Source organism: Hymenobacter sp. ISL-91, from assembly GCF_018613725.1.
In the GTDB taxonomy this organism is placed as follows: Bacteria; Bacteroidota; Bacteroidia; order Cytophagales; family Hymenobacteraceae; genus Hymenobacter.
The window spans coordinates 1-57671 of the sequence record NZ_JAGGPS010000033.1 but is presented as its reverse complement, the minus strand read 5'-3'; the positions used below and the strand labels follow the sequence as shown (position 1 = coordinate 57671).

35 protein-coding genes are annotated in these 57671 nt (G+C 62.9%); 27 read left to right on the top strand and 8 right to left on the bottom strand.

Annotation, left to right across the window (positions count from 1 at the left end):
• The first annotated feature begins 418 nt into the window (after positions 1 to 418).
• The 3 genes from fdhD to J7E24_RS13475 all read left to right on the top strand — a co-directional run bounded on the left by fdhD (position 419) and on the right by J7E24_RS13475 (position 4410).
• Positions 419 to 1276, top strand: coding sequence for a formate dehydrogenase accessory sulfurtransferase FdhD (fdhD, locus tag J7E24_RS13485; RefSeq protein WP_215138679.1), 858 nt, complete (start codon positions 419 to 421; stop codon positions 1274 to 1276).
• A 200-nt stretch (positions 1277 to 1476) separates the two neighbouring features.
• A complete protein-coding gene (locus tag J7E24_RS13480) occupies positions 1477 to 1806 on the top strand; it encodes a DUF7009 family protein (RefSeq protein WP_215138678.1) in 330 nt (109 codons plus the stop codon).
• A gap of 57 nt (positions 1807 to 1863) precedes the next feature.
• Positions 1864 to 4410 carry an FdhF/YdeP family oxidoreductase gene (locus J7E24_RS13475; protein ID WP_215138677.1) on the top strand — a complete coding sequence of 849 codons (2547 nt, stop codon included), beginning with the start codon at positions 1864 to 1866 and terminating at the stop codon, positions 4408 to 4410.
• Between the two features lie 210 nt (positions 4411 to 4620).
• Here J7E24_RS13475 and J7E24_RS13470 read toward each other — a convergent pair whose 3' ends face one another.
• Positions 4621 to 7026, bottom strand: coding sequence for a BamA/TamA family outer membrane protein (locus J7E24_RS13470; RefSeq protein ID WP_215138676.1), 2406 nt, complete (start codon positions 7024 to 7026; stop codon positions 4621 to 4623).
• Positions 7027 to 7209: 183 nt separating this feature from the next.
• Positions 7210 to 12387, bottom strand: a complete 5178-nt coding sequence (locus tag J7E24_RS13465; protein ID WP_215138675.1) for a translocation/assembly module TamB — start codon at positions 12385 to 12387, stop codon at positions 7210 to 7212.
• A gap of 427 nt (positions 12388 to 12814) precedes the next feature.
• On the opposite strand from J7E24_RS13465, the gene J7E24_RS13460 reads away from it, so the two are divergent.
• The 5 genes from J7E24_RS13460 (at position 12815) to J7E24_RS13440 (ending at position 23387) form a co-directional block, all read left to right on the top strand.
• Positions 12815 to 15541, top strand: a complete 2727-nt coding sequence (locus J7E24_RS13460; protein ID WP_215138674.1) for a 4-alpha-glucanotransferase — start codon at positions 12815 to 12817, stop codon at positions 15539 to 15541.
• A 380-nt stretch (positions 15542 to 15921) separates the two neighbouring features.
• Positions 15922 to 19302, top strand: coding sequence for a T9SS type A sorting domain-containing protein (locus tag J7E24_RS17915; RefSeq protein WP_215138673.1), 3381 nt, complete (start codon positions 15922 to 15924; stop codon positions 19300 to 19302).
• A gap of 178 nt (positions 19303 to 19480) precedes the next feature.
• On the top strand, positions 19481 to 20437 hold the full coding sequence (locus tag J7E24_RS13450; protein ID WP_215138672.1) for an NAD(P)/FAD-dependent oxidoreductase: 957 nt from the start codon (positions 19481 to 19483) through the stop codon (positions 20435 to 20437).
• 108 nt (positions 20438 to 20545) lie between these two features.
• Complete coding sequence (locus J7E24_RS13445) at positions 20546 to 23056, top strand: DUF5686 and carboxypeptidase-like regulatory domain-containing protein (protein ID WP_215138671.1); 2511 nt, start codon at positions 20546 to 20548, stop codon at positions 23054 to 23056.
• A gap of 55 nt (positions 23057 to 23111) precedes the next feature.
• Positions 23112 to 23387, top strand: a complete 276-nt coding sequence (locus tag J7E24_RS13440) for a hypothetical protein (RefSeq protein WP_215138670.1) — start codon at positions 23112 to 23114, stop codon at positions 23385 to 23387.
• A gap of 137 nt (positions 23388 to 23524) precedes the next feature.
• Here J7E24_RS13440 and J7E24_RS13435 read toward each other — a convergent pair whose 3' ends face one another.
• Together J7E24_RS13435 and J7E24_RS13430 are read right to left on the bottom strand one after the other, a co-directional pair.
• On the bottom strand, positions 23525 to 24295 hold the full coding sequence (locus tag J7E24_RS13435; protein ID WP_215138669.1) for a cyclase family protein: 771 nt from the start codon (positions 24293 to 24295) through the stop codon (positions 23525 to 23527).
• Between the two features lie 119 nt (positions 24296 to 24414).
• Positions 24415 to 25095, bottom strand: a complete 681-nt coding sequence (locus tag J7E24_RS13430) for an alpha/beta fold hydrolase (protein ID WP_215138668.1) — start codon at positions 25093 to 25095, stop codon at positions 24415 to 24417.
• 332 nt (positions 25096 to 25427) lie between these two features.
• Between J7E24_RS13430 and J7E24_RS13425 the strand changes: the two genes are divergently transcribed.
• Entirely contained in the window at positions 25428 to 26987 is a 1560-nt protein-coding gene (locus J7E24_RS13425) for a dienelactone hydrolase family protein (RefSeq protein WP_215138667.1), read from the top strand.
• A gap of 151 nt (positions 26988 to 27138) precedes the next feature.
• Here J7E24_RS13425 and J7E24_RS13420 read toward each other — a convergent pair whose 3' ends face one another.
• On the bottom strand, positions 27139 to 27567 hold the full coding sequence (locus J7E24_RS13420; RefSeq protein ID WP_215138666.1) for an MSCRAMM family adhesin SdrC: 429 nt from the start codon (positions 27565 to 27567) through the stop codon (positions 27139 to 27141).
• 510 nt (positions 27568 to 28077) lie between these two features.
• On the opposite strand from J7E24_RS13420, the gene J7E24_RS13415 reads away from it, so the two are divergent.
• The 3 genes from J7E24_RS13415 to J7E24_RS13405 all read left to right on the top strand — a co-directional run bounded on the left by J7E24_RS13415 (position 28078) and on the right by J7E24_RS13405 (position 34351).
• Positions 28078 to 30417 (top strand): glycosyl hydrolase family 28 protein, encoded by a 2340-nt coding sequence (locus tag J7E24_RS13415; protein WP_215138665.1) that lies wholly within the window; start codon positions 28078 to 28080, stop codon positions 30415 to 30417.
• A gap of 160 nt (positions 30418 to 30577) precedes the next feature.
• A complete protein-coding gene (locus J7E24_RS13410) occupies positions 30578 to 32524 on the top strand; it encodes a glycoside hydrolase family 88 protein (RefSeq protein WP_410779734.1) in 1947 nt (648 codons plus the stop codon).
• Between the two features lie 204 nt (positions 32525 to 32728).
• Positions 32729 to 34351, top strand: a complete 1623-nt coding sequence (locus tag J7E24_RS13405; RefSeq protein WP_215138664.1) for a glycoside hydrolase 43 family protein — start codon at positions 32729 to 32731, stop codon at positions 34349 to 34351.
• A 126-nt stretch (positions 34352 to 34477) separates the two neighbouring features.
• Here J7E24_RS13405 and J7E24_RS13400 read toward each other — a convergent pair whose 3' ends face one another.
• The 3 genes from J7E24_RS13400 to J7E24_RS13390 form a co-directional block, all read right to left on the bottom strand.
• Entirely contained in the window at positions 34478 to 35023 is a 546-nt protein-coding gene (locus tag J7E24_RS13400) for a cysteine hydrolase family protein (RefSeq protein WP_215138663.1), read from the bottom strand.
• A gap of 223 nt (positions 35024 to 35246) precedes the next feature.
• Positions 35247 to 35828 (bottom strand): TetR/AcrR family transcriptional regulator, encoded by a 582-nt coding sequence (locus J7E24_RS13395; RefSeq protein ID WP_215138662.1) that lies wholly within the window; start codon positions 35826 to 35828, stop codon positions 35247 to 35249.
• 104 nt (positions 35829 to 35932) lie between these two features.
• On the bottom strand, positions 35933 to 36958 hold the full coding sequence (locus J7E24_RS13390) for a LacI family DNA-binding transcriptional regulator (RefSeq protein WP_215138661.1): 1026 nt from the start codon (positions 36956 to 36958) through the stop codon (positions 35933 to 35935).
• 313 nt (positions 36959 to 37271) lie between these two features.
• On the opposite strand from J7E24_RS13390, the gene kduD reads away from it, so the two are divergent.
• From kduD to J7E24_RS13310, 15 genes are all read left to right on the top strand, one after another.
• The gene (gene kduD / locus J7E24_RS13385; protein WP_215138660.1) at positions 37272 to 38042 is read left to right on the top strand and encodes a 2-dehydro-3-deoxy-D-gluconate 5-dehydrogenase KduD; all 771 of its coding nucleotides are present in this window, start codon (positions 37272 to 37274) and stop codon (positions 38040 to 38042) included.
• A gap of 68 nt (positions 38043 to 38110) precedes the next feature.
• Positions 38111 to 38941 (top strand): 5-dehydro-4-deoxy-D-glucuronate isomerase, encoded by an 831-nt coding sequence (kduI, locus tag J7E24_RS13380; protein ID WP_215138659.1) that lies wholly within the window; start codon positions 38111 to 38113, stop codon positions 38939 to 38941.
• 55 nt (positions 38942 to 38996) lie between these two features.
• Complete coding sequence (locus J7E24_RS13375) at positions 38997 to 42272, top strand: SusC/RagA family TonB-linked outer membrane protein (RefSeq protein ID WP_215138658.1); 3276 nt, start codon at positions 38997 to 38999, stop codon at positions 42270 to 42272.
• Positions 42273 to 42302: 30 nt separating this feature from the next.
• The gene (locus J7E24_RS13370) at positions 42303 to 44177 is read left to right on the top strand and encodes a RagB/SusD family nutrient uptake outer membrane protein (RefSeq protein ID WP_215138657.1); all 1875 of its coding nucleotides are present in this window, start codon (positions 42303 to 42305) and stop codon (positions 44175 to 44177) included.
• Positions 44178 to 44221: 44 nt separating this feature from the next.
• Positions 44222 to 44578 (top strand): cupin domain-containing protein, encoded by a 357-nt coding sequence (locus J7E24_RS13365; RefSeq protein ID WP_215138656.1) that lies wholly within the window; start codon positions 44222 to 44224, stop codon positions 44576 to 44578.
• A gap of 21 nt (positions 44579 to 44599) precedes the next feature.
• Entirely contained in the window at positions 44600 to 46756 is a 2157-nt protein-coding gene (gene pelA, locus J7E24_RS17650; protein WP_251047197.1) for a pectate lyase, read from the top strand.
• Between the two features lie 14 nt (positions 46757 to 46770).
• Positions 46771 to 48294 (top strand): tagaturonate reductase, encoded by a 1524-nt coding sequence (locus J7E24_RS13350; protein ID WP_215138655.1) that lies wholly within the window; start codon positions 46771 to 46773, stop codon positions 48292 to 48294.
• A 92-nt stretch (positions 48295 to 48386) separates the two neighbouring features.
• Positions 48387 to 50051, top strand: a complete 1665-nt coding sequence (locus tag J7E24_RS13345) for a UxaA family hydrolase (RefSeq protein ID WP_215138654.1) — start codon at positions 48387 to 48389, stop codon at positions 50049 to 50051.
• A 98-nt stretch (positions 50052 to 50149) separates the two neighbouring features.
• The gene (uxaC, locus tag J7E24_RS13340) at positions 50150 to 51586 is read left to right on the top strand and encodes a glucuronate isomerase (RefSeq protein WP_215138653.1); all 1437 of its coding nucleotides are present in this window, start codon (positions 50150 to 50152) and stop codon (positions 51584 to 51586) included.
• Between the two features lie 222 nt (positions 51587 to 51808).
• Entirely contained in the window at positions 51809 to 52819 is a 1011-nt protein-coding gene (locus tag J7E24_RS13335; RefSeq protein ID WP_215138652.1) for a sugar kinase, read from the top strand.
• 128 nt (positions 52820 to 52947) lie between these two features.
• Positions 52948 to 53601, top strand: coding sequence for a bifunctional 4-hydroxy-2-oxoglutarate aldolase/2-dehydro-3-deoxy-phosphogluconate aldolase (locus J7E24_RS13330; protein WP_215138651.1), 654 nt, complete (start codon positions 52948 to 52950; stop codon positions 53599 to 53601).
• Between the two features lie 70 nt (positions 53602 to 53671).
• Positions 53672 to 55033 carry an MFS transporter gene (locus J7E24_RS13325; RefSeq protein ID WP_251047196.1) on the top strand — a complete coding sequence of 454 codons (1362 nt, stop codon included), beginning with the start codon at positions 53672 to 53674 and terminating at the stop codon, positions 55031 to 55033.
• A 20-nt stretch (positions 55034 to 55053) separates the two neighbouring features.
• Entirely contained in the window at positions 55054 to 55524 is a 471-nt protein-coding gene (locus tag J7E24_RS13320; RefSeq protein WP_215138650.1) for a nuclear transport factor 2 family protein, read from the top strand.
• Positions 55525 to 55633: 109 nt separating this feature from the next.
• Complete coding sequence (gene fbp / locus J7E24_RS13315) at positions 55634 to 56644, top strand: class 1 fructose-bisphosphatase (RefSeq protein ID WP_215138649.1); 1011 nt, start codon at positions 55634 to 55636, stop codon at positions 56642 to 56644.
• A 126-nt stretch (positions 56645 to 56770) separates the two neighbouring features.
• On the top strand, positions 56771 to 57671 hold a 901-nt coding region (locus tag J7E24_RS13310; RefSeq protein ID WP_215138648.1), incomplete at its 3' end, for an aldehyde dehydrogenase family protein.

The following is a 57671-nucleotide window of genomic DNA, read 5'->3' as shown; positions in this document are numbered from 1 at the left end:
AGCCTGTCTGGTGAGAATTTAGCATAGTATAATGTACAGTCGGCCTTGAGGTGGAGGTTATACCTACACTTTCGCAAAGCGGCAAACTGACACAGCGCCGCTTGGAGAAATCCGGGCGGCATCTTTCGTTTGGGAGTGAGCAGTGAAGCTTCCCGGCAGGAGGAAGCACAAGATACGCTCCGCTACCCACGCGCCAGCAGTAGCCGAAGGAATCCCAGTAAGCACCGAACCATTCGTTTCCTCAGCCGCTGCCGCCCCGGTAGCGGCTGGTGGGCGTTTGGGGGCGTTGCTTTAACTTCTGATTAACACCGCGCCGCCTGGAGAAATCCGGGCGGCGTGTTTCGTTCGGGCAAGCGGCGGAACATAAGGGAAAGCCGTATGTTGGTTTCCTTACGCTCCCACTTCCCTGCCTTCCGCCATGCAAACCCTGCTTCCGCCCACCAGCTACGAATACGCCACCGTGCAGCAGGTGCGTGGCGCCACCGTGCAGCCGGCCACCGATGTGCTGGCCGCCGAGGAGCCGCTCGAAATCCGGGTGGGCTTCGGGCCGCTGGGGCAGCGCGAGCACCGCACGCTGGCCATTACCATGCGCACGCCCGGCCACGATTTCGAGCTAGCTGCCGGCTTCCTGCTCACCGAAGGCCTGCTGACCGGCCCCCAGGATTTGCAGGGCATTATTTACTGCCCCGATGTAACCAAAGACGAAGAGCGCGAAAACGTGGTGCGGGCCGAGCTGGCCCCCAGCGTGCAGCCCGATTTGCCGCGGCTGGAGCGCCACTTCTACACCAGTAGCAGCTGCGGGGTGTGCGGCAAAACCAGCATTGCCGCCGTGCACGCCGCCGGCTGTCCGCGCCTGCCCGCCGGCGGGCTGCAGGTGCCCATAGCCGTAATCCACGCTTTGCCCGAGCGGCAGCGCCAGGCGCAGGAGCTGTTCGAGCAAACCGGCGGCCTGCACGCGGCGGCCCTGTTTTCGGCCAGCGGCGAGCTGCTGCTCCTGCGCGAAGACGTGGGCCGCCACAACGCCCTCGACAAAGTAATTGGCGCCGCGCTGCTCGCCGGCCAGCTGCCGCTGCACAACGCGGTGCTGCTGGTAAGTGGCCGGGCCTCGTTCGAGCTGGTGCAGAAGGCGGCCGTGGCTGGCATCCCCGTGATGGCCGCCGTGGGTGCGCCCTCCTCGCTGGCCGTTTCCGCCGCCCACGATTTTGGGATGACGCTCTGCGGCTTCGTGCGCCAGCAGCGGTTCAACATCTACACCCACCCCGAGCGGATTGGGTGACGCCCTCTGCGGGCGCCTCACCCCCTAGCCCCCTCTCCGAAAAAGGAGAGGGAGAACTAGAAGCTAGTTTTTAGTTTAGTTGTGGCTGCTCTAATTCTGGAAAGCTAAAAACTAGTCCCCCCTCTCCCCCTGGAGAGGGGGCTAGGGGGTGAGGCGCCCGCGGAGGGCCATCAGCAGAACCAACTTTTAAATTGAGAGTCATGAAGCTCCGCCTCGATGAAAACTCCCTGCGCCTGCGCCTCGAACCCGAGGAGGTAACCGAATTCCAAAAAGCCGGGCGGCTGGAAACGGCTGTGGCGCTGGGGCCGGGCGCGGCCGGGCAGCTGCGGTACTCGCTGGAGCAGGCCACCGACGTGCCCGCGCTGACGGTGCGCCAGGAGCCGGGCCGCATCCGGGTGCTGGTGCCGGCGGCGCAGGCCAGAGCCTGGGCCGAGTCGGCGGAGGAAATCAGTTTGCGTACAAAACTGGAAGTGGCTGAAAACCAATTCCTGCTTATCTTGGTAGAGAAGGACCTGGGGTGCGCGCATTGAGTGTGCCGCTTCGGTTCTGCCCACTTCTCCCATCCCACCTCTGCTATTCGCCTTTCCATGGAAAACTCTCCTGCCAACGACCCCACCAAAGCGGGCCAGGCTAACGCCCAGCAAGCCGAAAATGCCCCTAAAAGTGGCGAGCGGCCCGACCAGGGCCAGGCCCCGGTGGCCGATAACTACAACCCCACCAACCGCGACACCGTGCCCGACCCCATAAAAGCCCCTGATGTGGCCAACGCCAAGTACAACCACCCCATCCTGGCCCAGCCGCCCGAGGCCCTCACGGGCCTGCAGCTGGAGCCGCGCCAAACGGTGGCGGCTGGTGTAACGGCCGTTATTAAGAGCATGTCGTTTAGCTGGAGCGAGGGTGGCCTCGACCGGGGTACTCGCGGCCTGCTGAACATGAACCAAAAGGACGGCTTCGACTGCTCGAGCTGTGCCTGGCCCGACCCCGACCATCACCGCTCGATTGCCGAGTTCTGCGAGAACGGCGCGAAAGCCACGGCTTCGGATGCCGACGACAAGGCCTGCGGGCCCGAGTTCTTCGCCCGCCATAGCCTGGCCGAGCTGTCGAAAATGACGGACCGCGACCAGAACAATGCCGGCCGCCTCACCCATCCGCTGGTGCTGCGCCCCGGCGACAACCATTACAAGCCCATCGAGTGGGCCGAGGCCTTCGAGCTGATTGGCAAAGAGCTGAACGCGCTGGCTTCGCCCGATGAGGCCGCGTTTTATACCTCGGGCAAGGTACCCAACGAGCCGGCCTTCCTGTTCCAGCTGTTCGCCCGGCAGTTTGGCACCAACAACCTGCCCGACTGTTCGAACATGTGCCACGAAAGCAGCGGCGCGGCCCTGAGCAGCACCCTGGGGCTGGGCAAAGGCTCGGTTACGCTCAACGACATCCACGAAGCCGAGGTCATTATGATTATCGGCCAGAACCCGGGCACCAACCACCCGCGGATGCTGAGCGCCCTGCAGCTGGCCAAGCAGAACGGGGCCAAAATCATCAGTGTGAACCCGCTGATTGAGGCCGGCCTGAACCACTTCAAGAACCCGCAGGATTTCATGAACCCCTTTAAGGCGCTGGGCGCGCTAATGGGCAACGGCACCGTGATTACCGACGTGTACCTGCAGGTGCGGGTAGATGGCGATATGGCGCTGCTGCGGGGTATTATGAAGCATTTGCTGGCGGCTGAGGAGTTCAACCCCGGCCAGGTACTCGACCACGAATTCATCAACAAATACACCAAGGGCTTCGAGTCGGCTATGGCCAACATCAAGGCCACGAGCTGGGAGGATATTGAAACGGTGAGCGGCATTTCGCGCGCCGAACTGCTGGAGGCCGCCAACCTGCTGGCCAACAAGAAGAAGATTATTATCTGCTGGGCTATGGGCCTTACGCAGCAGCGCCAGGGCGTGCAAACGATTCAGGAGCTGGTAAACTTGCTGCTGATGAAGGGCGCCATTGGCAAGCCGGGCGCCGGCACCTGCCCGGTGCGGGGCCACTCCAACGTGCAGGGCGACCGGACGATGGGTATCTGGGAGCAAATGCCGCAGAGCTTCCTCGATAAGCTGGGCGCGGAGTTCAACTTCACGTCGCCTACCGAGCATGGCCTTGATGTGGTAGATACCATTAAGGCCATGCACCGCGAAGAAATAAAGGTGTACTTCGGCTTGGGCGGTAACCTGCTGGCGGCCGGCCCCGATACCGAATACATTGCCGAGGCCATGCGCAAGCAGAACCTGACCGTGTTTGTAGGCACCAAGCTCAACCGCGGCCACCTCACCACAGGCAAAACCTCCCTGCTACTGCCCTGCTTCACGCACGCCGACATCGACATGCAGAAAGGCGGCCACCAGATGACCTCGTGCGAAAACTCGATGGGCGTGGTGAGCCAGAATAAGGGCGTACTGGAGCCGTTACGGGGCCAGATGCTGAGCGAAGTGGCCATTCTGGCCGGCGTAGCCATTGCCACGCTGGGCGAGAAAACCAACATTGCCGACTGGGTGGCCATGACGGAGAACTACGACGTTATCCGCGACCATATTGCGCGGGTGATTCCGGGCTTCGAGGATTTCAACGAGAAGCTGCGGCGGCCGGGCGGCTTTTACCTGCCCAATGGCCCCCGCGAACGGAAATTCACGACCAAGGATGGCATGGCCCACTTCACGACCACCGAGCTGGAGCGCTACGAGGTAGGAGCCGATGAGTTGATTCTGATGACCGTGCGCAGCCACGACCAGTTCAACACCACCATCTACGATTACAACGACCGGTACCGGGGCATCCACAACGAGCGGCGCGTGCTGTTTATGCATGCCCAAGACATGGCCGACCGCGGCCTGCAGGCCAAAGACCTCATCGACATCACCAGCCACTTCGAAGGACAGGACCGCACGGTGGAGAAGTTTGTGGCTGTACCCTACGACATTCCGCGCGGTAACGTATCAGCCTACTTCCCCGAGGCCAACCCGCTCATCCCCATCGGCAGCGTGGCCAAAAAGAGCAATACGCCCACCTCGAAATACGTGCGCGTAACCGTGGTGCCCACCCGCAAAACCACTGGTGCGCCGGTAGAGATGCGCATGACGGCCGAGGTGTAGCTGTTATCTGTTGGCTGAGAAACGAAGAAGGGGCCGCACTCGGTTGAGTGCGGCCCCTTCTTCGTTTTTGTGAGATGATAACTCTGCCAGACGGAAGCTGCTGACTTGCCAGCTTCTGTTGTGGAGGTCGGTGTAGGGGNNGGCGTGAACGGCGGGCGGGGACAAGCCCCGCCCCTACACCGACCTCCACAACCTGGGTTTGTTAACAGCTTAGAATGGATAGCCAATACCAATGTTGAGCCGGTAGGCGCCGATGCCGGTAAGACTTTTCTCGAAAGTGAAGACTTTGCCCGGAGGAGCTGGGATAGTTGGGTCGACGGAAAACTGACCATCGGTGTTGGCGTAGGGGTAGCGGATGGGTATGGCGGCGTCGAGGCGGATGACGAAGAACTGCACATCGATGCGGATGCCCACACCCGCGCCCACGGCCAGCTCCTTGAAGAAGGAATTGAACTGGAACTGCCCGTTTTTGCCGTCGGGCTTGCCACTGCTGTCGAAGGTGGGGCGGCTGGCGTCGGGGTTTACCAGCCAGATGTTGCCTGCATCAATGAATACGGCGCCCTTCACGTACGGAAACAAGTCGTGCCGGTATTCCAGGTTGCCTTCGAGCCGGATGTCGCCCACCTGGTCGTAGAAGCCACCGTTGGAGTTTTCGAGGGGCACGCGGTAGGTACCCGGCCCCACGCCCCGGGCCGCGAAGGCCCGCACACTATTGGGGCCACCAATGCCGTACTGTTTGAAATAAGGCAGCACCCGCGAGTTGAGGTAGGGCAGGCCCGCCCCGATGAGCAGCCGGCCAGCTATTTTGTTACCGCTGGTGGGGTTGCTACTAGTGCGGTAATAATTACGAAACTCCAGGTTGACCTTGGAGTACTGCGAGAACTGCTGCCCTCCTATTTTATACACCTGCTGGTCGCCCTCAGGTTCTTTTGCCGCCCCGCTCAGGCTTTTCAGCAGGTAGGCCAGGTTACCCGATAGCTCCACGCCACCACTGAAGTAAATCTGGTTACGGCGCTGTTCGAGCACCTGCTGGTTGTAGGTGTAGGTGTAGGAGGAACCCAGAATGAACTGCTGCCGGAAGCTCTGCTTGAGAAAGGGCCGCTTGTTGAGTAGGTTCTCGAATACGGGCTGGGTATTGCTCAGACGCACGTACTGCAGGTCGATGGGCTGCAGGCGCTGCTCGTTAGTGAGCTTGGTTTTCCAGGTGTAGCCGTAGCCCGCATTGAACACCTGCTGCGTGAAAAATTTGGTGCGGTCGACATACTTCACGCCAGCCTCAAAGAAGGTGCGGGGCTGAAAGTCGGAGTTGAGCAGCCGGAAATTGAAGGGCGGTGTAATCAGACGGGGCACCAGCAGCTGGGCATCGATGCCGTACTGGGTGGAAGTCACCCCCGACAGGGCTTCGCCCTGGCCGGTTTCTACGGAGGCTTTGGCGTTGATGAGCAACTGCTCGGCCCCACGTAGCGCCGAGCGGTTACGGTACTGCACCAACACGCCCGGCCCCACAAACAGGTTCGATACGTTCATCTGCACCTCGGCCCGAATGGACTTTTTGGGCACCTGCGTCATTCGTACAATGGCGTTCAGGAAGCCGTACTGCAGCGAGTCGGGCTTGTTGCGGGCGGGCCGGAACTGCTGGTCGACGAAGCGGAAGGTACCCAAACTCATCAGCCGGCTCAGCGTCTGGTCGGCGCGGCGGCGGCGGTACAGGCTGTCGGGATACAGGAACACGGCATTGGTAATGGCCTTGGCCTTGAACATCGACTCGTCGGGGTAATAACGGTAGCCCTGGTATCGGATGGGCGTCTCGTTCATCGTCGTGTCCTGGAGCGTATAGTCGGTGTCGAGCACCACGCGGTTGAGCACGTAGGGCTGGGCGGCGTTGGCCGGAATACTGCCTTTCACCTTCAGGTACACGTTCACCTGATTATCGAGGGTGCTGTCTACCTGAAACAGCAGGTAATCGGGGGCGAAGTAGTAATAGCCCTTGTTCTTGAGCTCGTTATCGATGCGTATCCGCTCGTTGACGAAGGTTTGCAAATCATAAGGGTCGCCTACTTTCAACAGCGAGCCGGCCTGGGTAGCCCGAATGTCGCGGTCGAGCAGGGTGTCGCGCTCGGGGAAGAAGATTTCCTTGATGCGGTACACCTGGTTAACGCGGGCCTCATAATCGACCGCGGCCGTGCGCGCTTCAAGCTTTATGTTGCTGCGCACCTCGGGCTTGAAAAAGCCGTCGTTGTTGAGGCGGTTGAGCATCAGGGTCGCCACGCGGGCAGTATCTACCTCGCTGAAAAGCACTGGCTCCTCGCCGTACTTGTTGGCCAGCCAGTGGCCCAGGCCCTTCATTTTGCCCACGCCCATGTGCCAGAAATACAGCTTGGGCCGCATCCCAAGAATGGAGGCATTGGGCTGGGGCGAAATCACGGCTTCCAGCTGGGTCTGCACCGCCGCTTCGTTCGGAATCGGGGTGCCGGTGTTCGATTTGAGCGTCACAGTGCTCCCCGTGTAGAGGCGGGCGTCGTCGGGAATAAACTTGAGGCCGCTACACCCGGCCAGCCCGGCCAGCAGCAACCCCGCCACCAACCGGCGACCGGAGCGGGTAAAGCGGGAAAACAAGGGGCGGTGAGGTTGAAGTTGAGGCACGGACGAGGAATTCTTTGGTATGACGGCTGTCATGCTGAGCGTAGCCGGAGGCGAAGCATCTCTACTGCAATACTACTCTTAACGCAAGGGTTACCACTGCGGTAGAGATGCTTCGGCTACGCTCAGCACGACGTTCTTTTCAATTTTTAACTGCCCCTATTTCCGGTTGGCTACCCGAGCCGAGTCGCGACGGGGCACGATGGCAGTAGTGTTTACCGAGTCGGCAGCGGCCTTTTTCTCCTGTTTCTGCTCCTTGCGGATTTCTTTGTTGCGCTCCTTCACATCCTTGTCGATACCCTTGAACAGGTCGGCAAAGTTCTTATAGTCGCGCTGGTAAATCAGCGAGGCACCGTTGCGCACGTACTGACCGTCGATGTCGCCGTAGGCATTGTTGCGGTAAGCACGCAGGCGCAGACGGCCGTTTGCCAGAATATCGTACTCGATGCTCACGTCGCCGGCGAAGTTGCTCACACTTTGCTGGCCGGTGCTGGCCTGGTTGCCGCCGGCCAGCGGGACATCGGTACCCAAGCGCACGGTTACCCGGTCGTTGAACAGCTGCCGGCGCACGGCTACGTTCAGGTCGGTGCGGGTTTTTTCGGATCCCGAAGAGTAATCGGCCTGCGAATTCACGCCCAGTTCCACCCCCAGGTTGGAGAGGTAGGAGCCGGTTAGCTTGTTGAGCTGCTCGGTGAGCACCTGGCTGGCGCTGCCCCGCAACTGGTCGGCCACGATGCTGCCGCCACTGCTTTCAAAAGGATTTTCGGCCAGGAAGCGGTTGAGAACCAGCAGCGAGAACACCTGCTTGTTCAGCTCGTCGGTCTGGCTGGGCTGGCGAAGCTGGGCCAGTCGGTTCTCAATCTGGGTACGCAGGTCGGAGCGCGAATCCTCAGGCAGTCGGATATCAAAGCTGATGGCCGGCTGAAGCAGCTGCCCGTCTACGTTCAGGTATACATTGAAGGGCAGCGTATTGCGGGCCGTCGATTTCAGGGTTTCATCGCTCACCCCCTGGCCCGAAAGCAACTCGGCGGGCGCGGCCTTAGCCACGTAAATAGCGGATACGTCGGCAATGCCGTTGTAAGGGTCGCCCGACCAGGTAATGGTGCTACCCTCGGCAATCTGGAAGTCGCGCTCGGTTACGTCGTAGAGCGAAAGGTGGTAGCTGCCGCTTTCCACCACCAGCCGGCCGCTGAGCGTGATGTTGCCCACCGGATCGATGGCGGTATTGAGTGTGCCGTTGGCCCGCACTTTCAGGTTGTCGCCCGAGGCTTCATCAATAATAACCGTAAACGGCGTCTCGTCGGTAACGGTGATGGTGGCGGCAATGTCGTAGCCGGAGGCCGTTTTGGCCGAATCCTGGCGGGCCAGCTGCCGCAGCAGCATGGTATCAATCGGGGCGCTCTTGTCCACGAACTCCACAATGCCCTCAGAGCTGACTTTGTCGGCTTCGTCGTTGGGCACGGCCACAAAGAAATTCGAGCCCTCCTCGACGCTGGCCGTGGTACGCACTTTCATCAGGTTCAGGTCGCCGGTAATGCGCGACTTCGAATCGACGATGAGCTTGCCCCAGAACAGTGGGTTGTCGCGCTGGCTGCTCTGCACGGCAATAAAGTCCTCGGTCGTGGCATCGAGCCGGAAGCCATAGTCGATGAAGTTCTGGGTCAGCACATAGCCGTCCACCACGGCCCGGTTCTGCAGCGAGTCCAGAATTACGAAGTCGTTGAGGCGGATGCCCTGCTCATCAAATGTCAGATCCTGCCGGGGCAGCGTGAAGGGCGCGCCGAGTTGGCTGAGCGTGAAGCCCGCGTCGTTGGTGGTCAGCCTGCCGCGCACTTCGGGCGCCGAGGCGGTGCCGGCAATATCGAGTTGGCCGCTCAGGTAACCGGTCGTTTCCTTGATTTCGCCCAGCGAGAAAGGCTCGACGGTACCCAGCGCAAAACGTGCGACGTCGGCCTGCATATCCAGCGCGCCGCTGGCCAGATAGTCACCGCTCACGCGCACATCGTTGTTGTTGGGGCCACCCGTCAGGCGCAGGTCCATGTTGTAGCGGTCGGCGGCGGGGTTGCTGGCTTTCAGGGCCAAGTCACCGAGCAGGGTTTTGCTGTAGGCCAGCCCGCGCAGGCTGGCATCGGCCGTAAAGCCCATGTTGGGCTGGCCCAGCGACTTTATTACGGCCTGGCCATTGAGCATGCCGCCCACCAGCGAATCCTGGAGGCCGCCGGCGGTGGCCAGCGCATTCAGGTTGAGGTTACTGAACTGGGCCTGCAGCGGGTAGCCGGCACCGGCCAACGTCTGCAGGGCAATGCGCTGGTCGCCCTGGCTTAACAGCACGTTCTCGGCCCGGATAGCGCCGGTGTTCATGTTGTAGCGCAGCTCGTTGTTCGGCTGCACGGCCCACTGCTGGTTGTTGAGTATCAGCTTGGGGTCGAAGCTGAATCCGTAGGTCGTGCCCCGCTCATACACCTGCAGTACGCCGCCCAAATCGAGGTTTACGGTGCTGTCGTTGCGGGCAATGCGCAACTCAGTACCCACCTTGTTGTCGGCAATACTGCCATTCAGGGTAGGGTTGGGCAGGTTGAGCGTGGTGTCCTGGGTAATCTGGTCGAGCCGCAGCCCGTAGTCGAGCTTCTGGGGGTCGGATGACACGGCGAAGCGCAACGAATCGAGCTGGTAACCGGCGTACTTGATGCGGGCAATGCGGGTATTCAGGCGCAGGTCGGCCTCGCGGCTGTCGAAACTGCCCGTAAGCTTGAAGGGCGTGAGTTGCTGCAGGTCGGGTACGAAGGCGCTGAACACCTTGGGCTCCTTCACCTGGGCCTCAAACGTGAACTGCCGGTAAGGCCCGCCGGGCCGGTACTGCACGCCGGGCAGGGCGAAATAGCGGTCGATGTGCTGCTCCAGGGCCGTGGCAATGTCGCCGAGGCGGGTATTGCCGCGCAGCGTGAGGTCGGCCACCGAGCTGGCGAAGTCCACCTCGGTGCGGCCAGTGCGCTGCAGAATCCGCCCGCTCACCGAGTCGAGTACAAACGGCTTGCCGTCGCTCACAATGGCAATGCGGTTGCCCGAGAACGTGCCATTGATGGTATTCAGGTCGGAGCCGCTCAGGTTAGCCTGCAAGTCGCCCTGCACGCTCAGGTTGCCGCCGGTGTAAAAGCCCAGAGCCGTGAGGTTGGCCCCGCGCAGGTTCAGCCGGTCGACGGTATAGGTGGGGTTGGAGGCGTTGCGCAGGTCAATGGTGGCCAGCAGATCGAGGTTGAGGTTGGGGTCGTCCTTGCTGCTGGCATCCACCACGTAGCGGTTGCGGTCGATGTCAACCTTGGCCACGATGCCGCGGTAGGTGTAGCCGTTGTAGGTAGCCTGCTGCACGTTGGCGTTCAGCTGGCCGCGCAGCTGGTTGGGGTCGAGGCCGCCGCGGCCCGTCAGCGTGCTGCTGGCCGTAACGGTGCCAATGGTCGGGTCGCCGATGAGCTTGCCCACATTCAGCTGCTGGGTGCTGAACACGGCCCGCACCGGCTCCTGGCCTGCGGGACCCGCGCCCACGTTTACCTGGGCGGCCAGGTTGCCATAGGTGGTGGTGGCCTTCAAATCGGTATCGAATACCAGCGCCGTGGGCCGGCCCTTAAACGTGCCGCTCACGCGCATAAGCGGTGGCAGCGAGTAGCCGGCCGGAATCGTGCCCCGGGGTACCAGGCTCCGAATGTCGGCGTTGGTGGTGACGAACTTCTGGATGTTGAGGTCGGCGTACAGGCGACGGTCGGTTTCGGGCAGGCCCTGAATGCGGCCGCTGGCCACCAGCTGGGTGTTGCGCAGGCCCACTACTTCCAGGCCCTGAATGCGCAGGTCGCTTACCCGGCCGCTCACTTTGCCGCTCAGCAGCACCGACTGGTTGGGACCGGTCGTGAAGGGCGGCGTGTCAATCAGGTCGGGCGCCAGGTACAGAATGTCACGGAAGCCCAGGCGGGTGTCGCGCAAATCGGCCTCCAGCCGCAGGTTGGCCAGGTCGTCGGCAATGGCGTCGAGGCTCTGGTACTGCATGGCCAGCGTGCGCCGGATGCGGGTGTGGGGCGTTACGAGGTCGAGGTTATCAAGGCGGGTCTGGGTCGAGTCGAATACCACGTCGGCCTGGGCGCGGGTCACGGCAAAACCGCTCTGCTCCTGGCCCGAGAGCTGCATGATGCGGCCGGTGGTGCTGTTTTCGGAGTAGCGCAGGTTCTCGGTATTCAGCGTGAGGTTGCTGAACTTGAGGTGGTTGTAATCCATGCCGCGCACTTTGCTTTTCAGGCGCGGCTCGTTGAAATTGTCAAAGGCCACATCCACGCCGCTGATGTCGGACTCGTTGAGCGTGACAACCCAGCTAGCTTCCTGGTTGGTAGCGTTTTCCACCGACTTGTTGAGGTCGCGCACGGCCTCGGCGGGGTTGATGACGCGCTGCTCGGTGGGCACTTCCTCGTTCTGGGCGTAGGCAAACGTAGTGTTGCGCAACGTGAGCTTGTCTAGCGCCACGCGGCTGTTAATCAGGTCGATGTTGTCGGCCGTTATTTCGGCCTCGCCGATGCGGGTGTTGATGTACTGGGCCGAGGGCTGGTTGCGGTACGTAAGGGCCACGTTATCGAGCCGGGCTTTGCGCAGGCCGAACTGCAGCGTGAGGGCTGCCGTGTCGGCGGGTGAGTCGGGCGGGATTTTGGTTTGCGCGAAGTTGATGGTCGTGTTCTTCAGCGCCACCTCGTTCACCTTATAGATGGAGTTGTCCACGTCCACCTCGTCCATGCTCAAGGCCAGCGCGCCCACTTTCGTGCGCAGGTCGAGGCCATCCACCGCATCCTTATACGTGAGCAGAATGTTGGTCAGCTTGGCGTCGCCGATGTCGTAGGTGAAGCCCGCGCCGGTGGTGTCAGCCGCCGTGGGGGTTGTGGTGGCCGTGTCGCCGGTGGCGAAGGCGTTGAGGATGAAGTCGTAGTTGGAGATGCTGTCGGGCTCGGTGCGGCTGATGGCAATGCGGCCGTCGTTGAGCTCCAGGCTGCTGATTTTGATTTTAGAATCGAGCAGCGCGAAAATATCAATGTTGACACCCAGGTGGCCCACCGACACGAGCGTGTCGCCCTGCTGGTCGGCCAGATACACATCGTCGAAGCTGATGGTGTTGCGCAGGTCGGAGCGAAACTTGCCGATGCGCACGTCGGTCTGCAGCTTGTCGCGCAGGTACTTCTGGGCCTGGCTGGCCACAAAATCCTGCCCCGAAGGCGTCTGAACGTATAAAAACAGGCCGACCAGCAACAGCAGAATCAGCCCGACAAGCCCGAGCAGGGCATAGAGAATACGACGCAGATAAACCGGCAAAGGACGAGAAGTAGAAGTCTGAAGAGATGCAGGGCCCAGTAAGGGCTGCAGGCTGGACCAGCCGTGATTTCCCGCGGTTGGCCAGCCGTTAAGTCAGCCAAACGAAAAAAACGGGCGTCGGGTTGGCTGGCTTTGCCCGTTAAAGCACGGCTGGCCGCCCCGGTCCTACCTACTGTCGAGTGGGCCCCGCCAACCCGCTACCGACCAGTAATCCGGTAATCGGCCGGTGCAGTGTTTAAACCGACCGATATAGTCGTTTTTCGAGCCCTGTCAACCGGACACCGCCTGGCCGATAATGCGGCATTGGCAGAACGGTTTGCCACAGTTTTCGGAGCACAATAGGCGGATTTTCGGGGCAAAAATCCGCCGCTCCAGCCTATTAACCTGTATCTTGCGGGCCGGTTTTTCTACCTGACTACGCTATCTGATGATTCTTCGCTTTACCCTCCCTTACCGCACCGAACCGGGCCAGCAGCTGGTGGTTTGCGGCTCGCTGCCCGCGCTGGGCCAGTGGGCTCCCGAGGCTGCCCTGGCTTTGCACTACGATGCTGCTTCCGGCCACTGGACCCGGGAGCTGGAGGTAGCGGCCGGCCAGTTGGCCGGGGCCACTTATAAGTATCTGCTGCTCGATGAGCGCGACGGCGGCCGGCACTGGGAGTGGGGCCCTAACCGCGAGCTGCCCGCTGCGGCAGCCCCCTTTGGCCGGCTGGTGCTGGCCGACTGGTGGCGCGCGCCGGCCCAGCCCGAAAATGAGCTATTTACGGCCGCCTTCACCGAGGCGCTGTTCCGCCGTCCTGCCCCGGCGGCTCCGGCAGCCCCGGCTACGGCTGGCCCGGCCGTACGCTTCCAACTGACAGCTCCGCGCGTGGAGCCCGGGCAACAGCTGTGCGTGCTGGGCTCCGACGCAGCCCTGGGCGCCTGGGATGCCGCCCGGGCCCTGGTGCTGTCGGATGCCGATTACCCTACCTGGACGGCCGATGTAATGCTGGCCACGCCCGAGGCCGAAACCCGCTACAAGTACGGCATCCGGGACCCCGGCACCGGCCAGGTCGTGGACCTGGAGGCCGGCGACGACCGGCTGCTGGCCCCCGAAACCAACCAGCAGACGCTGCGCATACTCGCCGACAACCAGTACCGCTACCCGACTGCGCCCTGGCGCGGGGCCGGCGTGGCGCTGCCCGTGTTTTCGCTCCGCAGCCGCCAAGGCCTGGGCGTAGGCGAGTTCCCCGACCTGAAACTGCTGGTAGACTGGGCCGTGGCTACCGGCCTGCAGCTGGTGCAAGTGCTGCCCATCAACGACACCGTGGCCACCCACACCTGGGTCGACAGCTACCCGTACGCCGCTATTTCGGTGTTTGCCCTGCACCCGCAGTACCTTAATTTGGAGGCGGTGGCCGAGCTGCGCGACCCGGCGGCCCGCCAGGAGCTGGCCCAGTTGCGCGACGAGCTCAACGCCCGCAACTTTGTGGACTACGAGCCCATGATGGCCGCCAAGTGGCGCTTTATCCGCCAGCTGTATCAGCAGGAGAAAAAGGCTTTCCTGGCCGATGCTGACTTCCACGCCTTCCGCGCCGAGCAGGCGGCCTGGCTGCTGCCCTACGCGGCCTTCAGCGGCCTGCGCGACCGGTTCGGCACGGCCGATTTCAGCCAGTGGCCCGCCGAGTACCGCACGCCGGCCCAGGTAGCGGCGCTTACCGATGAGGCCAGCGCCGACTTCGACGAGTTCGGCCTGTTCTTCTTCCTTCAGTATCACTTGGATAAGCAGCTGCGCGAGGCCGTGGCCTATGCCCGCGAGCGGGGCGTAGTAGTGAAGGGCGACCTGCCCATTGGCATCTACCGCCACTCGGTGGATGCCTGGACCCAGCCCGAGCTGTACCACCTGCACCAGCAGGCCGGCGCCCCGCCCGACGATTTCTCGACCACCGGCCAGAACTGGCGCTTCCCGACGTACAACTGGGAGCAGATGGCCCTCGACGGCTACCAGTGGTGGCAGCAGCGCATGGGCCACCTGGCCCGCTACTTCGACGCGCTACGCATCGACCATATTCTGGGCTTCTTCCGCATCTGGGAAATTCCGGCGCACTCGGTGGAGGGCCTGCTGGGCCACTTCTCGCCCGCGTTGCCCTTCTCGCAGCAGGAAATTGAGCAGCGCCTGGGCTGGTTCGACTACGGCCGACTGTGTGAGCCCTACATCCGCTGGCACGTGGTGCAGGAAGTATTCGGTGGCCAGGCGCAGGTGGTGTTCGATGAGTTTATGGAAGACGCCGGCCACGGCATTATCCGCCTAAAGGAGTTTGTGCGCACCCAGCGCCAAACGGAGGCCGTTATCAACGAGAAACTGGAAGCCGACCCGGCCCACGCCGACTACTACCGCTGGCTGCGCACCGGCCTGTTTGGGCTGGCCAACGAGGTGCTGCTGGTGCCCGACGACCAGCAGCCCGGCCATTACCACCCGCGCATCACGCTTACACTAAGCCGCTCGTTCCGGGAGCTCGACGAGACCAGCCGCCCTCGCCTGGAGGCGCTGTACAACGACTTTTTCTACCAGCGCCACGAGGGCTTCTGGCGCGAGCAGGGCCTCACCAAGCTGCCGCCGGTACGCTGGGCCACCAACATGCTCATCTGCGGCGAAGATCTGGGCATGGTGCCCGCCTCGGTGCCCGGCGTGATGAAGGACCTCGGCATCCTGGGCCTGCACATCCAGCGCATGCCCTCCGACCCCAGCACCGAGTTCGGCCACCCCGGCACCGCGCCTTACCTGAGCGTAGTGAGCCCCGGCTCGCACGACATGAGCACCCTGCGCGGCTGGTGGGAGGAAGACCGTGCCCAAACCCAACGGTTCTTTGAAACCACGCTGGGCCACTGGCAGCAGGCGGCCCCGGCATTCTGCGAGCCTTGGGTGGCCCGCGAAATACTGGAGCAGCACCTGCACTCGCCCGCCATGTGGGCCATTTTCCCGCTCCAGGATGTGGTGGCGCTCAGCGCCGAGCTACGCCGCGCCGATCCGCTGGCCGAGCAGATCAACGTGCCCAGCAACCCCACCCACTTCTGGAAGTACCGCTTCCATATGCCGCTGGAGGAGTTGGCGGAGCAGGCGAGCTTTAACGGCGAGGTGCGGGAGCTGGTGGACCGGAGTGGGCGGCAGCAGGGGTAATGAGCGAAACCTCACTGTCTGTTCGCTAAGCGAGTATCACTGGGTTCTGAAACAGTAGTTAGACAATACCGCCTACGACAGATCAAGCTACACAGTAGTGTACCTCTTCTTTCCTGTTCCGCCCGCAATCCGACAGTAGCAACTGTTTCGTAAGATCGGGCGCCACCAATAGTGGTAGACTGATCTGAGCATCAGAGCTGAACTTCCCGGCGCGCCGTTTTTTCTACCCGCTAACTGCCCGGTTTACCGAGCCACCACCTACGTTTATCGAATAAAAAGGTTTTATCCTTTCCCCGCGCAGTACATTTGTTCACTTATAGCTGAGCACTAACGACTACTTCTCCTTCATTCTCCGAACCTTCTACTCTTTTTTTCTTTTCGTGAAAACACACCTACGTATCGTAACACTAGTGCTGGTATGGCTGACGCTTAACGGTCTGTCAGCGCAAGCAGAGGGTTCCAAAAACCTAACGCCCGGTACCAATAACAATGCCTTTACTGTTGCCACCAATGACCGGTGCGGCTATCTGGTGCATGACTCCGACCAGAATTCGGGCGGCGTGGACATCTCCTACGGCTTCCTGAAGCCCGCCAGCTGGGTCAGCCCCGCTGGGGTACCCTTCAGTGAAGATTACCGCCTATTCGTACGACTACTGCCGGGTGAAAAGCTGTCTTATGGTGTGCAGCGGGCTAATGATGCAAACTACAACAGCTCCAGCTACCGCAACTTGGTACTGACACTCCGCTACGGAACAGGCGACGGGACTATTGTCAAGCAAAACATACTAAACCGGACTACGACTGGCAACTCTGCTTTGCTAGCTACCAACCAAGCTGGCGTCATAGACGATTACGCCCAGGCGCTTGCCGGGCCTATTCCTGCCGCAGGTGGCTACGAGCCCTTGGAATACGTCAACAATACCAATGCTCCGCGTGACTTTTTCATTGAATTCACGCAAGAAGGGGAGTATACTAACTCCGGTACGCAAGCTAACTTCAACGACCTGAAGACCCGTAATACTACCTTTGTTAACGGTACTACTGGCACCAGTGGCGCTAACCGTATATACAGCGTTTATAACCTATGGGACTTCACCGTGACTGGTACCGACAGCCAAGTGAAGAACGGGCGTCTATTCAGCAAGTCCTGGGCTTTTTCATCGTTAGGAGCACCTAATCTGCTATCTAGCAAATTCACACTTTTCCCGCTCATTGAAAGCCGTAGCGCGGCTAATACGCACTACGTAAAGGCCATTGAATTGGCCGGCTTGCGTCCATACGCGTTTTTCTTTGTTACCAACGAGTTTGGCTCTACGGCTGCTCCTGGCCGCACCACGGTGGCTGACCGGCGCAAAAGCCAAGAAGGTAATACGGCTTACGCGCAATACCCAAGCTTTGTGAATGACCCTGACCCAACCATATGGCCCAGTGCCATTGTGCCAACGGTAACCATCACTCCGCAGCCCTATTGCCGCAACGGCAACACGGAAGTAGCCTTTACCACCTCATCATCTGAAACCGGCCGCTTTGATATCAATATCACCTACGGCAGCAATACCCGCGTCCTGACTACTAATGTAATAGGTGGCTCATCGGCAACCATAATCTGGGACGGCTTGGTAAACGGGACGCGTGTACCGGCCGGACAGACCATTACCTACAACTTCACAAACAGAGGTGCTACCATCAACTTTCCGCTCTACGATGCGGAAAATAACGAAGGGGGCTTTGTAGTACGTAACATTAGGCCATCTGCAACTGGTGCCGATGACCTGTACTGGGATGATACCAACGTTGCGGCCCTGAACACCAGTAGCCCGAACGGCACTACCAGCCCGGCCCACGCTTGGGGCAATAACGATGCAACCGCTCCTGGTAATGCCGCAACGGTAAACACGTGGGTGTATGGCTTTGTAAGCACAGCCAACAACCTGACCTATATTACTGTAAGCGTCTGTGATAATGACGGTGATGGCGTGACGGACAATGTTGACATAGATGATGATAATGATGGTGTTTTGGATGTGGTAGAAGCTATGTCTGGTACTACTAATGTAGACCCGGGGTCTTTTGCTGACGCCACTGCCCCGATTCGCTACTTGGACGCAGAGTACGAGCATCCTGTGCTGGGCATGTTCCGCGACGTTAACAACGATGGAGTAAACGACATTTTCGATATCGACTTAGACGGCATTCCTAACCACTTCGACTTGGATGCTGATGGCGACGGTCTAACCGATGCCTTCGAAGCCAACGGTAACCGTAATCCAGACTTTTCTTTTTCGGCTACTTCCGGCACTAATACTAATAACAGATATACCGTAACCAGCAGCTATAACCCATCTACTGGACGCTATGAAGGACGTATTTACCAAACCAGCAACAACACTAATTTTGCGCCACCCGCTGGTATCGGCGCTGGCGTTGGCAGGAACGGTCTGCCGGACGCAGTAGAAGCAATTCTTGTTACCTACAGCGGCACCCGCACCAGTGTCGCTGTGACAGAAGATACTAACGCCATGAGCAAATATACCCCGGGCGATAATGATGGTGATACATTTACCGGGAACGGCCAGACGGTGAGAAACTATAATTTCCTGGATATTGACTCGGACAACGACGGCATTACGGACGAGATAGAGGCGCAGACGACGAAGGAATACAACGATCATAAGCTCCAGGCCAACTTCAATATCGACACCAATAGAAACGGCATTCGTGATGCTTACGAAGGCAACGGCGCTATCGTGACGGTAGTGAATACCGACAATGTTGGAGGCGTAGATATGTTTGACTTTGACTCCGACGGCGACAATGCCGGCAATGGCGCCAAACCGATTTATGAGCAGACCGCCGACTGGACCGAAGGCTTTGACACGAACGGCAACGGAGAGGCAGCCGACGAAATAGTAAGTAAAGCCCGCAAGTTTGCCATTGATAACCCGGGCAAGGCTGACTACTATGCCATTGCAACTACCGGCAGACCAAGAAACTCAGCCTTCCTGCAGGATAGCGACGGGGATAAGATTCCGAATTTCCTCGACAATGGCAGCCCGTTCTATAAGGACGACAACTTCAACGGACTAGTAGACTTGTACGACCCAGCCTATGGAGGCTCGCCCTCTACGGCCCCGCTGGTAGGCGGGACCGGACTGGATGCCTTAGAAGCCATTTTCCGGTCTAAGAATAAGAAAGTACCCCTGCCCGTAACGCTGGTATCCTTCAGCGCCCAGGCTTCCGGCCTGAATGCCCAACTCAACTGGAAAACGGCGCAGGAGCTAAACAACGACCACTTCGTGGTTGAGCGCAGCTTCGATGGTCGCGGCTTTGTGGCCGTGGGCCAGGTGAAAGGCCAGGGCTCGACCCAATCGGCTACCACTTACGATTTCACCGATGCGCGGGTAGCCGCCCTGGCCCCTGCTGGCCTGGTGTACTACCGCCTGCGCCAGGTAGACACTGATGGTACCGCAGCTCTGAGTGAAGTGCAAGCTGTGCGCTTCGCCTTTGCGGCCAGCAAGCTGATTGACGTGCGTCCGAACCCTGCCACTGCTACCCAGGATGCTAAGCTCGACTTGAGCGGAGCCTCAGCCGGCACCTACCAGGTAACGCTGGTAGATATGACGGGCCGCGTGCTGCGCACCTTCCGCCAGAATGGTGGCACTGTGGAGCCTCTGCAGTTGACCAGCCTGCCGACCGGCACCTACCTGGTACAGGTGAAGGGCAACGGTCAGTCGTTCAGCCAACGCGTCATCAAGCAATAGTCACTCGCTGGTTATTGAGTAAGCAAGCGTCCTCCCGCCACCCGGCGGGGGGACGCTTGCTTTTGGGGCTACTGCGTGTCTGACCGCAAAACCAGCGGAGGGCTTTAGAAGTATAGATTTCCCAGCCATACTGGCTGCTCACGCGTTTCTCCTCTTCGCATTTTCACCAGCCTGCCTTATGCCTCCTGTTCGCCGCTCCGTACTTGGCCGGGTGCCTACCGATTTCGATGTAGCCATTGTGGGGGCCGGCAGTGCCGGGCTGAGCGCGGCGTTGGTGCTGGGCCGCTGCCTGCGCCGGGTGCTGGTGCTCGATGGGGGGCCGCCCCGCAACGCCCCTTCGCCGGCCGTGCAGGCCTTCTTCACCCGCGACGGGACGCCGCCCGCCAAGCTCCTGAATCTGGGCCGGACGGAGCTGCAGGCCTACGAGTCGGTGGAGATCAAAGAAGCGAAAGTGGTAGGTCTGACCCGGCGCGGCAAGCACTTCGAGCTGACCCTGGAGGCACCCACTGGCCACCGCAGCACCCGCACGGCCCGCAAGGTGCTGCTGGCGACGGGCGTCGAGGACGAGCTGCCGCCGTTGCCGGGGATGCGCGAGCTATGGGGCAGCGGGGTACTGCACTGCCCCTACTGCCACGGCTGGGAGCACCGCGGCCAGCCGCTGGCCGTGTACGGGCGGGCCAAGCTGATTACCGGTCTGGCCCTGCTGGTGAGCCGCTGGAGCACCGATGTGGTGGCGTGCGTGGAGGATCCGGCCAACCTGACCCAACATGCCCGCCGCCGCCTGCGCCGCCAGGGCATTGCTGTTTGCGAGGAGCCCCTGCTTCGCCTCGAAGGCACGGCAAGCGGCGAGCTGCGCCAACTGGTATTCGAGTCGGGCGAGCCGCTGGTCCGCAAAGCGCTGTTCATCCATGCCCACCAACACCAGCGGAGTGCGCTGGCCGAAGAAATGGGCTGTCGGCGCAACAGCAAAGGGGCCATTTGGGTGAGCAAGCAGCACCAGACGACGGTGCCGGGTCTGTACGCGGCCGGCGACAATACGCCCGGCACGCAGCAGGCGCTGCTGGCCGCCGCCGAGGGCAGTGCCGCCGCCATCAGCATCAACGAAACCCTGACGCGGGAGGAGTGCCCCAAGTAGGCCGCGCGACTAGTACTTACCCAGCCGGGTTGGGTTTTCCCGGCCAGGGAGCTTATCTTACTGCGGCTAGCCTTGCCTAAGGCCGGCTACCTTGCTGCCTGTTTGTTTATGCGTTTTGCTGTTCCGCCCGTTTTGCTGTTGCTCCTGTTTCTTACAGGACCGGCAGCGTGGGCCCAGCGCGTCAGCTTCAGTGGGCGCATCACCGAAACCAACGGCCAGCCCGTGCCTTTTGCCTCGGTGTTTGTGCGCGGCACCAGCCAGGGTGCTACCGCCGACGAAAACGGGCGCTACCAGTTCACCCTTACCGGCGCAGCAGACACGCTCACGGCTTCGGCCATTGGCTTTGCCCCGGTCGGGAAGGCCATACCCAGCACCGCCGCCCGCCAGACCCTCAACTTTGTGCTCAGCAGCGGCGGCGTATCGCTCGGCGAGGTGGTGGTACGGCCCTACGAAAACCCGGCCTACCGCATTCTGCGCCGCGTGGATGCCAACCGCCGCCGCAACCAGAAAACCAGCCTCACGGCCTACGACTACGACAGCTACGCCCGCAACGAGCTGCTCCTCAACAACCTGCCCGACCAGCTGAGCCGCCGCAAGCTGCTGCGCCAGATGACGGCCGTGGCCGACAGCATGGGCCTGGAGCGCGACGCCAACGGCCGGCCGGTGGTGCCCATTTTTGCCTCCGAAGTACTGTCGCACTACTACCAGAACAACGAGCCGCTGCGCCAGCGCGAGGAGGTGGCCAAAACGCAGATGCACGGCGCGGCCCCGCGCGAAGGCTCGGTGGTGTCGCAGATTATGGGTTCCTCGTTTCAGGACTGGGATTTTTACCGCAACTGGATTCGCATTGTGGGCAAGGACTTCGTTTCGCCCATTGCCGAGGGCTGGAAGTTTTCCTACGAGTACGAGCTGCAGGATTCGCTTATGGTCGGCGACGACTACTGCTATAAGCTGAAGGTAACGCCCCGCCGCCCTCATGATCTGGCCTTCCGGGGCACTATCTGGATAACCACCGACACGTACGCGCTGCGCAAGCTCGATGTGGAAGTCAGCACCCAGGCCAACCTCAACTTCATCGAGCAGATTGCCGTGCGTCAGGAGCTTTCCCCCACCGAAGCCGGGCCCTGGCTGCCCACCGTCACGCGCTTCGTTATCGGCATCCGGCCCAGCCAGGGCAGCACCGGCGTGCTGGCCCGCATCAGCACGGTATACACCAATTTCCAGGTGAACCAGCCCCGGCCGCTGGCTTTCTACGACAAGCCCCTGGAGGTGGCCGCCGACGCCTACGAGGTGCCCCCCGGCTACTTCGCCGCCAACCGGCCCGACTCGCTCAGCCGCCAGGAGCAGCTCACGCTAATGGTGCTCGATACGGTGCGCCAGCTGCCGGCTGTGCGCTCGGTGATGGAGCTGGCTGATATTGTGGTGAACGGCTACTATCCGCTGGGCAAAGTCGATTTGGGGCCTATTCTGGCCACCGTGGGCTACAACAACATCGAGGGCCTGCGCCTGCGGCTGGGCTTCCGCACCTCCACCGAGTGGAGCCGCGACTGGCAGCTGCGGCCCTATTTGGCCTACGGCTTCCAGGACAGCCGCTTTAAATACGGCCTGCGGGTGCAGCGCATCATCGACCGGCGGCACTGGACGGTAGCCAACTTCGAGCACCGCCACGACATCGACCAAATAGCCCTGCTCGACAACGACTACGCCCTCGAAAACCCGCTGTTTGAGGCGGCAGCCCGCCTGGGCAACATCAGCAACAGCCGCCCGCTGCTGCGCGATGTAACCAGCGTGGCGGTGCAGTCCGATTTGTTCCGGGGCTTCACGCAGCGCGTCATGCTGCGCCGCCAGCAGTTTCAGCCGCTCTACCCGTTCCTGTATTACACCCAGGAGGCCCGCCCCGGCAGCCCTACCACCGCCGGTTTTACGCTCTCGGAGGTGATAGTGGAGTCGCGCTACGCCCGCGACGAGGTGCTGGTGGCCAACAACCAGAACCGCCGCACGGCCGTGGGCCTAAAGCGCTGGCCGGTGTTTACGGTGCGTTACACGCTGGGCCTCAATAACCTGCTCGGCTCTGATTTTCGTTACCAGAAATTCAACCTGCTCATCGACCACAGCCTGCGCCTGGGCCAGCTGGGCCGCACCACCTACCGCATTGATGCCGGCTACATCCCGAGCACGGTACCCTACCCGTTGCTCAAGAGCCACCTGGGCAACCAGTCGTTCTTCTACAACGCCGGGGCCTATAACCTGATGCGCTACTTCGAGTTCGTGAGCGACCGGTACGCCGGCCTGCAGCTGGAGCACCAGTTCGGGGGCTTCCTCACCAACTCGCTGCCGCTTATCAAGCAGCTCAACTGGCGGCTGGTGGGCACTACCAACCTGCTTTGGGGCAGCGTCAGCGACGCCAACCGCCGCATTACGCCCACCACCGACCCAGCTACCGGCCAGCCGCTGCCGGCCTTCCAGTCACTGAGCCGCCTGCCCTACGCCGAGGTGGGATACGGTATCGAGAACATTTTTAAAATTGTGCGGGTTGACTTCCTGCACCGCCTCACCTACCGCAACCGGCCCGATGCCCGCACGTTCGGGGTGAAGCTCAGCCTGAAATTCAGCCTTTAATTTGAAGTCGCGTGCGCTACCTGCGTTGCGCTGCACGTTGCAAACTCCACTACCTATGGCGAAGTACGAAGTTGATAACCTGACCCTAGCCGAGGCCACCCGCCACGCCCCGTTCATCGACTACGCCCGCTGCCTCGACGCCGACCAGCGCCCGCACAACCACGTGGGCGACTGGCCCGAAGCCGGCCGGCTCTATCCCATCCGCACTGTCGAGTCGCGCATGGAGGGTATGGCCCTGGTTCATGTGCTGGGGTTCGAGGGAGAAGCGCCCTACTACAACGCCTTCGCTCCCCACCGGTTCGAGCTGCTGCTCACGGTGTGGCTGAACTAAGCGAACTACCGCACGGTGTAGGGCGGGGGCAAGCCCCCGCCCGCCGTTGAACGATTGTCGTTGACGCGACGCGAACGGCGGGCGGGGGCAAGCCCCGCCCCTACACCGTGCGGTAACTGCGCAATAGCAGTTACCCACTAACTGCCCAGCGCATACAGCACCGGTTTGCTGGGGCTGGCGTCCAGCTCCAGGCTGGTTATCTGCAGGTTGAGCAGGTACAGGCCATCTTCTACGGCATCGGGCACGAAGATGAGCTCGGTGATAGTAGCCTGCTGGCGCGTGGCGTGGGGGTACTGCCAGAAGGCGTGGTGGGCCAGCAGCTCGCCCCCATCCTCTTCGCGGTCGACGCTGGGCAAGTCCAGCAGCAGGTGCTCGATGTGCTGCTGGGCCAGGTAGTCGGCTAATGCGGGTTCGAGGTAAGTAGGATTGGTGCCCGAGTACTGGCGGGTGCGCTTGGCGCGGTGGTTAGGCAGTGTGCGCAGAATCAGGGCTTCGGGGCGTACGGCGGCTTCCGGAGCACCTTCCAGCTCGCGGCGCACGTCGGCCAGCATCACCACCTCGTCGCCGTTGGGCTGGGGCCGCGGTTGCACCGATACCAGCCGGGCCACAAACAGAAAGCGGCGCAGACAGCGGTTAAGCGTGGCCTCCGGTGCGGCCGAAATATGGCCGTAGCACTCGGTATGCGTGCCGTTGCCGTGGGGCGTTACGTGCACGCGCTTATAATTGGTGCTACCGCCGGCCGCCACGCTGCCCACAAAGTCGCCCACCCGAATCACCTCAAACTCCACCGGCTCGGCCCAGAAGCAGTTCACCTGCCCCTCGCCCGGCGCCAGCGGCAGCGAAATATCCAGCGGTGCCTGTGGGTTGAAGCTGAACGAGCGGCCGTGGTGCGGGTAGGTGGCAAGCATAGGTTGGGGCGAGGGATGGGGTAGGATGATAAGACAAAGGTACTGTCATCCTGAGCGGAGCGAAGGACCTATTCACGTTTAAATAGGTCACTGGTGCGTGATAAGGTCCTTCGCTCCGCTCAGGATGACAGTCCTTTTATACCCCGCCCCAACTCCAACCCGTTCAGAATCCCGGCAATTTCTTCGGCGTGGCTGAGTACCATGAAGTGGCCGCCGCCCCGGATGCGGTGGTCGATGGGGCGGTTGCCGGGCGGAAACACCCGGTCGCGGGTGCCCAGCAGTTGCACGGCGGGCGCCACGCCGGTGCTGTTCCAGTGCAGCAGGCTATTGATGGCCCAGCGGGTATAGCGCGGCTCCATATCGAGGAGAATATGCCGGAACAGTCGGCACTCAGCCCCATTGCTCACCCCAAAATACAGCTGCCCGGCCCTTGGAAACAGCTTCAGCCATTGCGGCGGCACCAGCCGGTACAGCCCCGAGGCCCGCACCAGCCGCAACAGCCACGGCAGACTCTGAGCATTGGGCAAGCTGCTGATGAGCACCGGGCGCAACGCCGGCCGCAGCCGCTGCATTTCCAGCGCCACCACCCCGCCAAACGACACGCCCACCAGCCAGCCCGTCGCGTCCACCGGAATAGCCCCGGCCATCCGGGCCGCGTAGTGCGGCAGCGGCTCGTCGGCCGACTCGGGTGGCAGCCAGGGCAGCACCTGACTTTCACCGAGCAGCAACGGCTGCAGCCGCTGAAACACCCGCTCGTCGGCTCCCAGCCCCGGTATCAGATAAAACACAGGCTTGTTCATGTTGTGTGGAGAAGCCGGATGAGAGCCGCCGCCAGCTTCTCCAGCTCAGCTGGCTAGCGGCGACTGTATAGAATATGTTGGCGGTAAATCTACTTCCAGAAACCCAAGCGGCCCAAGCGGTTCCTGCAATGCCCCAGAACGCGAGAGCAGCGCAACGGCTACCCGGTTGGGTGCTCTGCCTCCTGCCCACGCGGACGCAATCCATTAGCGTTTATAGCCCTTTACTACACCAGTAGCTCAATGAGGACGAACACCTTGTTTCAGAGAGCAGGCTGCATAGTTTTGTGCGAATATTTCTAGTACAACTGCCTCCTTCTCTTTTCACTGCGTCCATGTTACGTTCTTGGTTCTGCCGAATTGCCTTATTGCTGCTCTTGTGCCCACTGAGCGGCGTGGCGCAGGCCTCCGGCTTTGCCGGCCTCCAACCCGGCCCGCATCGCGTGGGACTGCGGGTGGTGCAGCAATACGACTATGCGCGTTCCTACAAGGGCAAAACCGACCTGATTACGGGCCAGCCGTACCCGGGTGAACGCGCCCGGCCCGTGCAAACCCTGGTGTGGTATCCGGCCGCGAAAGCGGGTACGCCCCTGCGGTACGCCGATTACCTGCGCACCGAAGCCACCGATGAAGTATTTGCCCGGACGGAGGCGCAGGTAGCCGGTTTTATAGCCGCGCAGCGGCAGAGCGCCGTCGCCAACCTGGGGCCCAGGCAAGCACAGGCGATGCTCGACCAGCGCATGTGGGCCGCGGCGAATGCTCCGGCGGCAGCGGGCAAATTCCCCGTAGTTATCTACGCTGCGGGTGGCGGTGGCGTGGCCCACGAAGCAGCCGACCTGTGCGAGTACCTCGCCAGCCACGGCTATGTGGTGCTGGCCAGCCGCAGCCTGGGCACGCGCACTAGCCTGATGAACTTCGACCAGGAAGGACTCGACACCCAGGCCCGCGACATAGCCTTCCTGCTGGCCTACGCGCATACGCTCCCGCAAGCCGATATGGCCCACGTAGCTGCCGCCGGCTGGAGCTGGGGCGGGCTGGCCAATGCCCTGGCAGCCTCCCAAGATTCGCGCATCGACGCGCCGGTCAGCTTCGATGGCACCCAGCACCAGGATGACACCAAGTCGGTGGTTCGCACGCGGCTTACGCAGCCATGGCTTTACATTCAGCGTCGGCCCGAGTCGGTGCGCGAGCTGAGTGTCAGGGGTATGGAAACCTCCTCTATACTGCTGAACGAAGCAAAGTATGCCGACCGGTATCATATAGTCATGAACCCGATGGAACACGTGGACTTCTCCACGCAAGCCCTGCGCCTGGCCCCGCCGACATACTTCACTGAGTATTTGCGCGCCGAAGTGGAAGCGGCTTACCGCTGGACCTGCCGCTATACCCTGGAGTTTCTGAACGCCACCCTCAAAGCCAGCGCGGCCGGCCGCCAGTTCCTCGACCGCACGCCGGTCCAGAACGGCGTACCCGCCCACATGGCCCGCCTCGACTATCTGCCCGCGCAAACCGGCCCGGTACCCACACAGGCGGGCTTTGCGGCAGCCCTGGCCCAGGAGGGCTTTGCGCACGCGCTGCCGATATACCGCCGGATGCAGCAGCAGGATGCCACGTTTTCCCTCCCGGAAGGGGCCCTTAACTCCTGGGGCTACCAGCTGCTGCGCGAGGCGCACGATTTGCCGGCGGCGCGGTCCATTTTCCGCCTGGGCACGGAGCTCTACCCTGGTAGCGCCAACCTGTTCGACAGCCTGGGCGAAGCCGATGAGCTCAACCACGACCCGGCCGCCGCCATCACACACTACCGGCGTTCCTTGGAGCTGAACCCGCAGAACGGCAATGCCCGGCAGCGCCTGCAGGCCCTGGGTGCCCCCGCACCGGGTTTGCCCGCCAACTAGTACTGCACCCATAAGGCTGCCAGCGGCTATACTGAACCAGTAAGAGTTCGTACGACAGCTGCGGGGCGGCAACGTCCGAAACAAGCACGCCCCCTACCGGCTTGGCGGGGGGCGTGCTTATTTCGGGTAACTATGGTAGCCCCCAAAGGGCTTACTGCAGCGGGGTGCTGCCGATGTCCGTGAGCTGGTCGTTGATTGCAACGATGCCGGTACGGGTAACCTGCTTGTAGCTGCTCTGGTTGGCTGGAGTAGTAGTAGTGGTGGGGGAAAACTCGACCCGGTAGGTGCCCGAGGGCAGGGCGCCCAACTGGAAGGCGCCGGCGGCGTCGGTGGAGGTACTGAACGCGTCGGCGGGCGTGATGGACGAGCGGATGGCCAGCACCTGTGGCAGCGCCGCGGCCGGCGTTACGGTGCCGCACAGGCCACCCCGGATATCCTGGGCCACCACCCCGCCAAACGACACGCCAAACGACACGCCCACCAGCCAGCCCGCCGTCCCCGCCGCAATAGCCTCGACCATCCGGGCCGCATAGTGCGGCAGCGGCTCGTCGGCCGATTCGGGCGGCAGCCAGGGCAGCACCTGGCTTGCTGCGCGCAGTAGCGGCTGTAACTGCTAAAATACCCGCTCATCGGCTCCCAACCCCGGTATCAGATAGAACATATAGTGGTTGTATGAACGGTACACCGGTTACGAAACCGCTATAAGCAGAGCGTGGTGTGCAGACCCACCTGAGTTCGGTTGAAATCATCAAAACGCCAGGCTACCCCCGCCTTGTTGCTGTACCGCATTGCTGCCGGGCACCTGCGGAAATGCAATTAGTAGTGGCCTGCTGCCGTGGCCGGAACCAGGGGCAGGAAGGGGCCTTCCGACCCCGCCCGTGCGCAAAAAGATAGTTTGGCAACGTTCCCGACATCGATTGCGCAGAAATTACGAAGCATAAACCCCCTTGCTGCTTGTAAATAGGCTATCCTTAGGTAACCTGTACCACCTGAACGCAACGTCTGTATCCTGGTAAACTGCTGTTTTCCCGTTTGGTAGCCCGCGCTCCGCGTGTCTGGCTGAATCCCCCGCCATCCCACTCTCTGTTCTATGAAATACCTGAGCCTCCTGCTGCTGGCCGTTGTGCTGCTGGCCTTCCGACCGGCCGCCGATGAGCGCCAACCCACCATTTTCCTGGTTGGCGACTCCACGATGTCGGACAAACCGCTGGACAAGGCCGAACGTGGCTGGGGTATGTATTTCCGGCAGTATTTTGATGCGGGCGTGAACATGCAGAACCACGCCATGAACGGCCGCAGCACCCGCAACTTTCGCCACGAGGGCCGCTGGGCCAAGGTGCTGGCGCAGCTGCAGCCCGGCGACTGGGTGCTTATCCAGTTCGGCCACAACGACAGCAAGCAGGAAGACACGGCCCGCTACGCTGCTCCCCAGACGGCCTACCGCCAGAACCTGACCCGCTACGTGCAGGAGGCCCGCGCCAAGGGTGCCAACCCGGTGCTGCTCACGCCCGTCGGGCGCCGCTACTTCGATGCGGCCGGCAAGCGCAAAGACGACCACGGCGAGTACCCCGCCGTGGTAAAGCAAGTAGCCAAGGCGCAGAAAGTACCGCTCATCGACCTGCACGAATCCAGTTGGGCCATGTACAGCCAGCTGGGCGACGCGGGCAGCAAACCGCTGTTCTGGAGCTACCAGAACGGGGCCGATAACACCAAACTCGACAATACCCACTTCTCGGCCTACGGGGCCGAGCGCGTGGCGCAGCTTGTGGCCCAGGACATCAAGAAGCTCAACCTGCCGCTGGCCAGCCACCTCAAACCCCTGGCTTTTGCGGGCAAATACGCCTTCGAGCTGCCGGTGGTGCTGCAGCCCAGCTTCCGCAAGGACACTTTCAACATCACCAAATACGGCGCGGTGGCCGACGGGCAAACGCTCAACACCGAGGCTTTCCGGCAGGCCATTGCCGCCTGCAGCCAGCGCGGCGGCGTGGTGCTGGTGCCCCGCGGCCTCTGGCTTACAGGCCCGATTGAGCTTAAAAGCAACGTGAACCTGCACGTGGCACAGGGGGCGCTGGTGCAGTTCAGCAACCGGCTTTCGGACTTTCAGCTGATTAAAACCAACTGGGAAGGCGAGGACGCCGTGCGCAACCAGTCGCCCATTTCGGGCTACGACCTCGAAAACATTGCCATTACCGGCCAGGGCACTTTCGATGGGGCCGGCGACGCCTGGCGCATGGTGAAAAAGGAAAAGCTCAGCGCCGGCCAGTGGCAAAAGCTCGTTAAGTCGGGCGGCGTGCTCGATGCCAAGGGCACCACCTGGTACCCCACGGCCGGCTCGCTGAAGGGCTCTACCCTCAACAAGCCCTGGACGCTGAAGGCCGGCCAGGAGCCCGATTACAGCCAGTACGCCGAGTTCAAGGACTTTTTGCGGCCCAACATGCTGAGTTTGCAGCGCTGCAAGCAGATTCTGCTGGAAGATTTCACCATCCAGAACTCGCCGGCCTGGACCATCCATCCGCTGCTGTGCACCGATATTACGCTACGCCGCGTAACGGCCCGCGCGCCCTGGTACGGCCAGAACACTGATGCGCTGGACCTCGAATCGTGCCGCAACGGGCTGGTGGAAGGCTGCACGTTTGATGTGGGCGACGACGGCATCTGCATCAAGAGCGGCCGCGACGAAGCCGGCCGGCAGCGGGGCGTGCCCACCGAAAACATCATCATCCGCGACACGAAAGTGTATCAGGCCCACGGCGGCTTCGTGATTGGCTCCGAAATGTCGGGCGGCGCGCGCAACATCTTCGTGAGCAACTGCACCTTCATCGGCACCGATGTGGGCCTGCGCTTTAAAACCACCCGCGGCCGCGGCGGCGTGGTGGAAAATATCTTTGTGGACGGCGTAGACATGGTCGACATTGCCGGCGAGGCTATCCTGTTCGATATGTACTACGCCGCCAAAGACCCCGTGCAGCTCAATGGCGAGGCCCAGGGCATCCCCGAAATCAAGGCCGAGCCGCTGAACGCGGGCACGCCGCAATTCCGCGGTTTCCGCATCAACAACGTCACGTGCCGGGGCGCGCGCACGGGCATTCTGGTGCGCGGCCTGCCCGAAATGCCGGTGCAGGATATCGTCATCGAAAACACGGTGCTGCAAAGCCGCGAGGGCCTGGTGTGCCAGGAGGCGGAAGGGCTGCGCTTTACCAACCTGACCCTTATTTCGCAGCAAACCAGCCCCGTGCTGGAGGTGCAGAACAGCCGCAACATCACCTTCGACAACCTGCGCTACGCCCCCGATGCCGAGCTGCTGCTGCGCGTAAGCGGCAGCCGCAACCAGAACGTGGTGCTGCGCAACACCGACACCAAGGCCGCAAAAAAAGCCCTGGAACTCGGCCCCAAAGTGTCGAAGAAAGCCGTTTCGGTGTCGAAGCGATAGTTGGTACCCCGCCCCCGGCCCCCTCTCCGAAAAAGGAGAGGGGGAGCCAGTCAAAACCCTCACATTATTTGTGCCTGACCACCTACAGCCAAATCGTTCGGCTCCCCCTCTCCTTTTCCGGAGAGGGGGCCGGGGGGTGAGGCCCTCCATCCGCACCGCTATGTTCTTTCGCTCCTTCCTGCTTGCCGGCCTGCTGCTAACGACGACGGCAGCTTCCTTGCCCGCCCAGGCGCAAACTGCCGCTGCGGCCCGGCCCCTGTCGCAACGCATGGCCGACGCGTTCATTAGCTGGCACCCCGATTCCATCGTTATCGGCAACCGCAAAACGGCCCGCTGGGACTACGAGCAGGGGCTGATGCTGAAGGCGCTGGAGCGGGTGTGGCAGCGCACCGGCGACGCCCGCTACTTCACCTACATCCAGCAGGACCTCGACCAGTTCGTGCGGCCCGACGGCAGCATCCGCACCTACAAGCTGCAGGACTACAACCTCGACAACCTGACCACCGGCCACGCCCTGCTCACGCTGGCCCAGATGTCGGTGCCCCAGGCCGGCAAGTACCGCAAGGCCGCCGAGCACCTGCGCCAGCAGCTGGCCGAGCAGCCGCGCACCAAAGCGGGTGGCTTCTGGCACAAAAAGGTGTACCCCAACCAGATGTGGCTCGACGGCCTGTACATGGCCGAGCCCTTCTATGCCGAGTACAGCCAGCTGTTCAACCAGCCCGTCGGCTTCGACGATATTGCGAAGCAGTTCGCTTTGATTGAGCAGCACCTGCGCGACCCCAAAACCGGCCTCTACTACCACGGCTACGACGAGAGCCGCACCCAGCAGTGGGCCAACAAAACCACCGGCCAGTCAGCCAATTTCTGGGACCGGGGCCTGGGCTGGTACGCCATGGCCCTGGTCGATGTGCTCGACTACTTCCCTCAAAACCACCCCCAGCGGGCCATGCTCGTCAAAAGCGTGCAGCGCCTGGCGCCCGCGCTGGTGAAGTACCAGGACGCCAGCACCGGCACCTGGGCACTGGTGCTGGACCAGGCCGCGCGCCCGGGCAACTACCAGGAGGCGTCGGGCAGCAGCATGTTCGTGTACTTTCTGCAGAAAGGCGTGCGCCTGGGCTACCTCGAAAAGCAGTACGCCACCGCCGCCCGCCGTGGCTACGAGGGCCTGCTGAAGCAGTTTGTAGCCCAGGAAAACGGCGCGCTGGCCTTCAACGGCACCGTGAGCGTGGGCGGGCTGGGCGGCAAGCCCTACCGCGACGGCAGCTTCGAGTACTACCTCACCGAGCCGCTGCGCCAGAACGATTTGAAAGGCGTCGGCCCCTTCATTCTGGCCAGCGTGGAGATGGAAACGGCGGCCGAGCGCGCCGCCCTGGGCCCCGGCAAACGCGTGGCCCTCGACAACTACTTCAACCACGAGCTACGCCCCAGCCCCTTCAGCGGCCAGCCCGAAACCTGGCACTACACCTGGGCCGACCGCACCCACGGCGGCTTCTGGCTCTGGGGCCAGCAGCTGCGCGACCTGGGCGCCTGCACCACCATGCTGCCCACGGCGCCCACGGCCGCCAGCCTCAAAAACGTCGACGTGTACATCATCGTCGACCCCGATACCAAAAAGGAAACGCCCGCTCCCAACTTCGTGCGGCCCGCCGATGTGGCCGTGCTCACCAAGTGGGTGAAGGCCGGCGGCACGCTGGTGCTGATGGCCAACGACACCAGCAACTGCGAAATCCCGCGCTTCAACACGCTGGCCCGGGCGTTCGGCATCGAGTTTCAGCCCCTGAACCTGAACATGGTGAAGGGCAGCCAGTTCGAGCAGGGCCGGGTGGCGCTGCCGGCCGGTGGGCCGGTATTTAAAACGGCCACTTCGGCCTACATCAAGGAGCTGGCCCCGCTGACCGTGCAGGCCCCGGCTCAGCCGCTGGTAACCCAAAACGGCCACGTCATCATGGCCACGGCCCGCTACGGCAAAGGCCGCGTATTCGCCGTGGGCGACCCTTGGCTCTACAACGAATACGTCGACGGCCGCAAAATCCCGGCTTCGTTCGAGAATTTCCAGGCCGCCCGCGACCTGGCCACCTGGCTGCTGCAACCTGCCGGGCGGAAGTAGTGGTACGTTGGCGGGCATACCGGTTGTGGTACTGTACGGCAGGCCGTAGCGCGAACCGTAGCGCGAACTTTGTAGTTCGCGTCCCCGCGCCATTAGCATCAGCCACGCCATCAGCGCCCCGCGCCATCAGCGTCAGCCACGCGGCGCAAGGACGCGAACTACAAAGTTCGCGCTACGGCCGCCAACTACTCAAACCGCCTTTGCATGACGTTTCGCCTGTTTCTGCTGGCTTTTTTGCTGCCGCTGGCCACCCGCGCCCAGGGCCCGCTCTCGCAGGTTTGGGTGCCCGACCTGGGCAACGGCACCTACAAAAACCCGGTGCTCTACGCCGATTACTCCGACCCCGACGTGGTGCGCGTGGGGGCCGATTACTACCTGACTTCCTCCAGCTTTAACGCCGCGCCCGGCCTGCAGATTCTGCACTCGCGCGACCTGGTGAACTGGTCGATTATCGGGGCCGCCTTCAGCCGTCAGCTGCCTTTGGCCCGCTACAACCAGCCCCAGCACGGCAACGGCGTGTGGGCCCCGGCGCTGCGCTACCACAACCGGGAGTTCTACCTCTACTACCCCGACCCCGACCTGGGTTTGTTCGTGACGAAGGCGACAAACCCGGCCGGCCCCTGGAGCGAGCCGGTGTGCATTCGGGAGGCCCGCGGCTGGATTGACCCCTGCCCATTCTGGGACGACGACGGCCAGGCTTACCTGGTGCACGGCTTCGCGGGCTCGCGGGCGGGCTTTAAGAGCGTACTGGCCGTGAGCCGCATGAGCCCCGACGGCCTGCGCCTGCTGGGCGACGAAGTGCTGGTGTTCGACGGCCATGCGCAGCACCCGACCATCGAAGGGCCCAAGTTTTACAAGCGCCGCGGCTACTACTACATTTTTGCGCCCGGCGGGGGCGTGGCCACCGGCTGGCAAGTGGTATTGCGGTCTAAAAACGTGTTCGGACCATATGAAGACCGCGTGGTGCTGCGCCAGGGAAATACGCCCGTTAACGGCCCGCACCAGGGCGCCTGGGTGGATACGCCCGATGGCAAACAGGACTGGTTTCTGCATTTCCAGGACCAGGGGCCTTACGGCCGGGTGGTACATCTGCAACCGATGCAGTGGAAAAACGACTGGCCCATCATCGGCGAAGACCCCGACGGCGACGGCGTGGGCCAGCCCGTGCTGAGGCATGCCAAGCCCGCCGTGAAAAACCCACCACCGCCCGCCACGCCCGCCACCTCCGACGAGTTTGAGGGCAGCAGCCTGGGGCTGCAATGGCAGTGGCAGGCCAACCCGCAGCTGGGCTGGGCGTTTTTGAACCGCGCCGCGGGCCAGCTACGCCTGTATTCGGTGCCCCTACCGGCCGGCTACCGCAACCTCTGGCAATTGCCTAATCTGCTGCTGCAAAAGCTGCCCGCCGAAACATTTCAGGCAACCGCCAGGCTCACCTTTACCCCGCGTTTCGAGGGCGAGCAGGTGGGCCTGGTGATGATGGGCCTGGACTACGCCAGCCTGACGCTGACCAACACCGGCGGCCGGCTGCTGCTGCGCCAGGCCGTGTGCCGCAACGCCGATAAGCTCGGCCCCGAAACGGAAACCGCACCCGTTGCCGTGCCCGCCATTCAGCCCCTGTACCTGCGCGTGGCAGTACGCGCGGGTGCCCGCTGCCAGTTCAGCTACAGCCTCGACGGCCAGCAATACCAGCCCATCGGAGCCGAGTTTGCGGCCCGCGAAGGCAAGTGGATTGGGGCCAAAATGGGCCTGTACTGCACGCGTCCGGGCGTTACCAACGACGCCGGCACTGCCGATGTCGACTGGTTTCGGGTGGAGCCCGCGCAGTAGAGCAGGTTCTGCCAATGAGTGGGCATAAGGGCCCCCGCAAAGACAAACGGGTCACCCAGGTGACCCGTTTGTCTTTTGCACCAACCTGTTAACCCAGCCCAATATTCCCATGTGGGGAATTATGGCTTAGGCCGCCAGGTACTCCTTCGTGTCCTGAACCTTGGCGTAGAAAGAGGATAGCGCGGCTAAAAATGCCGTCTGCACGTCGGCGGCTTTCACCTGCGCACCATTTACTTCCAGGTCTCTGGTGGCACAGGCATCCCCGATGACGGTGCATTCAAAGCCCAGGTCACGGGCGGCGCGGGTAGTGGCATCGATGCACATGTGCGTCATCATGCCCGTAATCACTAATTCTTTGATATCCAGCCCTTGCAGGTGCTCCAGCAGGTCTGTTTCCCGGAAGCTGTTGGGGTAGTATTTCTGCACCGTTTTTTCGCCGGCGGCTGGTTTCACGTTCGCGTGAATCTCGGCCCCTTCGGTTCCGGGCAGGAAGAACGTCGCGTCGGGCGATACGCCCAGGTGGTGCACATGAACGATGGGCAGGTTTTCTTCGCGGAATTTGGCCAGTATCAGCTTGGCATTTTCGCTGGCTGGCAAGGGCCCCACGAGCTCCATGGCACCATTTTCAAAATAGTCATTTTGAACGTCGACAATAATCAGGGCTTTGCTCATTTTATGCGGTTATGTTAGGGTGAATGTGTGAGGTGAAGTTATTGGGAGGTGGGAGCCGGATGACAACCAACTGAAGGCGAAGTCCGGCTAATTTGTTAACCCAGCCACTGAGCCGAAGCGGGATGCCAGGGCGGGGCTACCTGGCTAAACGGTAATTACGGACTCATCGGTCCAAAATTGAGCAAAAAAAATGTGAGAAGATTCTTATTACCCGTCTAAATTATTACCCGTCTAAATGAGAAAGCAGCAGCTGCAAAGAATCGTTGAGCTGCTGCGTACTATAACCTGCCCGGGCCATAACCTGCAGCCCCGGGAAAGCCAGTACCAGCAGTTTTGCCAGGTCCCGGGCCGGCCGCGGGCTGGTCAGCGCGCCCGATTGCTGCCCCCGCTCGATGGTGCGCGTCAAGAGGTTCTCCATCGACTGCAGGTCCTGCACCACGCGCTGCCGCACCTCCGCATCGTGCGGGGCCAACTCGACGGCCTGGTTGATACTCATGCAGCCAAAGGCCGGTTCGGCGTCATTCACGTTGGCGAAGAGCTGGTGAAAAAAAGCGTCGATGGCCGGGCGAACGGGCCCCTGTTCCAGTACATGGTGCGCCGCGCGGGCCCGATCCTGCCGGTAGGTGTCAAACGCAGCCATAAACAGCTCCCGCTTACTCCCAAAGGTCGCGTAGAGGCTACTCTTACTCAATCCCGTTGCCGTCAGCAACTCGGTTAAGGAAGTGGCCTCATAGCCCTTGCGCCAGAACACGCCCAAGGCCTGGTAGAGTGCTTCGCTGGTATCAAATTCCTGTGGACGCGACATTAAATGAGGGGGTAAGGGGCGCAAGTTACGATTTAGAACCGTTCGGTCCGAAATAAAGTTTCTGCACCCGGAAAACGTTCGGGTAAGCCGAGGAGCTTGGCCCCTTACTTCACCAGCACCGGCATGCTGGAGGCGCGCACGATGAGCTCGGTGGGGATGGTGACGGTTTCGAGGGGCTGGGCGCGGTGCTTGCGCTCAATCTGGTCGATGAGACGCTCGGCGGCTATCTGGCCGATTTGGGTGGCCGGCTGCACCACGGTGCTCAGGGCCGGGTCGAGGTATTCGGCCACGTTGAGGTTGGTGAAGCCGATGAGTGACACGTCGGCCGGAATGTGCAGGTGGCGCTGGCGCAGGGCCTTGAGGCAGCCCACGGCCAGGCGGTCGGAGGCGGTAAAAAAAGCATCGGGCGGGCTGTCAAAGCCCATCAGCTCATCCACCATCGGGCCCACCTCGTCGGGGCCAAAAGTGCCGTAGCGCACCAGCGTTTCATCGAACTCGACGCCGTGCTTTTCCAGCGCCGCGCGGTAGCCGGCCAGCCGCTCCTGCGTGATGCTGAGCCAGGGCTGAATGGTGAGGTGGGCAATGCGGCGGCGGCCGGCCTGCAGCAGGTGCTCGGTGGCGGCAAAGGCCCCGCCGAAGTTGTCGGCCACCACTTTGGTCACGTTCAGCTCGGTCGAAACCCGGTCGAAGAGCACGATGGGCACCTGCTGGTCGAGCACGCGCTGCAGGTGGGCCACGTCGGCCGTTTCGCTCGACAGCGAGAGCAGCAGCCCGTCGACCTTGCGCGACATAGCCTGCTCGACGTTGGCCATTTCGCGCTCGTACGACTCCTGACTCTGGAAAATAATAACGTGGTAGCCCTGGTTGTAGGCAATGGCCTCGATGCCGTTGATGGCCTGCGAAAAGAAGTAGTTGGCAATCTGGGGCACAATTACGCCGATGGCGCGGCTGGCGCTGCCCTTCAAACTCAGGGCAATAGGGTTGGGGCGGTAGTTGAGCCGCTCGGCGCACTCCATCACCAGCCGCTTGGTTTCGGGGCTGATTTCGTAGCTGCCCCGCAGCGCCCGCGACACCGTGGAAGTAGAAACGCCCAGCTCGCGGGCAATGTCTTTGATGGTGTAGGTTTCCACAGCGAAGAATTGAGAAAGGGAGGTGCGAAGGAGGGCAGGTAAGTGCTTACTTACTAAAATGCAAAAACCAGTTGCAACGCCGCTGGCTACGGTTGGGGTCGGAAGTTAGAGAATCCGGCCGGATAACGCCGCCGCCGGCTTCGGCGTGCCTCGTTAAGCGAGGAATGGCAACGTTCCCGACATCGTTTGCACAGATTTATCGGGCCATCTGCTTTCATGCAAAAAAGGGTTGCTGTAACCTTAATCATGGCAGATAGCCGGCGCGGTCTTACTAAATGGCCGGGTTCATTGAAAAATTTACAACGCACTTCGCATGGCAGTAGCCGCTTGGTTTGACTTATCGGGGAAGACGGCGCTGGTGACCGGCTGCAACCGGGGCATCGGGCAGGGCATGGCCCTGGCACTGGCCGAGGCCGGCGCCGACATCATTGGGGTGTCGGCCAGCATGGCGGCCGATGGCGGTGACACGGGCGCGCAGGTGCGCGCCCTGGGCCGGCAGTTCCATGCCTACCAGGCCGATTTCAGCCAGCGCCCCGCAGTCGATGCCTTCCTGACTAAGGTGCAGCAGGATTTCCCGCGCATCGACATTCTCATCAACAACGCCGGCACCATCCGGCGCGCCCCGGCCGCCGAGCACCCCGACGCCGACTGGGACAATGTGCTGGCCATCAACCTCGACGCGCCCTTCCGCATTGCCCGCGCCATTGGCAGCCAGATGCTACAGCAGGGCAGCGGCAAAATCATCTTTACGGCCTCACTGCTCACGTTTCAGGGCGGCATCAACGTGCCGGGCTACGCGGCCAGCAAAGGTGCTATTGGCTCGCTGGTGAAGGCGCTGGCTAACGAGTGGGCGGGCCGCGGCGTGAACGTGAATGCCCTGGCCCCCGGCTACATCGCCACCGATAACACCGAGGCGCTGCGCCAGGACGCCGAGCGAAGCCAGAGCATTCTGGCCCGCATTCCGGCTGGCCGCTGGGGCACCCCCGACGACTTCAAAGGCCCGACCGTGTTTCTGGCTTCCGCCGCCGCCGACTACGTGCACGGCACCATTCTCACCGTCGACGGCGGCTGGATGGGACGATGAAGGGTGCGCAAGTACCTACTCGTTCCGTCTACTCGCTCATTCACTAATCCACCGAATCACCGCAACCCATGACTCAACGATACGCTATCGGACCACGCGAAACGGCTGCTTCGAATACGGCAGAATTGCGGGAGAATTTCCTGCTGGAAAACCTGTTTGTGGCCGGTGCCGTGGAACTCGTGTACACCCACTACGACCGCATGGTGGTGGGGGGCGCCGTGCCCACGGCCGGCGCGCTGGAGCTGCCCTGCCCCGAGAACCTGAAGGCCGACTACTTCCTGGAGCGCCGCGAGCTGGGCATCCTCAACATCGGGGCGGCCGGCATCGTGACCGTGGACGGCCAGGCCTATGAGCTGGGCAACCAGGACTGCCTGTACGTGGGCCGCGGCGCCCGGCAGGTGACGTTTGCCAGTGCCGAGGCCGCGCAGCCCGCCAAATACTACCTGCTCTCGACGCCGGCCCACGCCAGCCACCCCACCGCCCGCCGCACCCAGGCTGAGGCCACCCCGGTAACCATGGGCGACACGGCCACCGCCAACCAGCGCACCATCTACAAGTACATCTACAACGAGGGCCTGGCCAGCTGCCAGCTGGTGATGGGCCTGACCAAGCTGCACCCGGGCAGCGTGTGGAACACCATGCCCGCCCACACCCACGACCGGCGCATGGAGGCCTACCTCTACTTCGATTTACCCGAAAACCAGCGGGTATTGCACCTAATGGGCCAGCCCCAGGAAACCCGCCATCTGTGGGTAGCCGAGGGCCAGGTCATTCTCTCGCCGCCGTGGTCGGTGCATGCGGGCTGCGGCACGGCCGGCTACACTTTTATCTGGGGCATGGGCGGCGAAAATCAGGAATACACCGACATGGACGCCGTGGCCATTACCGACTTACGCTAGCCCGCTGAACCGGCACCCTAAACTTCCCACTCCAACCTTCTCACTGTTTCCCGTCATGAAAAGAAATTTACTGTTGCTGACTCCGCTCGTGGCGGCGGTGGCGCTGCCGGCCTGGGCGCAGCAGGCCCAGCAGCGCGTGCAGGGCGTTGTTCAATCGGAGAAGGGAGAAGCCCTGCCCGGCGTTACGGTGGTTGTAAAAGGCACCAACATTGGCGCCAGCACCGACGGCGACGGCCGCTTCGAGCTGAACGTGCCGGCCAATGCCACGCTGCGCTTCAGCTACATCGGCTTTCTGCCCCAGGAAGTAGCGGTGGGCACCAGAACCAGCTTTAATGTAGCGCTCAAGGAAGATTCGCAGACGCTCGACGACGTGGTGGTTATCGGCTACCAGGCCGTGCAGCGCCGCGACGTAACGGGCGCCGTATCGTCGGTGAGTGCCCAGCAGATCAAGGACATTCCGGTCAACTCGGCCGCCGAGGCCCTCACCGGCCGCCTGGCCGGCGTGCAGCTGACTTCGGCCGAGGGCACGCCCGGCAACCTGAACGTGCAGGTGCGGGTGCGCGGCGGTGGCTCGGTTACCCAGGACAACTCGCCGCTCTACATCGTCGATGGCATTCAGATTGAAAACGCGCTGAGCGTGATTGCGCCCCAGGATATTGCCTCGGTCGACGTGCTCAAGGACGCTTCCTCGACGGCCATCTACGGGGCGCGCGGGGCCAACGGCGTCATCATCATCACCACCAAAAAAGGCATTGAGGGCCGTACGGTGGTGAGCTACAACGGCTTCGCGGGCGTTCGGCGCATCGCCAAAACGCTCGACGTACTGGAGCCCGAAGACTACCTGAACTACCAGTACGAGCGGGCCCGCGTAGTGGGCAACAACTCAGGCGGCCTGCCCACCTTCAAAACACTGTTCGGCAGCACCAATTTTCAGAGCGACACGCTGCTGCGGGCCCGCCAGGCCCCGTTTATCAACTGGCAGGATAAAGTGTTCGGGCGCGACGCGTTCCAGCAGACCCACAACGTATCGATTGCGGGCGGCGCCAAGGGCACAACCTACGCGCTGAGCCTGACGCGCAACACCGAAGACGGTATCCAGCGCGGCTCCGACTACACCCGCAACCTGGTCAACTTCCGCTTCGACACCAAGGCTTCGGACCGGCTACGGCTGGGCTTCAACGTGCGCTACAACGACCAGGAAACCAACGGCTCGGGCACCTCCAGCAGCGGCTCGAACGTGACTTCGCGCCTGCGCAACGCCGTGCAGTACCAGCCCCTGAGCGTGCCCCGCCCCGATGGCACCGTCATCGACCTGAACACGTTCGACCCCGAGTTCTTTGAAACCTCGACGCTGATCAACCCCGTCGTGACCCTCGACAACGAGTACCGCAACGACGGCCGCCGCACGGCCAACATCGGGGCCACGCTGGGCTTCAACCTGACCAAAGATCTGGTGTTTCGTTCCACAGCCGGCTTCGACGTGACCAACATCACGCTCGGCACCTTCAACGGCCTGTACTCGCCCACCATCCGGCAGGCTTCGGGCGGCTACGCCAACAAGCCGTTTGCCACCCTGACTACCACCACCCAGCAGACGCTCAACAACTCCAACGTCCTCGATTACAACTACAAAAAGGGTGTGCACGCGCTGGGCCTACTGGTGGGCCAGGAGGTGTATCAGCAAATCAACCGCCAGCAGTACATCCAGACCAACTTCCTGCCCGACGATATTTCGGCCGAGCGGGCGCTGGCCAATATCAACCAGGGTGTGCTGCCCCCCGGCCAGACGGCCCAGCCGGTGCTGCCCCAGACCAGCATTCCGCAGAACTACCGGCTGCTCTCGGGTTTTGGCCGCGTTACCTACTCCTACGACGATAAGTACCTGTTTACCGGCACGTTCCGGGCCGATGGCTCGTCGAAGTTTGCCAAGGGCAACCGGGTGGGCTTCTTCCCCGGCGCCTCGGTGGCTTGGCGCATTTCCAAGGAAGATTTCTTTCAGGGCGTAGAGGCCGTGTCGGATTTGAAGCTGCGTTTGAGCTACGGCGAGGCCGGCAACAACCGCATCGGCGACTTCCTGTTCAACCAGTTCTTTCAGGCTGGCAACGCGCCCTACGCCCTCAACAACACCATTGTGCTGGGCTCGGCCGCCACTACGCTGCCCAACCCCGACCTGAAGTGGGAATCGACTACCTCACGTAACCTGGGCATCGATTTGGCCTTGTTCCAGAACCGGGTGCAGTTCACGGCCGACGTGTACTACAACACGACCCACGATTTGCTGCTCAACAAGCCCATTCCGCCGTTTCTGGGCTACACCTCGCAGCTGCAGAACGTGGGCGAAACCTCCAACCGCGGCCTGGAACTGCAGCTGACGGGCACGGTGGTGCAGACCGAAAACTTCACCTGGACGGCCACGGCCAACGCGGCCTTCAACCGCGGCCGCATCGAGAGCCTGGGCGGCGACCAGCAGGAAATTCTCAACATCACCTCGGGCTGGGCTGGCTCGGCGCTGGGCCAGGACTACGTGGCCCGCGTGGGCCAGCCGGTGGGCCAGATGTATGGCTACGTAACCGACGGCTACCTGACGGCCGACGACTTCCTGGGCTACGTGGCACCGGCGGCGGGCGGCGGGCTGGGCACCTGGACCATCAACCCCGACCGCAACGTGGTGAACAACCTGGGCGTGATTGGCGAGGCGGCTTTCCGGCCGGGCCTCATCAAGCTCAAGGATTTGAACGGCGACGGCAATATTGACGCCGACGACCAGACGGTTATCGGCAACGCCAACCCCAAGGTCGTGGGCGGCCTCAACCAGCAGTTCACCTACAAAAACTTCGACGCCAGCATCTTCCTCAATTTCGTGTTGGGCAACGATGTGTATAATGCCAACAAAATCGAGTTCACCAGCAACACGGCCAACACAGCCTTCAATAACGTGCTGGGTGAAATGGGCGACCGGTACCGCCTGATTGAGGCCGACGGCAGCGCCATCACTACGCTCGACCGGCTGCGCGAAGTCAACCAAAACGCCAGCATCTGGACGCCCACCCGCAGCTACTTCCTGCACTCGTGGGCCGTGGAAGACGGCTCTTTTCTGCGCATCAACAACCTGACGCTGGGCTACACGCTGCCCAAGTTGCTGACCCAGCGGGCCAAGGTGAACAACCTGCGCTTCTACGTGACGGCCAGCAACCTGTACACCTTCACCAAGTACTCGGGCTACGACCCCGAGGTGAACACGCGCCGTAGTTCGCCGCTTACGCCGGGCGTTGATTACGCGGCCTACCCGCGCAGCCGGGCCTTCCTGTTCGGCCTGAACCTGTCGCTCTAACTCCCACCCGCTACTTCGAGACTGCACCGTATGAAATCGTTTCACGCTTTTCGCCGCACGGCCCTGCTGGCCGCCGCCCTGGCCGGCCCGGCCGGAATTATGCTGAGCTCCTGCTCGGATTTCCTCGACCTGGAGGCCACGGCCCTCAACACCACCGAGTACACGTTCAGCACGGTGGCCGGCGCTACGGCCGCCGTTATCGGGGCCTACGACCCGCTCTCGGGCGACCAGGCCTACGGCACCCGCGTGAGCATGTACTACCCCTACGATTCGGACGAGCTGATTGGCTCGGCGGGGCCCAACGACGGGGCCCGCCGCGGCATTGCCCGCTACACGGCCCTGCCCAACAACACCGAAATCACCAACCCCTGGAACCAGCTCTACCAGGGCGTGGAGCGCAGTAACATCTGCATCGAGCAGATTCCGCGCATGGCGTTGTATACCAACGGCTCGGCCGCCGATACGGCCGCCCTGCACCGGCTGCACGGCGAGGCCCTCACGCTGCGGGCCCAGTACCTGTTCGAACTGGTGCGCAACTGGGGCAACGTGCCAGTGCAGTACACGCCCTCGGTGTCGGGCCAGGATTTCAACCTGCCCAACGTAGACCGCAACGAAACCCTGACCCGACTGCTGGCCGACTTGCTCGAAGCCGAGAAGCTGGTGCCCTGGCGCAGCCGCGCCGGCCTCACCAACGAGCGAATCACGAAGGGCGCCGTGAAGGGCCTGCGGGCCCGCATTGCCCTGTTTAGGGGCGGCTACTACCCCAACTCGGCCACCGGCCAGATGGAGCGCGCGCCCGACTACCTCGATTACTACCGCATGGCCCGCCAGGAGTGCGCCGATTTGCTGGCCAACCGCGCCGAACATTCGCTCAACAGCAGCTTCGAGGAAACCTTTAAAAGCATCAACGAGCTGCGCCCCGAGGCGGCCCACGAAATCATGTTTGAAGTGGGCATGGCCACGGCCACCAACCAGTCGGGCAGCAAGCTGGGCTACTACAACGGCCCGCGCCTGAACGCCTCGCCCATCTACGGCTCCACACAGGGCGCCGTGACCATCGCGCCGCCCTACTTCTACGCCTTCGACTCGACCGATACGCGCCGCGACATCACCATCACCACCTTTAACATCCCCTCGACCAACTTCCAGACCGGCGTAAACCTCAATTCGGTTACCGACGGCAAGTTTCGCCGCAACTGGCACATTCCGCCCGTGCCCGGCACCGTTAACTACCTCGATTACAACTGGCCCATTCTGCGCTTTGCCGATGTGCTGCTGATGTTTGCCGAAACCGAGAACGAGCTCAACGGCCCCACCGCCGCTGCCCAGGATGCGCTGCTGGAAGTGCGCGCCCGCGCCTTTGGCGGCAGCCGCGCCAAGGCCACCAGCACGCTCGCGCAGGGCGGCTTCAGCCTGGGTGGCAAGGCCGATTTCTTTAAAGCCCTCACCAACGAGCGGTACCTGGAGTTCGGCAGCGAAGCCATTCGCAAGTACGATTTGATCCGCTGGAACCTGTTTGCCACCAAGATTTCCGAGGTGAAGGCCAACATCGAGAAGATGGCCAAGGGCGAAGCGCCCTACCAGAACGTGCCGCTCTACATGTACTACCGCACGCCTTCGGCCGCCGGCATCCAGTGGGTCCGCTCGTTCTACCGCCCGTCGCCCACGCCCAACACGGCCCCGGCCGGCACGGTGCGCGTGAACTGGCGCCAGGCCCTCACGGCCCAGTACGTGGCCGATACCAAGCCGGCCGGCACCACCTACACGCTCGGCTCAACCACCGCCACCAGCAACGGCGCGGGCCTGGCCGCCGAGTACGTACCCGGCCGCGGCAAGGAGCTGCTGCCCATTCCGCAAAGCACCATCAGCTCCGACCCCGCGCTGGTGCAGAACTTCGGCTACTAGCCGCTGCTGAGGCAGTTGGCCAGGTTCGGCCTGGCCACAGCCCCATGCGCTTATCCACTGACCCCTTTAGCATGAACCCGTTTTTCTCCCCCGATTCGCTGCCGACGCCCGAGCCGGTGGGCGAGGGCATCAGCCGCGAAATTCTGGCCTACGGGCCCGAGCTGATGCTGGTGCGCGTGCGCTTCGCCGCGGGCGCCGTGGGGGCTCCTCACCAGCATCCGCACGTGCAGATAACCTACGTGGAAAGCGGCGTATTCCGCTGCCAAGTGGGCGGGCAGGAGCTGCGGCTGAGTGCCGGCGAGGGGTTTCATGCCGCCGCCAACGTGGAGCACGGCGTGGTGTGCGAGCAGGCAGGCGTGCTGCTCGATTCGTTCAGCCCTGTGCGGGCCGATTTTTTGTAGCGCTTCGGCGCCCGTCTGCTTATGAAATACTTACTGCTCTTTCTGTGCCTGCTGCCGGGGGTTGGGACTATGGGAATCGTATCGGCCCGGGCCCAGCAGGTAACAGTAGCGGCGGATGGTTCGGGCGATTTCCGGACCATCCAGGCCGCCCTCAACAGCCTGCCCGCCGAGGCCACGAAGCTGCGCACGGTGTACATCAAAAACGGCACGTACCGCGAGAAGGTGCTGCTGGATGGCAAGCGCCTCGTGCGCCTGAAAGGACAAAGTGAAAAGGGCGTGGTACTCACCTACAGCCAGGCCCGCGACGCCTGGCGCTGCGACCCGGCCGGCGGGCCCGACGACTTCGGCGCCGCCACGCTCAACATCCGCAACTCGCCCGACGTGACGCTGGAAAAGCTGACGGTGGCCAACACCTACGGCTTCGAGGCGCCTGCCGCCGACGTGCTGCTGCCCTGCCCCACCGAGCCCACGGGCCAGCGGCGGGTGGGCAAAACCGGCCACCAGATGGCGCTGCGCACCATGCCCGGCACCACCCGCCTGACGGTGAAAAACTGCACCTTCCAGGCCCTGGGCGGCGACACGGTGAGCCCCTGGGATGTGGACGCGGGCCTGTACTACTTCAAGAATTGCACCATGGAAGGCGGGGTGGATTTGTACTGCCCCCGCGGCTGGGCCTACGCCGAAAACTGCCTGTTCATCTGCCACAACCCCAACGCCGCCATCTGGCACGACGGCTCGGGCGACGAAGACCAGAAAACGGTGCTCAAGAACTGCCGCTTCGTGGGCGACCCCGGCTTCAAGCTCGGCCGCTTCCACCGCGAGGCCCAGTTCTACCTGATCAACTGCCGCTTCGACCAGAACATGGCCGACGCCGACATCTACTGGGCCAACTCGGGGCCCGGCGCCCAGCAGTGGGGCCGCCGCGTGTATTACCAGAATTGCCACCGCGAAGGCGGCGACTACGCCTGGCTGGCCGACAACCTGCACACGGCCAAAGGCAGCCCCAAGGCCCGCCAGATAAACGCCGACTGGACCTTCGGGGGCCGCTGGTACCCCCGGTCGGGCAAGCCCGCTACCGTGGCCCTGCCGCCCGCCGCCCCGGGCCCCGACCGCTACGCCGGGCTGCCCCCGCAGCAGCGCGTGGCCGCCGAAACCACCACGGCTGCGGCCCCCGCTGCCCCCGCCGTCGACTCGGTGGCCGAGCGCATGCTGGTTTACCAGCGCGAGGTGGGCGGCTGGCCCAAGATGGTGGGCAACGTGAAGGTGAAATACGACCAGCCCATGAGCGTGGCCGACATGGCCGCCACCCGCGCCGCCGCCGGCCGCAACGACGCCACCATCGACAACCACGCCACCACCCGCGAAATCCGATACCTACTGGAAGCCTTCGCCAAAACCCAGAACCCGGCCTACCGCGCCGCCGCCGAAAAGGGCATCCGCTACCTGCTGCAGATGCAGTACCCCAACGGCGGCTTCCCGCAGTACTACCCCGACCGCAGCAACTACCGCCACCAGATCACCTACAACGACAACGCCATGATTGAGGCGCTGCAGGTGTTGCGCGACGTGAGCCGCAAAACCAAGGAGTTGGCCCTGGCAGATGCCGGCCTGGTGGCCCCCGCCGCCGCGGCCGTAGCCCGGGGCCTCGACTGCATCCTGAAAACCCAGTACGTGCAGCGCGGCACCCGCACGGCCTGGTGCGCCCAGTACGACGAGAATACGCTGCTGCCAGCCAAGGCCCGGGCCTTCGAGCCGGCCACGCTCAGCGGCATGGAGTCGGTAAACATTGTGCGCTTTCTGATGGACACCGAAAACCCCTCGCCGGCCATCAAGCAGGCCATCGAGTCCGCCGTGAAGTGGCTTGATAACGTGAAGCTGAGCGGCTACACCGTGCAGGACCAGCCCGACGCCAAGCTGCCCAAGGGCTACGACCGGGTGCTGGTGCCCCAGCCCGGCGCCGTGGTCTGGGCCCGCTTCTACGACCTGCAAACCAACCAGCCCGTCTTCATGGGGCGCGATTCGCAAGTCCACACTTCTCTGGCCGACATCGAGTACGAGCGGCGCACGGGCTACGCCTACCTGGGCACCTGGCCCGAAAAGCTGCTCGCCAAAGACTACCCGCGCTGGCACCAAAAATGGAACAGCGCCGCCCCTTCCGCCGTGGCCAGCCCCAACTAACCGAGTCTTCCGTTATGCCTGATTTATCCGCCCAATTTGCCACCGCCGGCCCGGCCCCCCTGGTGCCGCCGGCCTTGCTTGAGCTGCCCGAAAAGGTGCTGCAATTCGGAACCGGCGTGCTGCTGCGCGGCCTGCCCGATTACCTCATCGACAAAGCCAACCGCCAGGGCCTGTTCAACGGCCGCATCGTGGTGGTCAAGAGCACCGACGGCGGCGACATCGACGCTTTCCGCCGCCAGGATAGCCTCTACACGCTCAGCATCCGGGGTATTGAGGATGGCCGGGCCGTGGCCGAAGAGGTGGTGTGCGCGGCCATCAGCCGGGTGCTGTCGGCCCGCAGCCAGTGGGCCGAGGTGCTGGCCTGCGCCGCCAATCCCGCGCTGACCGTGGTGCTTTCCAACACCACCGAAGTAGGCATTCAGCTGGTGCCCGACGATATCAGCCAGAGCCCGCCGGAGTCGTTTCCGGGCAAGCTGCTGGCCTTTCTGCTGGCCCGCTACCGGGCTTTCGGGGGCGACAAAAGCAAGGGCCTGGTAATTGTGCCCACCGAGCTGATTCCCGACAACGGCACCAAGCTCGAAGGCATTCTGCTGGAGCAGGCCCACCGCAACGGCCTCGACGCCGAGTTCATCGACTGGCTCGAAACGGCCAACCAGGTATGCAATTCGCTGGTCGACCGCATTGTGCCCGGCCGCCCCGCCCCGGCCGCCCAGTCGGCGCTGGAGGCTAGTCTGGGTTACCACGACGAATTGCTGACGAGTTCCGAAACCTACACGCTTTGGGCCATTGAGGGCGACGAGCGGGTGAAGCAGGTGCTGAGCTTCGAGGCGGCCGACGCGGGCGTCATTGTGCAGCCCGACATCAACCTGTTTCGCGAGCTGAAGCTGCGCCTGCTCAACGGCACCCATACGCTCAGCTGCGGCCTGGCCTTTCTGGCCGGGTTCGGCACGGTGCGCGAGGCCATGGACGACGCCAATATGGCCGGCTTCATCCACAACCTGATGCTGGCCGACCTGCTGCCCGGCATCCCGTACGCCGTGAACGAGAAGGTGGGCCAGCGCTTTGGCATGCAGGTGCTCGACCGGTTCCGCAACCCCGCCATCGAGCACCGCTGGCTGGCCATCACGCTCAACTACACGGCCAAAATGCAGATGCGCAACGTGCCCACGCTGCTGCACTACTACCGCCAGCTGCAGGCCGTGCCCCACTACCTGGCCCTGGGCTTTGCCGCCTACCTGCTTTTCATGCGGGGTACCCGGCAGGATGAAAAAGGCCAGTGGCTTGGCGAGGCCAGCGGCGAATCTTACCCCATTCAGGATGAGAAAGCCGGCTACTTCGCCGACCTCTGGCAGCGCCTCTCGCCGGCCGATCTGGTGCGTGCCGTGCTGCACAACCAGGCCCTGTGGGGCCACGACCTGCTGGCGCTGCCCGGCTTCGCCGATTGCGTGACCCGCTACCTTGAACAGCTGCTGGAACCGGGGCCCCGCGCCACCATGGCCCGGCTGCTGAAGCGGGAGGGTGCAGCAGCTAGCCTCTGACCGTTTTTTATCCGTTTTCCGTCCTGTTATGGCAACCCCGCACGCCATCAGCCATACACGCTAACAGCTAACAGCTAACAGCTCAACATAACATGAAACACCTGGTAGCCCGAATTCACCCTGACGATAACGTGCTGGTTGCGCTGCAGGAGCTGCCCATCGGCACGCCCGTCACCTCCAACGGCACCACCGTCACCACCACCGAGCGGATTCCGGCCAAACATAAGCTGGCGCTGCAGGCCCTGGCTCCCGGCGACGCGGTGCACATGTACGGCGTGCTGGTGGGCCGGGCCAACTCGGCCATCGGCGCGGGCGGGCTGCTCACCACGGCCAACATCCACCACGCCACCGACAGCTACGACGAGCAGCCGCCCGCGCAGGCCCGGGCGGCCTGGGCGGCTCCCGACGTAAGCGCCCGGCAGGGCCGCACGTTTCAGGGCTACCACCGCCCCGATGGGCGCGTGGGTACGGCCAACTACTGGCTCGTGATTCCGCTGGTTTTCTGCGAGAACCGCAACATTGCCGTGCTCGAAGAGGCCCTGATGAGCGAGCTGGGCTACGGCCGCCGCCAAAGCTACCAGCCCCAGACGCGGGAGCTGATTGCGCTGCTGCGGGCCGGCAAATCGGTGGAGGAAATCCTGGCCGCCGACCTGCACCCGGCCGGCGAGGCCCACCAGCCGCCCCGGCTGTTTGCCAACGTCGACGGCATCCGGTTTTTGCAGCACGAGGGCGGCTGCGGCGGCATCCGCCAGGATGCCCAGACGCTGTGCGGGCTGCTGGCCGGCTACATCACCCACCCCAACGTGGCCGGCGCCACGGTGCTGAGTCTGGGCTGCCAGAATGCCCAGATCAGCATGCTGCAGGCCGAAATTGACCTGCGCGCCCCCAACGGCCTGGGCAAGCCGCTCTACCTGTTGGAGCAGCAGCAGCTGGGCACCGAGGAAGCCCTCATCAGCGCGGCCCTGCGCCAGACGTTTGCCGGCCTGATGCTGGCCAACGAGCAGACCCGCCAGCCGGCCCCCCTCAGCCAGCTGTGCCTGGGGCTGGAATGCGGCGGCTCCGATGGCTTTTCGGGCATCTCGGCCAACCCCACTTTAGGCCACGTCTCCGACCTGCTGGTGGGCTTGGGCGGGCGCGTGATTCTGGCCGAATTCCCCGAGCTGTGCGGCGTGGAGCAGGAACTCGTGGACCGCTCGGTGGACCCGGCCACGGCCGAGCGGTTTAGCACCCTGATGAAAGCCTACGGCGACTCGGCCGTGGCCGTGGGCTCGGGCTTCGACATGAACCCCTCGCCGGGCAACATCCGCGACGGGCTGATTACCGACGCCATGAAATCGGCCGGGGCGGCCCGCAAGGGCGGCTCGTCGCCGGTGGTGGCCGTGCTCGATTACCCCGAGCCCGTTGTGCGGCCCGGCCTGAATCTGCTCTGCACGCCCGGCAACGACGTGGAATCGACGACGGCCGAGGTGGGCTCCGGGGCCACGGTGGTGCTGTTCACGACGGGCCTGGGCACGCCTACCGGCAACCCCATTGCGCCGGTCATCAAAGTCAGCTCCAACACGGCCCTGGCCCGGCGCATGCCCGATATCATCGACGTGAACACCGGCACCATCATCGACGGCGAGGAAACCATTGAAGAAGCCGGCGCCCGCCTGCTCGACTACGTGGTGCAAGTGGCCAGCGGCGAGCAAACAGTGGCCGCCGTGCGCCACGACCAGACCGATTTCATTCCCTGGAAACGGGGCGTGTCGTTGTAATTAAGAAACGAAAGAACCTAAGCGCCAGCCGCCAAAGAGCAGCAACAGCGCTTGCACCAATCAATTCTTAATTACTAATTCTTAATTACTAATTCCCTATGAAGCCCTTTCTCAACGAGGATTTCCTGCTCCGGACGGCTACGGCCCGCACGCTTTACCACGCGTACGCGGCACCCATGCCCATCATCGACTACCACAACCACCTGCTGCCCGAGCAAATTGCCCAAAACCGGCAGTTCGACAACATCACCCAGGTCTGGCTCTACGGCGACCATTACAAGTGGCGGGCCATGCGCACCAACGGCGTGCCCGAGCGCTTCATCACCGGCGACGCCTCCGACTGGGAGAAGTTTGAGAAATGGGCCGCAACCGTGCCCCAGACCGTGCGCAACCCGCTCTACCACTGGACGCACCTGGAGTTGCAGCGCTACTTCGGCATCACGGAGCTGCTGAACGCCGACAGCGCCCGCCGCATATATGACCAGTGCAACGCGCTGCTGCGCACGCCCGAATACTCGGTGCAGCGCCTGCTGCGCAAGATGAACGTGCGGGTGCTCTGCACCACCGACGACCCCATCGATTCGCTGGAATACCACCGCGCGCTGGCTGCCAGCAGCTTCGAGGTGCAGGTGCTGCCCACCTTCCGGCCCGACAAGGCCATGGCCGTGGAGGATGCCACCACCTACAACGCCTACCTCGACAAGCTGGGCACCGCGGCGGCCGTCGATATCCGTACCTACGCCGACCTGGAAACGGCCCTGCGCAACCGCCACGACTACTTCGCCGCCCTTGGCTGCCGCCTCTCCGACCACGGCCTGGAGCAGATTTACGCCGCCGACTACACCCCGGCCCAGCTGCGCGAGCTGTTTGCGAAGGTGCGCGGCGGCCAGGAGCTGACGGAAGCGGAAGTCATCACGCTCAAATCGGGTCTGCTGGTGCTGCTGGCTGAGTTGGACTGGGAGAAGGGCTGGACCCAGCAGTACCACCTCGGGGCGCTGCGCAACAACAATGCCCGCATGCTGCGCCAGCTCGGCCCCGACACCGGCTGGGACTCCATCGGCGACTTTGCGCAGGGCCGCGCCCTGTCGCGCTTCCTCAACCGCCTCGACGAGCAGGACAAGCTGGCCAAAACCATCCTCTACAACCTCAACCCCGCCGACAATGAGCTGGTGGCCACGATGGTGGGCAACTTCAACGATGGCTCGGTGGCCGGCAAGGTGCAGTTCGGCTCGGGCTGGTGGTTTCTCGACCAGAAGGACGGTATGGAAAAGCAGCTCAATGCCCTGAGCAACATGGGCCTGCTGAGCCGCTTCGTGGGCATGCTCACCGATTCGCGGAGCTTCCTCTCGTTTCCGCGCCACGAGTATTTCCGCCGCGTGCTCTGCAACCTGCTGGGCACCGACGTGGAAAACGGCGAGCTGCCCGAAGACCTGGAACTGCTCGGCAGCATCGTTCAGAACATCTGCTACCACAACGCCGAAGCCTATTTTGGCTTCGAAAAGGTAGCCGTGAAGGAAGCAGCGGCGGAGGTGTAGAGAAGAAACTTGTGTCATGCTGATAAGAGCAGCGTCATGCTGAGCGCAGCGGAGCGGAGCCGAAGCATCTCTACCGCTTCGTTGCAGTCGGCAGGATTACCATTGCAGTAGAGATGCTTCGACTTCACTCCGCTGCGCTCAGCATGACACGTTCTTGTAACCAGTTTCTTTAGCCTGCCTGAACCCTCTCATCCCAAACCCACCAGCCCCCAATTCCCCGCCATGAAACAAGTTGTTACGTTTGGTGAAATCATGATGCGCCTCTCGCCGCCGCTCCACCAGCGGCTGGCGCAGGCCGGCTCGCTGGACGTGACCTACGGCGGGGGCGACGCCAACGTGGCGGCCGGGCTGGCCCACCTGGGCGTGCCGGCCGCGCACGTGGGCTGCTTTCCCGACAACGCCGTGGGCCAGGCGGCGGCGCAGCACTTCCGCGGCCACGGCGTGGATATGCAGCACTGCGTGTTCCGGGGCGAGCGGCTGGGCCTGTACTTTCTGGAAGTGGGCGCCTCGCTGCGCGCCAGCCGCATCGTCTACGACCGCGCCGGCTCGGCCTTTGCCCACCTGCAACCCGAGTGGTTTGCCTGGGATGAGATTCTGCAGAACGCACAGTGGCTGCACTGGACCGGCATTACGCCCGCCATTTCGGCCTCCGCGGCCCAGGCTACCGGCGAGGCCATTGCCGCTGCCCGCGCCCGGGGCCTCACCGTGTCGGCCGACGTGAACTACCGCCGCAACCTGTGGCAGTACGGCCAGCGCGCCCAGGACGTAATGCCGACGCTGGTAGCGGGCTGCGACCTGGTCGTGTGCACCAAGGGCGACGCGGAAGACTTGTTCGGCATCCGGCCCGAGCCCGGGGCCGACAACAGCTTCGTATCAATGAGCGAGCAGCTGATGGCGCGCTTCCCCAATATCCGGCAGGTCATTGCCACCCGCCGCGACACGCAAAGCGCCTCGCATGAGCGCATCAAGGGCATCGCCTACGCCGAGGGCCGCTACCACGAAACCGACTTTTTCGACATCAACCCCGTCGTCGACCGCATTGGTGGGGGCGACTCGTTTATCTCGGGCTTCATTTACGGCCAGCTGACGGGTCTGGCGCTGCCCGAAGCGCTGACTTTTGCTACGGCCGCCTCGGCCCTCAAGCACACCATTGCCGGCGACATCAACCTCGTGACGGCCGCCGAAGTCGACCACATTGTGGCCGGCAACACCTCGGGCCGGCTGCTGCGGTAGCTTTTTCTGAGCTATTAGCTGATGGCTGTTAGCTGTTAGCTTTTTCGTTCTACCCCCAACACTTACTATACCTCATCAATCCACAAAAAAGCTAACAGCTAATGGCTGTCAGCTAACAGCTAAAAAACATGCCTCGTTTCTCTGCCAACCACGTTCTGACCACGCTGCTGCGCTACCCGGTGGTGCCGGTGTTCTACCACGCCGAGGCCGCCTACGCCCGGCGCGTGGTGCAGGCCTGCTACGAGGGCGGCCTGCGCGTGTTCGAGTTCACCAACCGCGGGCCCCAGGCCCTGGGCGTGTTCGAGCAACTGATGGCCTTCGTGCGCGAAAGCTGCCCGGAGATGCTGCTTGGCATCGGCACGATTTACACCGCTGCCGAGGCCGAACGGTTTCTGGCCGCCGGCGCCGACTTCGTGGTGCAACCCTGCCTGACGGCCGAGGTGGCCGAGGCTTGCGCCCGCCACCAAACGCCCTGGCTGCCCGGCGCCATGACGGTGCGCGAAGTGTACGAGGCCACCCAACTGGGTGCGGCCGTCGTGAAGATTTTTCCCGGCAACGTGCTCGGGCCCGGCTTCATTAAAAGCCTGCGCGGGCCGATGCCCACCGTGCCCTTGATGGTGACCGGCGGCGTGGAGCCCACCCAGGCCAGCCTGCGCGAGTGGTTCGGGGCGGGCGTGAACGTGGTAGGCCTGGGCTCGCAGCTGTTCAAAAACGACGACCCCGCCCACCTGCGCCAGCTTGTGGCCCAACTGCTGACCTTCGTGCCGCCCCAACATGCCTGACCGGCCACCCCGTCCGGCATAACCTGCCGCCGCTGCTACTGCTATTTCCCACTCCGAATTCCCGCTGCTCATGCTCCCGACCGCTTCTCCCATATCCCCGCCCGGCGGCATTCAGTCTGCCGGCATGGGCCGCTACCGCTGGACGATTTGCGCGCTCATCTTCTTTGCCACCACCGTCAACTACCTCGACCGGGCCGTTATTTCGCTGCTCAAGCCCTACCTCGAGAAGATCTTCGGCTGGAACGCGGGCGACTACGCCAACATCGAAATTGCCTTCAAGGTGGCCTACTCGCTGGGCATGCTTGGGGCGGGCCGCATCGTTGATAAGCTGGGCACCAAGCTGGGCTACGCACTGGCTACGTTTCTGTGGAGCCTGGCCGCCATCGGCCACGCGCTGGTAAGCAGCACGCTGGGCTTTTCGGTGGCGCGGGCGGCACTGGGCGTCACGGAAGCCGGTAACTTCCCGGCCGCCATCAAGGCCACGGCCGAGTGGTTTCCGCAGAAGGAGCGGGCTTTGGCCACGGGTATTTTCAACTCGGGCTCGAACGTGGGCGCCATTCTGGCTCCGCTTACCGTGCCGCTCATTGCCGAAACGCTGGGCTGGCAGTGGGCCTTCATCATCACCGGCGCGCTGGGCTTTGTGTGGCTGATTCTGTGGTTTATCTACTACGAAGTGCCCGCCCGCCAGGCCCGCCTCAGCCAGGCCGAGTTCGACTACATCACCTCCGACGATGAGCCGGCCCTGGCCGGCGTGGAAGTGCAGCCCAAGGTGTCGTGGTTTAAGCTGCTGACCTACCGGCAGACCTACGCCTTCGTGTTTGGCAAGTTCCTGACCGACCCCATCTGGTGGTTCTACCTGTTCTGGCTGCCCGATTTTCTTACCAAGCAATACGGGCTGACGGGCACCGATATTGCCCTGCCGGTGGCCCTGGTGTACGTGCTCTCGAGCGTAGGCAGCGTGGGCGGGGGCTGGATTCCGCTACGGCTGATTAAGAGCGGCATGGCCCCTTTCCGGGCCCGCCAGCTGAGCATGCTGCTGATTGCCTTCTGCGTGCTGCCGATTGTGTTTGCCCAGCGTTTGGGGCAGGTGAACATGTGGCTGGCCGTGCTCGTGATTGGCCTGGCCGCGGCGGCCCACCAGGCCTGGAGCGCCAACATCTTCACCACCGTGTCCGATATGTTCCCGAAGCGGGCCGTGGGTTCGGTGACGGGCATCGGGGGCATGGCCGGCGGACTGGGCGGCATCCTGCTCTCGGCCCTGGTGCAGAAGCGCATGTTTGTGCACTACGAAAGCATCGGCCAGCTCGACCACGCCTACTACCTCATGTTCTGGATTTGCGGCGGCGCCTACCTGCTGGCCTGGGTGCTGATGCAGGCCTTCGCCCCGCGCATGGAGAAAGTGAACCTCGATGAGGCGCCGGCCAGCCGTTAACCCCTTGTTCTTTCTGAATTATGAAACTGATTCGTTTTCTGCTGGCGCTGCTGCTATGGCTGCCCGCCCTCGCCTTTGCTCAATCTAAAAAAGACGTGGCCGCGGCCCGCGAGGTGGAAGCGCTGGAGCGCCGCCGCTTTGCCGCCCAGGTGAGCAAGGACTTTGCCTACCTCGAACAGGCCTTCGCCGACGACCTCATCTACACCCACGCCAACGGCAAGCAGAACGGCAAGCCCGACTACCTGCAAAGCATCCGCGACGGTAAGAGCCAGTACGACAAAATTGACGTGGAAGCCCTGACCGTGCGCGCCTACAACCAGGGCCGCACCGCCGTCGTCAACGGCACCATTACCATCACGCTGCCCAACAAGCCCGACGGCTCGGCTAACCTGGCCCACCTCAAATACGTGGTAGTGCAGATCAAGGACCCGAAAAAAGGCTGGCAGGTGGTGCTCTGGCAGAGCCAGAAGCAACCCGACAGCAAAGGCTAGGCTCGCGGCCTGCTCCGGTCGGCTTGCTGAGGAGTAATACCAAGGCACCAGCCGACTCTATTGGTGTTGGCCCACGAGAGCTGACAGGCATTCTGAACCCGTTTCGCGCATGAATCTGACCTCCGAAAACACGCTGGCCCAACCCGTGGGCACAACGCTGGACCGCTACATCATGCGCGCCCAGGCCGAGTTTGCCTACGCCACCGGCGAGCTGAGCCAGCTGCTACGCGACCTGGCGCTGGCGGGCAAAATCGTGCACCGCGACGTGAACCGGGCGGGCCTGACGGGCATTCTGGGCCGCATGGGCCAGCAAAACGTGCAGGGCGAGCAGCAGCAGCGCCTCGATGTGGAGGCCAACATCCGTTTCATCCGGGCCCTGCGCAACGGGGGCGAGGCCTGCGCCATCCTCTCGGAGGAAGAGGACGACATCATCCAGACCGGCAACACCAAGGGCCGCTACGTGGTGGCCATGGACCCGCTCGACGGTTCGAGCAACATCGATGTGAACGTGAGCATCGGCACCATCTTCAGCATCTACCGCCGCGTGTCGGCCGTGGGCGGGCCGGCCACGCGGGCCGACTTTCTGCAGGGCGGGCGGGCCCAGATAGCGGCGGGCTACATCCTGTACGGCACCAGCACCATGCTCGTGTATACCACCGGCCACGGCGTGGTGGGCTTCACCTACGAAAACTCGTTGGGCGAATTCTTCCTCTCGCACCCCAACATCAGGATTCCGGCCACCGGTCCGGTGTTCAGCTGCAACGAGGGGCACTGGTTCGACTACCCCGACTACGTGCGCGCCTTTCTCACCCGCTGCAAACAGCAGCGCATGAGCGGGCGCTACGTGGGCTCGCTGGTAGCCGATTACCACCGCAACCTGTTTACGGGCGGCATCTACCTGTACCCGCCCACGGCCAAAAACCCCCAGGGCAAGCTGCGCGTGCTTTATGAGAACTTCCCGCTGGCCTTGCTTATCGAGCAGGCCGGGGGCCGGGCCGAAACCGGGCAGGGCCCCATGCTGGACCTAGTGCCCGTCGATTTTCACCAGCGCAGCCCCCTGTATGTGGGCTCCCCGGAGTTGATGACCAGCTTGCTGGCCCAAGCACCGCCCACGGTCTAAACGATGCGCTGGCCGCGTGGCTCCTGTGCCGGACGTGACAGAAGTGGCCGAAGCGCACCCGGTTAAGTTCTTGCTTACCAATAGCAGTGCGCCGCGCTGCTTAAAATCGTACCTCCTTCCTTCGTTATGCCGAAAATCGTTTCTCCCCAGGTCGAGTTCGCCCACCTGCTGGCCCAGACCAAAGCCGCCGCGCCCGAAATCTTCACGCCCGACGGCCGCGGCTTTCTCAACCTGATGGAAGGCCGCTGGCAGGCCCCGGGCCAGCCCCGCGACTTCGTTTCGCCCATTGATGGCAGCGTAATCGGCCAGTTGCCCATGCTCGACGAGGCCACCGCTTTGCGCGCCGTGCAGGCGGCCAAGGCCGAAGCCGCCGCCTGGGCCGCCACCGACCTGGACGAGCGCAAGCGCCGGGTGCAGGACTGCCTGAGCCAGCTGCTGCCCCACGTCGAGCTGGTGGGCAAGCTGCTGATGTGGGAAATCGGCAAAACCTATAAGCTCGGCTTCACCGACATCGACCGCGCCATTGACGGCGTGCAGTGGTACGTGGATAACATAGAGGGCATGCTGGGCAAGCGCACGCCGCTGGGCCTGGTCAGCAACATTGCCTCCTGGAACTACCCCATGTCGGTGCTGCTGCACGCCGTGCTGGTGCAGGCGTTGTGCGGCAACGCGGTCATTGCCAAAACGCCCACCGACGGCGGCTTTATCTCGCTGAGCCTGACCTTCGCCATTGCCCGCCGCTGCGGGCTGCCCGTGACGCTGGTCAGCGGCTCGGGCGGCGAGCTGAGCGACGTGCTGGTCAGAAACAACGCCGTGGACTGCCTGAGCTTCGTGGGCGGGCGCTACAACGGGCGCAACATCGCCGATGCGCTGGCCCAGCACGACAAGCGCTACATGCTGGAAATGGAGGGCGTGAACACCTACGGCATCTGGGACTACTCCGACTGGCCTGCGCTGGCCCAGCAGCTCCAGAAAGGCTACGATTACGGCAAGCAGCGCTGCACAGCCTACGTGCGCTTCGTGGTGG

Excerpts from the sequence above, each read along its gene's own strand:
- fdhD (WP_215138679.1), top strand. The coding sequence starts at position 419 with ATGCAAACCCTGCTTCCGCCCACCAGCTACGAATACGCCACCGTGCAG.
- J7E24_RS13370 (WP_215138657.1), top strand. The coding sequence starts at position 42,303 with ATGAAATCGTTTCACGCTTTTCGCCGCACGGCCCTGCTGGCCGCCGCC.
- J7E24_RS13350 (WP_215138655.1), top strand. The coding sequence starts at position 46,771 with ATGCCTGATTTATCCGCCCAATTTGCCACCGCCGGCCCGGCCCCCCTG.
- kduI (WP_215138659.1), top strand. The coding sequence starts at position 38,111 with ATGACTCAACGATACGCTATCGGACCACGCGAAACGGCTGCTTCGAAT.
- J7E24_RS13430 (WP_215138668.1), bottom strand. The coding sequence starts at position 25,095 with ATGAACAAGCCTGTGTTTTATCTGATACCGGGGCTGGGAGCCGACGAG.
- J7E24_RS13405 (WP_215138664.1), top strand. The coding sequence starts at position 32,729 with ATGACGTTTCGCCTGTTTCTGCTGGCTTTTTTGCTGCCGCTGGCCACC.
- J7E24_RS13365 (WP_215138656.1), top strand. The coding sequence starts at position 44,222 with ATGCGCTTATCCACTGACCCCTTTAGCATGAACCCGTTTTTCTCCCCC.
- J7E24_RS13410 (WP_410779734.1), top strand. The coding sequence starts at position 30,578 with ATGTTCTTTCGCTCCTTCCTGCTTGCCGGCCTGCTGCTAACGACGACG.
- J7E24_RS13425 (WP_215138667.1), top strand. The coding sequence starts at position 25,428 with ATGTTACGTTCTTGGTTCTGCCGAATTGCCTTATTGCTGCTCTTGTGC.
- uxaC (WP_215138653.1), top strand. The coding sequence starts at position 50,150 with ATGAAGCCCTTTCTCAACGAGGATTTCCTGCTCCGGACGGCTACGGCC.
- J7E24_RS13415 (WP_215138665.1), top strand. The coding sequence starts at position 28,078 with ATGAAATACCTGAGCCTCCTGCTGCTGGCCGTTGTGCTGCTGGCCTTC.
- J7E24_RS13395 (WP_215138662.1), bottom strand. The coding sequence starts at position 35,828 with ATGTCGCGTCCACAGGAATTTGATACCAGCGAAGCACTCTACCAGGCC.
- J7E24_RS13460 (WP_215138674.1), top strand. The coding sequence starts at position 12,815 with ATGATTCTTCGCTTTACCCTCCCTTACCGCACCGAACCGGGCCAGCAG.
- fbp (WP_215138649.1), top strand. The coding sequence starts at position 55,634 with ATGAATCTGACCTCCGAAAACACGCTGGCCCAACCCGTGGGCACAACG.
- J7E24_RS13445 (WP_215138671.1), top strand. The coding sequence starts at position 20,546 with ATGCGTTTTGCTGTTCCGCCCGTTTTGCTGTTGCTCCTGTTTCTTACA.
- J7E24_RS13450 (WP_215138672.1), top strand. The coding sequence starts at position 19,481 with ATGCCTCCTGTTCGCCGCTCCGTACTTGGCCGGGTGCCTACCGATTTC.
- J7E24_RS13480 (WP_215138678.1), top strand. The coding sequence starts at position 1,477 with ATGAAGCTCCGCCTCGATGAAAACTCCCTGCGCCTGCGCCTCGAACCC.
- J7E24_RS13330 (WP_215138651.1), top strand. The coding sequence starts at position 52,948 with ATGCCTCGTTTCTCTGCCAACCACGTTCTGACCACGCTGCTGCGCTAC.
- J7E24_RS13375 (WP_215138658.1), top strand. The coding sequence starts at position 38,997 with ATGAAAAGAAATTTACTGTTGCTGACTCCGCTCGTGGCGGCGGTGGCG.
- J7E24_RS13345 (WP_215138654.1), top strand. The coding sequence starts at position 48,387 with ATGAAACACCTGGTAGCCCGAATTCACCCTGACGATAACGTGCTGGTT.
- kduD (WP_215138660.1), top strand. The coding sequence starts at position 37,272 with ATGGCAGTAGCCGCTTGGTTTGACTTATCGGGGAAGACGGCGCTGGTG.
- J7E24_RS13320 (WP_215138650.1), top strand. The coding sequence starts at position 55,054 with ATGAAACTGATTCGTTTTCTGCTGGCGCTGCTGCTATGGCTGCCCGCC.
- J7E24_RS13440 (WP_215138670.1), top strand. The coding sequence starts at position 23,112 with ATGGCGAAGTACGAAGTTGATAACCTGACCCTAGCCGAGGCCACCCGC.
- pelA (WP_251047197.1), top strand. The coding sequence starts at position 44,600 with ATGAAATACTTACTGCTCTTTCTGTGCCTGCTGCCGGGGGTTGGGACT.
- J7E24_RS13325 (WP_251047196.1), top strand. The coding sequence starts at position 53,672 with ATGCTCCCGACCGCTTCTCCCATATCCCCGCCCGGCGGCATTCAGTCT.
- J7E24_RS13335 (WP_215138652.1), top strand. The coding sequence starts at position 51,809 with ATGAAACAAGTTGTTACGTTTGGTGAAATCATGATGCGCCTCTCGCCG.
- J7E24_RS13475 (WP_215138677.1), top strand. The coding sequence starts at position 1,864 with ATGGAAAACTCTCCTGCCAACGACCCCACCAAAGCGGGCCAGGCTAAC.
- J7E24_RS13435 (WP_215138669.1), bottom strand. The coding sequence starts at position 24,295 with ATGCTTGCCACCTACCCGCACCACGGCCGCTCGTTCAGCTTCAACCCA.
- J7E24_RS13400 (WP_215138663.1), bottom strand. The coding sequence starts at position 35,023 with ATGAGCAAAGCCCTGATTATTGTCGACGTTCAAAATGACTATTTTGAA.